This window comes from Phenylobacterium sp. (assembly GCF_016793285.1).
GTDB lineage: Bacteria > Pseudomonadota > Alphaproteobacteria > Caulobacterales > Caulobacteraceae > Phenylobacterium.
This window is the reverse complement of sequence record NZ_JAEUMO010000063.1, coordinates 1-48,732: the sequence shown is the minus strand read 5'-3', so window position 1 is coordinate 48,732 and position 48,732 is coordinate 1. Positions and strand designations below refer to the sequence as shown.

At 71.0% G+C, this 48,732-nt stretch carries 52 protein-coding genes; 22 read left to right on the top strand and 30 right to left on the bottom strand.

All coding sequences use genetic code 11. The features are described 5' to 3' along the window. Both JNL41_RS06385 and JNL41_RS06380 read right to left on the bottom strand, forming a co-directional pair. On the bottom strand, positions 1 to 221 hold a 221-nt coding region (locus JNL41_RS06385; protein ID WP_293473441.1), incomplete at its 3' end, for a hypothetical protein. A gap of 116 nt (positions 222 to 337) precedes the next feature. Continuing rightward, positions 338 to 922, bottom strand: a complete 585-nt coding sequence (locus JNL41_RS06380) for a pyridoxamine 5'-phosphate oxidase family protein (RefSeq protein WP_293473440.1) — start codon at positions 920 to 922, stop codon at positions 338 to 340. Between the two features lie 73 nt (positions 923 to 995). Between JNL41_RS06380 and prfA the strand changes: the two genes are divergently transcribed. Then, complete coding sequence (prfA, locus tag JNL41_RS06375; RefSeq protein WP_293473439.1) at positions 996 to 2,072, top strand: peptide chain release factor 1; 1,077 nt, start codon at positions 996 to 998, stop codon at positions 2,070 to 2,072. Between the two features lie 42 nt (positions 2,073 to 2,114). Here the strand turns inward: prfA and JNL41_RS06370 are convergent, their stop codons facing one another. After that, entirely contained in the window at positions 2,115 to 3,209 is a 1,095-nt protein-coding gene (locus tag JNL41_RS06370; protein WP_293473438.1) for a YihY/virulence factor BrkB family protein, read from the bottom strand. Positions 3,210 to 3,301: 92 nt separating this feature from the next. Between JNL41_RS06370 and JNL41_RS06365 the strand changes: the two genes are divergently transcribed. From JNL41_RS06365 to JNL41_RS06355, 3 genes are all read left to right on the top strand, one after another. After that, entirely contained in the window at positions 3,302 to 4,081 is a 780-nt protein-coding gene (locus tag JNL41_RS06365) for an MOSC N-terminal beta barrel domain-containing protein (protein WP_293473437.1), read from the top strand. Beyond that, positions 4,078 to 4,947, top strand: a complete 870-nt coding sequence (gene prmC, locus JNL41_RS06360) for a peptide chain release factor N(5)-glutamine methyltransferase (protein ID WP_293473436.1) — start codon at positions 4,078 to 4,080, stop codon at positions 4,945 to 4,947. Before JNL41_RS06365 ends, prmC begins: the two co-directional genes overlap by 4 nt. A gap of 250 nt (positions 4,948 to 5,197) precedes the next feature. Beyond that, positions 5,198 to 6,244 (top strand): DUF4167 domain-containing protein, encoded by a 1,047-nt coding sequence (locus JNL41_RS06355; protein WP_293473435.1) that lies wholly within the window; start codon positions 5,198 to 5,200, stop codon positions 6,242 to 6,244. 98 nt (positions 6,245 to 6,342) lie between these two features. Here JNL41_RS06355 and JNL41_RS06350 read toward each other — a convergent pair whose 3' ends face one another. Both JNL41_RS06350 and JNL41_RS06345 read right to left on the bottom strand, forming a co-directional pair. Then, a complete protein-coding gene (locus JNL41_RS06350; protein ID WP_293473434.1) occupies positions 6,343 to 7,413 on the bottom strand; it encodes an alpha/beta fold hydrolase in 1,071 nt (356 codons plus the stop codon). A 63-nt stretch (positions 7,414 to 7,476) separates the two neighbouring features. Beyond that, the gene (locus JNL41_RS06345) at positions 7,477 to 9,480 is read right to left on the bottom strand and encodes a TonB-dependent receptor (protein WP_293473433.1); all 2,004 of its coding nucleotides are present in this window, start codon (positions 9,478 to 9,480) and stop codon (positions 7,477 to 7,479) included. Positions 9,481 to 9,601: 121 nt separating this feature from the next. Between JNL41_RS06345 and JNL41_RS06340 the strand changes: the two genes are divergently transcribed. Continuing rightward, entirely contained in the window at positions 9,602 to 10,087 is a 486-nt protein-coding gene (locus JNL41_RS06340) for a transcriptional repressor (RefSeq protein WP_293473432.1), read from the top strand. Between the two features lie 4 nt (positions 10,088 to 10,091). On the opposite strand, the gene JNL41_RS06335 is transcribed toward JNL41_RS06340, so the two are convergent. Beyond that, positions 10,092 to 10,994, bottom strand: a complete 903-nt coding sequence (locus JNL41_RS06335) for an RcnB family protein (RefSeq protein WP_293473431.1) — start codon at positions 10,992 to 10,994, stop codon at positions 10,092 to 10,094. Between the two features lie 137 nt (positions 10,995 to 11,131). Between JNL41_RS06335 and JNL41_RS06330 the strand changes: the two genes are divergently transcribed. Further along, entirely contained in the window at positions 11,132 to 11,674 is a 543-nt protein-coding gene (locus tag JNL41_RS06330; RefSeq protein ID WP_293473430.1) for a DUF924 family protein, read from the top strand. An 18-nt stretch (positions 11,675 to 11,692) separates the two neighbouring features. On the opposite strand, the gene JNL41_RS06325 is transcribed toward JNL41_RS06330, so the two are convergent. Then, positions 11,693 to 11,926 carry a hypothetical protein gene (locus tag JNL41_RS06325; RefSeq protein WP_293473429.1) on the bottom strand — a complete coding sequence of 78 codons (234 nt, stop codon included), beginning with the start codon at positions 11,924 to 11,926 and terminating at the stop codon, positions 11,693 to 11,695. 174 nt (positions 11,927 to 12,100) lie between these two features. Between JNL41_RS06325 and JNL41_RS06320 the strand changes: the two genes are divergently transcribed. Genes JNL41_RS06320 through JNL41_RS06310 form a run of 3 tightly spaced genes read left to right on the top strand, consistent with a single transcriptional unit; the run spans position 12,101 to position 13,814 of the window. Beyond that, entirely contained in the window at positions 12,101 to 12,961 is an 861-nt protein-coding gene (locus tag JNL41_RS06320) for a thymidylate synthase (protein ID WP_293473428.1), read from the top strand. Continuing rightward, the gene (locus JNL41_RS06315; RefSeq protein WP_293473427.1) at positions 12,958 to 13,278 is read left to right on the top strand and encodes a phosphoribosyl-ATP pyrophosphohydrolase; all 321 of its coding nucleotides are present in this window, start codon (positions 12,958 to 12,960) and stop codon (positions 13,276 to 13,278) included. The genes JNL41_RS06320 and JNL41_RS06315 overlap by 4 nt, the downstream gene beginning before the upstream one ends. 17 nt (positions 13,279 to 13,295) lie before the next feature. Beyond that, complete coding sequence (locus JNL41_RS06310) at positions 13,296 to 13,814, top strand: dihydrofolate reductase (RefSeq protein ID WP_293473426.1); 519 nt, start codon at positions 13,296 to 13,298, stop codon at positions 13,812 to 13,814. Here JNL41_RS06310 and JNL41_RS06305 read toward each other — a convergent pair whose 3' ends face one another. After that, positions 13,815 to 14,258 carry a DUF29 domain-containing protein gene (locus tag JNL41_RS06305; RefSeq protein WP_293473425.1) on the bottom strand — a complete coding sequence of 148 codons (444 nt, stop codon included), beginning with the start codon at positions 14,256 to 14,258 and terminating at the stop codon, positions 13,815 to 13,817. It abuts the gene before it with no gap. Positions 14,259 to 14,320: 62 nt separating this feature from the next. Here JNL41_RS06305 and JNL41_RS06300 point away from each other — a divergent pair, with 62 nt between their 5' ends. From JNL41_RS06300 to JNL41_RS06290, 3 genes are all read left to right on the top strand, one after another. Continuing rightward, positions 14,321 to 15,232: an SMP-30/gluconolactonase/LRE family protein gene (locus JNL41_RS06300; protein ID WP_293473424.1), complete on the top strand. Its 912-nt coding sequence runs from the start codon at positions 14,321 to 14,323 to the stop codon at positions 15,230 to 15,232. Positions 15,233 to 15,339: 107 nt separating this feature from the next. After that, positions 15,340 to 15,552: a hypothetical protein gene (locus JNL41_RS06295; protein ID WP_293473423.1), complete on the top strand. Its 213-nt coding sequence runs from the start codon at positions 15,340 to 15,342 to the stop codon at positions 15,550 to 15,552. Between the two features lie 7 nt (positions 15,553 to 15,559). Then, complete coding sequence (locus JNL41_RS06290) at positions 15,560 to 15,691, top strand: hypothetical protein (protein ID WP_293473422.1); 132 nt, start codon at positions 15,560 to 15,562, stop codon at positions 15,689 to 15,691. A 5-nt stretch (positions 15,692 to 15,696) separates the two neighbouring features. Here the strand turns inward: JNL41_RS06290 and JNL41_RS06285 are convergent, their stop codons facing one another. Continuing rightward, positions 15,697 to 16,797, bottom strand: a complete 1,101-nt coding sequence (locus JNL41_RS06285) for an NADH:flavin oxidoreductase (protein WP_293473421.1) — start codon at positions 16,795 to 16,797, stop codon at positions 15,697 to 15,699. Between the two features lie 81 nt (positions 16,798 to 16,878). Continuing rightward, on the bottom strand, positions 16,879 to 17,346 hold the full coding sequence (locus JNL41_RS06280; RefSeq protein WP_293473420.1) for a GFA family protein: 468 nt from the start codon (positions 17,344 to 17,346) through the stop codon (positions 16,879 to 16,881). Between the two features lie 147 nt (positions 17,347 to 17,493). On the opposite strand from JNL41_RS06280, the gene JNL41_RS06275 reads away from it, so the two are divergent. Together JNL41_RS06275 and JNL41_RS06270 are read left to right on the top strand one after the other, a co-directional pair. Beyond that, positions 17,494 to 18,774, top strand: coding sequence for a cytochrome P450 (locus JNL41_RS06275; protein ID WP_293473419.1), 1,281 nt, complete (start codon positions 17,494 to 17,496; stop codon positions 18,772 to 18,774). Positions 18,775 to 18,839: 65 nt separating this feature from the next. Then, positions 18,840 to 19,253: a CHRD domain-containing protein gene (locus JNL41_RS06270; RefSeq protein WP_293473418.1), complete on the top strand. Its 414-nt coding sequence runs from the start codon at positions 18,840 to 18,842 to the stop codon at positions 19,251 to 19,253. Position 19,254: 1 nt separating this feature from the next. Here JNL41_RS06270 and JNL41_RS06265 read toward each other — a convergent pair whose 3' ends face one another. The 12 genes from JNL41_RS06265 to JNL41_RS06210 form a co-directional block, all read right to left on the bottom strand. Beyond that, positions 19,255 to 19,899 carry a surface-adhesin E family protein gene (locus tag JNL41_RS06265; protein WP_293473417.1) on the bottom strand — a complete coding sequence of 215 codons (645 nt, stop codon included), beginning with the start codon at positions 19,897 to 19,899 and terminating at the stop codon, positions 19,255 to 19,257. A 111-nt stretch (positions 19,900 to 20,010) separates the two neighbouring features. After that, a complete protein-coding gene (locus JNL41_RS06260; protein ID WP_293473416.1) occupies positions 20,011 to 21,234 on the bottom strand; it encodes an acyl-CoA dehydrogenase family protein in 1,224 nt (407 codons plus the stop codon). A 28-nt stretch (positions 21,235 to 21,262) separates the two neighbouring features. Continuing rightward, a complete protein-coding gene (locus JNL41_RS06255) occupies positions 21,263 to 21,556 on the bottom strand; it encodes a putative quinol monooxygenase (RefSeq protein WP_293473415.1) in 294 nt (97 codons plus the stop codon). Positions 21,557 to 21,660: 104 nt separating this feature from the next. After that, on the bottom strand, positions 21,661 to 21,951 hold the full coding sequence (locus tag JNL41_RS06250) for a hypothetical protein (protein ID WP_293473414.1): 291 nt from the start codon (positions 21,949 to 21,951) through the stop codon (positions 21,661 to 21,663). A 103-nt stretch (positions 21,952 to 22,054) separates the two neighbouring features. Next, complete coding sequence (locus tag JNL41_RS06245) at positions 22,055 to 22,750, bottom strand: DnaJ family molecular chaperone (RefSeq protein ID WP_293473413.1); 696 nt, start codon at positions 22,748 to 22,750, stop codon at positions 22,055 to 22,057. 264 nt (positions 22,751 to 23,014) lie between these two features. Continuing rightward, the gene (locus tag JNL41_RS06240) at positions 23,015 to 23,707 is read right to left on the bottom strand and encodes an alternative oxidase (protein WP_293473412.1); all 693 of its coding nucleotides are present in this window, start codon (positions 23,705 to 23,707) and stop codon (positions 23,015 to 23,017) included. Between the two features lie 143 nt (positions 23,708 to 23,850). Beyond that, complete coding sequence (locus JNL41_RS06235; protein ID WP_293473411.1) at positions 23,851 to 26,010, bottom strand: PQQ-binding-like beta-propeller repeat protein; 2,160 nt, start codon at positions 26,008 to 26,010, stop codon at positions 23,851 to 23,853. Position 26,011: 1 nt separating this feature from the next. Further along, complete coding sequence (locus JNL41_RS06230) at positions 26,012 to 28,291, bottom strand: TonB-dependent receptor (protein WP_293473410.1); 2,280 nt, start codon at positions 28,289 to 28,291, stop codon at positions 26,012 to 26,014. Between the two features lie 94 nt (positions 28,292 to 28,385). Continuing rightward, positions 28,386 to 30,620, bottom strand: a complete 2,235-nt coding sequence (locus JNL41_RS06225; RefSeq protein WP_293473409.1) for an arylsulfatase — start codon at positions 30,618 to 30,620, stop codon at positions 28,386 to 28,388. Positions 30,621 to 31,074: 454 nt separating this feature from the next. After that, positions 31,075 to 31,941 (bottom strand): hypothetical protein, encoded by an 867-nt coding sequence (locus tag JNL41_RS06220; protein WP_293473408.1) that lies wholly within the window; start codon positions 31,939 to 31,941, stop codon positions 31,075 to 31,077. 239 nt (positions 31,942 to 32,180) lie between these two features. Then, entirely contained in the window at positions 32,181 to 32,492 is a 312-nt protein-coding gene (locus JNL41_RS06215) for a hypothetical protein (RefSeq protein ID WP_293473407.1), read from the bottom strand. Positions 32,493 to 32,637: 145 nt separating this feature from the next. Beyond that, entirely contained in the window at positions 32,638 to 33,564 is a 927-nt protein-coding gene (locus JNL41_RS06210) for a LysR substrate-binding domain-containing protein (RefSeq protein ID WP_293473406.1), read from the bottom strand. Between the two features lie 115 nt (positions 33,565 to 33,679). Between JNL41_RS06210 and JNL41_RS06205 the strand changes: the two genes are divergently transcribed. The 6 genes from JNL41_RS06205 to JNL41_RS06180 all read left to right on the top strand — a co-directional run bounded on the left by JNL41_RS06205 (position 33,680) and on the right by JNL41_RS06180 (position 40,686). Then, the gene (locus JNL41_RS06205; RefSeq protein ID WP_293473405.1) at positions 33,680 to 34,549 is read left to right on the top strand and encodes a pirin family protein; all 870 of its coding nucleotides are present in this window, start codon (positions 33,680 to 33,682) and stop codon (positions 34,547 to 34,549) included. 74 nt (positions 34,550 to 34,623) lie between these two features. Beyond that, positions 34,624 to 35,256: a hydrolase gene (locus JNL41_RS06200; RefSeq protein ID WP_293473404.1), complete on the top strand. Its 633-nt coding sequence runs from the start codon at positions 34,624 to 34,626 to the stop codon at positions 35,254 to 35,256. A gap of 31 nt (positions 35,257 to 35,287) precedes the next feature. Beyond that, the gene (locus JNL41_RS06195; protein ID WP_293473403.1) at positions 35,288 to 35,968 is read left to right on the top strand and encodes an isochorismatase family protein; all 681 of its coding nucleotides are present in this window, start codon (positions 35,288 to 35,290) and stop codon (positions 35,966 to 35,968) included. A 176-nt stretch (positions 35,969 to 36,144) separates the two neighbouring features. Continuing rightward, positions 36,145 to 39,753: a hydantoinase B/oxoprolinase family protein gene (locus JNL41_RS06190; protein ID WP_293473402.1), complete on the top strand. Its 3,609-nt coding sequence runs from the start codon at positions 36,145 to 36,147 to the stop codon at positions 39,751 to 39,753. 26 nt (positions 39,754 to 39,779) lie between these two features. Continuing rightward, complete coding sequence (locus JNL41_RS06185; protein WP_293473401.1) at positions 39,780 to 40,412, top strand: hypothetical protein; 633 nt, start codon at positions 39,780 to 39,782, stop codon at positions 40,410 to 40,412. Between the two features lies 1 nt (position 40,413). Next, positions 40,414 to 40,686, top strand: a complete 273-nt coding sequence (locus JNL41_RS06180; RefSeq protein WP_365697896.1) for a DUF1294 domain-containing protein — start codon at positions 40,414 to 40,416, stop codon at positions 40,684 to 40,686. Here JNL41_RS06180 and JNL41_RS06175 read toward each other — a convergent pair. The 5 genes from JNL41_RS06175 to JNL41_RS06155 form a co-directional block, all read right to left on the bottom strand. Beyond that, positions 40,668 to 41,789: a pyridoxal phosphate-dependent aminotransferase gene (locus tag JNL41_RS06175; RefSeq protein ID WP_293473400.1), complete on the bottom strand. Its 1,122-nt coding sequence runs from the start codon at positions 41,787 to 41,789 to the stop codon at positions 40,668 to 40,670. The two genes, JNL41_RS06180 and JNL41_RS06175, sit on opposite strands and share 19 nt — an antisense overlap. A 51-nt stretch (positions 41,790 to 41,840) precedes the next feature. Beyond that, on the bottom strand, positions 41,841 to 42,617 hold the full coding sequence (locus JNL41_RS06170) for a thioesterase family protein (protein WP_293473399.1): 777 nt from the start codon (positions 42,615 to 42,617) through the stop codon (positions 41,841 to 41,843). A 24-nt stretch (positions 42,618 to 42,641) separates the two neighbouring features. Next, positions 42,642 to 43,910, bottom strand: coding sequence for a cation:dicarboxylase symporter family transporter (locus JNL41_RS06165; RefSeq protein ID WP_293473398.1), 1,269 nt, complete (start codon positions 43,908 to 43,910; stop codon positions 42,642 to 42,644). Between the two features lie 100 nt (positions 43,911 to 44,010). Further along, positions 44,011 to 44,823, bottom strand: coding sequence for a peptidylprolyl isomerase (locus JNL41_RS06160; protein ID WP_293473397.1), 813 nt, complete (start codon positions 44,821 to 44,823; stop codon positions 44,011 to 44,013). 43 nt (positions 44,824 to 44,866) lie between these two features. Next, complete coding sequence (locus JNL41_RS06155) at positions 44,867 to 45,478, bottom strand: beta/gamma crystallin-related protein (RefSeq protein ID WP_293473396.1); 612 nt, start codon at positions 45,476 to 45,478, stop codon at positions 44,867 to 44,869. Between the two features lie 211 nt (positions 45,479 to 45,689). Between JNL41_RS06155 and JNL41_RS06150 the strand changes: the two genes are divergently transcribed. Further along, a complete protein-coding gene (locus JNL41_RS06150; protein WP_293473395.1) occupies positions 45,690 to 46,388 on the top strand; it encodes a pirin family protein in 699 nt (232 codons plus the stop codon). A gap of 70 nt (positions 46,389 to 46,458) precedes the next feature. Here JNL41_RS06150 and JNL41_RS06145 read toward each other — a convergent pair whose 3' ends face one another. Together JNL41_RS06145 and JNL41_RS06140 are read right to left on the bottom strand one after the other, a co-directional pair. Next, positions 46,459 to 46,770, bottom strand: a complete 312-nt coding sequence (locus tag JNL41_RS06145; RefSeq protein ID WP_293473394.1) for a UrcA family protein — start codon at positions 46,768 to 46,770, stop codon at positions 46,459 to 46,461. Between the two features lie 174 nt (positions 46,771 to 46,944). Beyond that, on the bottom strand, positions 46,945 to 47,154 hold the full coding sequence (locus JNL41_RS06140) for a hypothetical protein (protein ID WP_293473393.1): 210 nt from the start codon (positions 47,152 to 47,154) through the stop codon (positions 46,945 to 46,947). A gap of 279 nt (positions 47,155 to 47,433) precedes the next feature. On the opposite strand from JNL41_RS06140, the gene JNL41_RS06135 reads away from it, so the two are divergent. Beyond that, positions 47,434 to 47,808, top strand: a complete 375-nt coding sequence (locus JNL41_RS06135; protein ID WP_293473392.1) for a response regulator — start codon at positions 47,434 to 47,436, stop codon at positions 47,806 to 47,808. Between the two features lie 229 nt (positions 47,809 to 48,037). Here JNL41_RS06135 and JNL41_RS06130 read toward each other — a convergent pair. Beyond that, positions 48,038 to 48,732 (bottom strand): molybdopterin cofactor-binding domain-containing protein (locus tag JNL41_RS06130; RefSeq protein WP_293473391.1); only part of this gene is annotated, 695 nt, incomplete at its 5' end.

The following is a 48,732-nucleotide window of genomic DNA, read 5'->3' as shown; positions in this document are numbered from 1 at the left end:
GCGGCGCTCGACACCGCCTCGGTGCGGATCGCGTCGTTGCGGTTCGACTGCAGCAGGAAGAAGGCCACGATCGCGACCATCGCCAGGACCGCGATGCCGACCATGACGCCGCCGAAGCCGGAGCCGCCCTTCTCGACGTAGGTGGTCCCGCCGGCGTCGCGCTCGATCACCCGTTCGGTGGTCAGGCCGTCGCTGCGTTCGGTCACGCGTTCGGTCGCCATGTCGTCGTTCTCCGTGGTGTCACCCGGGCGGAAAACACCTTCGGAGCGCGAGCGTTCCGCCTCTGAACGTCATCCCGCGGCTTGTCCGCGGGATGACGAGCTTAGGGAAGGATGGCTCAGGCCCGCCGCGGCGGCACGACGTCGGCGAAGTCGGGGAAGGTCTTCCACTTGGGCTCGACCGCCGGCGCGCCGGCCACGGGCGCGTATTCCGAGTGCGCCTCGATGCTCATCCGCGGGATGTAGCGCGGGCAGTTCGGGAAGATGTCGGTCGGCGTGACCTTCACCAGGAGCTGCGCGCCCGGGATCTCCGCCATCAGCGGGTCGTCGGCGACGACCTCGGCGCGGCCGTTCACCCGCAGGCGCCCGGCCCGCTCGCCCATGGCGATGAACAGCAGGCCCACGTACGGGTTGGCGCGGATGTTCCCCAGGCTCTTGAACATGCCGTTGCCGTCGTAGTCGGGGAACACCAGCAGGTCCGGCGCGGCCACGTGCGCGAACCCCGGCGGCCCGCCCTTGAACGAACAGTCGGGGCGGCCTTCGGCGTCCGCCGTCGCCAGGAAGAAGAAGCTCTGCGCGCCGATGAACGCCGCGTCGCCCTCGGTGAAGCGGTCGTGCGCCAGCCGCTCCTCCAGCCGGTCGGCCAGCGCGCGGCTGCCGAAGGCGTCCTGCAGCGCCCGATTGCCCTCGTGGAACATCGCCATGGCTCGCGCCTCCCCGCACGATCATAGCGCGGAATTGTCGCCCGCGACGCTCTCCGCTACAGACACCGCCCTCATGAGACTTCCCCAGGCCAGGCTCGATCAGGTCCTCGACCGCTTCCGCGAGATCGAGGCGCGCATGGGCGCGGCCACCGACGGGGCCGAGATCGTGCGGCTGTCGAAGGAGCACGCCGAGCTGAAGCCGGTGGCCGATGCGGTCACCACGCTGGAGAAGGCGCGCGCCGAAGAGCCCGAGTTGCGCGAGATGGCCGACAGCGGCGACGCCGAGATGGCCGAACTGGCCCGCGGCGAGCTGGACGCGCTCAAGGAGCGCCTGCCCGAGCTGGAGCGCGAGGTCGCCCTGCTGCTCGCCCCCAAGGACAAGGACGAGAACGCCTCGGCGATGCTGGAAGTCCGCGCCGGCACCGGCGGCGACGAGGCGGCGCTGTTCGCCGGCGACCTCTTCCGCATGTACCAGCGCTATGCCCAGGGCCGCGGCTGGCGGGTCGAGATCGACTCCATCTCCGAGGGCGACGCCGGCGGCTTCAAGGAAATCGTCGCCTCGGTCACCGGCGACGGCGTGTTCGGCCGGCTGAAGTTCGAGAGCGGCGTCCACCGGGTGCAGCGCGTGCCGGCCACCGAGGCGCAGGGCCGCATCCACACCTCGGCCGCGACGGTGGCGGTGCTGCCCGAGGTCGAGGACGTGGAGATCGAGATCCGCGACCAGGACCTGCGCATCGACACCTACCGCTCGTCGGGCGCCGGCGGCCAGCACGTGAACAAGACCGACTCCGCCGTGCGCATCACCCACCTGCCCACCGGCATCGTGGTGACGAGCTCGGAGAAGTCGCAGCACCAGAACCGCGCCCGGGCGATGAAGTCGCTGAAGGTGAAGCTGTACGACATGCAGCGCGAGGCGCTGGACTCGGCGCGGTCCGAGGCGCGCAAGAGCCAGGTGGGCTCGGGCGACCGCTCGGAACGCATCCGCACCTACAACTTCCCGCAGGGCCGGGTGACCGACCACCGCATCAACCTGACCCTCTACAACCTGCCCAAGGTCATCGAAGGCGAAGCCCTCGACGACGTCATCGACCCCCTGATCGCAGAGGACCAGGCCGCCCGCCTCGCGGCCCTGGAAGACGAGTTCGGGTGATCCTCCGCGCCGGCGGGGACCTCCTCGCGCCGCGGCGGGGCCTCAGCGGCGCTTCAACGCCTTGCGGACCCTGTCCCAGCCGCCGCCCAGCAGCCTGCCCAGGCCGTCGAAGCGCAGGCCCACCGTGTCGGCCATCGCCGCCCCGCGTTCGCCCATCGGCTCGGGCGGGCCGGTGGTGGAGTCGAGCGCCGTCTGGTGCTCGATCTCGGCGTTCAGTTCGGCGCCGATCAGCACGATCATCACCGAGAACCAGATCCACAGCATGAAGCCGATCACCGCGCCCAGCGAGCCGTAGACGCGGTCGAGCCCGGCGACGTTGTTGAGATACCACGAGAAACCCGCCGAGCCGCCGATCCACAAAGCCGAGGCGAAGGCCGAACCGGGCGTCAGCCAGCGCCAGCGTGCGCGCTGCCGGCTGGGCCCGTAGCGGTAGGCCACGCTGAAGGCCAGCGTCGCGACGAGGAACACCAGCGGCCAGCGGACGGCCGCCAGCCAGGTGTCGGCCAGGCCGGCCCGCGCGAGCGCGATGGGCGCGGCGACCAGCAGCGCGCTGACGACGGCCAGGAAGACGACCAGCGCCAGGGTGAACCCGTAGGTCAGCGCCGCGCGCACCGCGTAGCTGCGCCGCTCGGTCTCGTCGTAGGCGATGTTGAGGCCGTCGAAGAGCGCCCGCATCCCGGCGCTCGCGCTCCACACCGACAGCAGCAGGCTGGCCACGAAGGCGAACGACAGGCCTTCGCTGTCGGCGCCGGCGAGGCGGATCATCTGCTCGCCGGTCAGCCGGGTCACGTCGGGCGGGAAGACCGCCGAGAGCTGGAGGAGCTGCTTCTCCACCTCGGCGACGTCGGCGAACAGGCCGTAGAGCGAGACGAAGACGCCGACGCCCGGGAAGATCGCCAGCAGCGTGTAGTAGGTGACGCTTCCGGCCACCACGGTCAGCCGGTCCTCGCCGGTCTCCCTCAAGGTGCGCCAGAGGATGTCGACCCAGCCGCGGGGCGGGATCCGCCAGGGCGAGGCGGCCGTGCGGCCGCGGTCCGGCTCCTGCGCCTCGAAGGTCGCCGGGTCGGCCACGGTGCGCCGGCTCATGCCGGGCTCGTCGGGGTCCCCGCCGATCGGACTGCTGGCGACGTCGGCCACCTGAACCCTCCCTCTTCGCCGGATGATCAAACTCGGCGGACGCCGCGGCGTTCCGGGTTGAGCCCGCGCCGCGGTTGCGCCAGAACCGGACCATGAGCGGCCACGTCGCAGCGATCTTCCGGCATCCGGTGAAGGGGTTCACCCCCGAGCCGCTGAGCCATGTCGATCTCGCGCCCGGCGAGGGGTTCCCCGGAGACCGGCTCTGGGCGGTGGAGAACGGGCCGTCGGGGTTCGATCCGGCGGAGCCGAAGTGGACGCCGAAGAAGATGTTCACGGTGCTGGCGCAGATCCCGAAGGTCGCCGCCGCCAGGACCCGCTACGACGAGGCCTCGGGCCTGTTCGTCGCCGAAGCCGAAGGCGCGCCGGCCTTCGCCGGCCGGCTCAGCGAGCCCGAGGGCCGCGAGGGCTTCGCCGCCTGGCTGACCGCCTTCCTCGATCCGGACGACCTGCGCGGGCCGCTGAAGGTGGTGGACGCCCGGGGCGGATTCCGCTTCACCGACCACCCGCTGGGCCAGGTCTCGGTGATCAACCTCGCCAGCGTGCGCGACCTCTCGCAGAAGATGGGCGCCGAGCTCGATCCCCTGCGCTTCCGCGGCAACCTCTACGTCGAGGGCTGGGAGCCCTGGGCCGAGAACGACTGGCTGGAACGCGAGCTGATGGCGGGCTGGGCGAAGGCCTCGGTCTTCTCCCGCATCCGCCGCTGCGCGGCGACCGAGGTGGATCCGACCACCGCCATCCGGGACCTCGAGGTCCCGAAGGCTCTCTTCGACCACTACGGACACATGGACTGCGGGATCTACATCCGGATGACGACGCCAGGTCGCGTCGGCCTGGGCGATGCGATCACCGCGCCTCGGACGGTGACGGCATGACACTGACGCTCGTGAAGGCCTGGACGCAGGCGAAGGCCCGCCTGGAGGCCGCCGGCCTGACGGGTCCCGTGATCGACGCGCGCCTCCTGGTCGAGGCGGCGGCCGACGCCACCCGCGCCGACATCGTCACCGACCCCTATCGCGAGCTCACGCCCGCGCAGGAGGCGAAGCTCGACGACTTCCTGACCCGCCGCGTCGCGCGCGAGCCGGTCAGCCACATCCTGGGCCGCAAGGGCTTCTGGAAGATCATGCTGCAGGTCACGCCCGATGTGCTGACCCCGCGGCCCGACACGGAGACCGTCGTCGAGTATTCGCTCCGCGACTTCCCCGAGGACGCGCCGTGGCGGATCCTCGACCTGGGCGTCGGCTCCGGCGCGATCCTGCTGGCGATCCTGGCCGAGCGGCCGGCGGCCAGGGGCCTGGGCGTCGACATCTCCGAGGAGGCCCTGGCCGTGGCGCGCGACAACGCCGCCTCCCTGGGCCTGACCGGCCGGCTGGCCCTGCTGCGCGGCGACTGGACGGCGGGCCTGGAGGGCGGCGAGTTCGACCTCGTCGTCGCCAATCCGCCCTACATCGCCACCGAGGTCATCGAGACCCTGGAGCCGGAGGTGCGCGACCACGAGCCCCGCCTGGCGCTCGACGGCGGCGCCGACGGCCTCGACGGCTACCGGGTCCTGGCGCCCGAGATCCTGCGCGTGCTGAAGCCCGGCGGCCGCTTCGCCGTCGAGATCGGCTACGACCAGAAGGACGCGGTCGAGGCCCTGTTCCGCGAGGCGGGCGCCGTCTTCGTGACGACGATCAAGGACCTGGCCGACCGCGACCGGGTGGTCGCAGGTGAGAAAAAGACCTTGGAAACGGCGGGCTGACTCGCTACATCAGATCACGTCTCCACCCAAATTCGTCGGTGTTGCAGGTAGATGCGTCCCTAAGCAGGACGCCCGCCCGACCCGACAGGCGCGACGCTTCTCCTCCAAGAAAGGCCTCTCGCTGACGAGCTTCCGGGCGGAAGACGGGGAACACACACGCCTTCGACATCGCTGACCAGGCCGAGGTCGGACCAAGCTGAAGGCCAAGACGCCGCAGGGGCGCTCAAGGAACGAACGGTTTCTTAAGATTATGAGAGATTTCAAGGGTATGAAGCGCCAGCGTGGGCGCAATCGGGGCGGTGGCGGCGGTGGCGGCGGCAAGCCCCAGCAGAACGCCAACCGGGCCTTCGATTCGAACGGCCCCGACGGCGTGAAGGTGCGGGGCAACGCCCAGCACGTCTTCGAGAAGTACCAGCAACTGGCCCGCGACGCGACGTCGTCCGGCGACCGGGTGCTCGCCGAGAACTACCTCCAGCACGCCGAACACTATTTCCGCCTGATCCGCGCCATCCAGCCGAACCGGCCGGCCAGCGAGATCATCGGCCGCGACCAGTTCGCCTCCGGCTACGACATCGACTTCGAGGACGAGAGCGGCCAGGCCGCCGCGGCCGCCGCCGACGAGGCCGCCGCCGAAGCCCCCGAGGTCCGCGAGGACAACGGCGAGACCCGCGACCGCGGCGACCAGAACAGGGATCGAAACCGCGACCGCGACGGCCGCGACAACCGCGACAACCGCGACCGCGGCGAGTGGCAATCCCGGGACCGTGACCGGGATCGTGACCGCAACCGCGACCGCGACCGGGGCGACTGGCAGCCGCGCGACCGCGATCGCGACCGGCCGCGCGACGACCGCGCCCGCGATGAGCGGCCCCGGGACGACCGCCCCAGCGACGACCGCGCACGCGACGACCGCCCGAGGGACGATCGTCCGCGGAACGACGACGACCGTCCGCGCGACCGGGACCGCAACCGCGGCCGCGACCGGCGTGACGAGCGCCCGCGCGACGACGACCGGCCCGCCCGCGCCGAACGCGACCGCGACCGGCCCGAGCGCGACCCGCTGCCCGTCGTCGAGCCGCAGGGCGAGGGCCGCCCGGAAGGCCCGATGCTGCGCGACGCCGACGGCGGCGCCAGCCACGCGCCGGCGTTTCTCCAGGCCGCCCGCCCCGCGCCGGCGCCCAAGGCCACGGCAGCGGCCGACGACGGCGAGGAGAAGCCCAAGGCCCGCCGCCGCCGCGCCCCGCGCAGCTTCGAGGCCGGCGAAGGCGCGCCCCCCAGCGAGAGCGAAGGCGCCTAGGGCGCGCTGCGCGATTCGGGACTCAAGCAGCGCGCTCTGGATTCTTGATTTCGCATCGTTAGCGCCGAAAGCCGGCCGCCGCTTTTCGGCACGATGCTCTAAGGCCCGGATCGCTTCAGGAGGGCCGCCAGCTCGTCCTGCCAGAGCGCCGCCCAGGTGTGGCTGCCGTGCCCACGGGTCTTCTCGCTGGCCGGGATCAGGACGTAGCGCGTCGTCTTCAGCCGCTTCGCCGCCGCCTCGGCCACGCCGAGTTCCGGCGGGTTGATGAAGTCGTCGGCCGAGTTCACCCAGGTCATCGGCGCGGCGATCTTCTCGAGATCCGGCGACGGATCGTAGGTCCGCGAGGCCTGCAGCGCGTAGATCAGGTCGTTGGCGTCGATCGGCGCCACCCGCTTCGGAACCTCCGCCTCGGCCCAGGCATCCACGGCCGCCCCCGTCGGCAACTGGACCTGCATCGGCAGCGGCGACGCGCCCGCCACGATCAGCAGCGACTGCGCGCCGCGGATGCCCTGCACGGGCTGGGCCGCGTAGTCGCCGCCCATCCACGCCGGATCGGTGGTGATCGCGTCGACCGCCAGCTTGCGCCACAGCCGGTTCCGCCCCGCGATCCCGGCCGGCAGGCAGGCCAGCGGCATCAGCGCCTTCGACGCCCGCGGCCACTGCTCGGCCCACATGAAGCCGTGCATGCAGCCCATGGAGGTTCCGAGGATCAGCCGCAGCCGCTCCACCCCGAGCCCCTCGGCCACCAGCGCATGCTGGGCCGCGACCATGTCGCCGTAGTCGTACTTCGGGAACTTCATCCTCAGACCGTCGGACGGCCTGGACGACGCCCCGTGGCCGATGCCGTCGGGCATGACGACGAAGTACTTCGCGGGATCGAGCAGGCCGCCTGGCGCGAACAGCACGTCGGCGAACTGGGGCGCCAGGAACTGGCGGCCGCTTCCGCCCGTGCCGTGCAGCAGCAGGACCGCGTTGGTCACCTTGCCGGCGGCGTCCGTCTTCGGCGTGCCCAGGGTGTAGTAACGGATCTTCAGCTCCGGCAGCGTCTCGCCCGAGCGGAACCTGAAGTCCTTCACCGTGAAGTCGTGCGGCGTCGGCTCGGGCGCCGCCTGGGCGGTTCCCAGCGACAGGATCGCAACGGCCAAGCCGAACAGCAACGCACGCAGCATCGGGAGCACCCTTCCCCACCCTGACCGCTTCGCGGCCTGTCCCTCCCCATTAGGCGAGGGAAGCTAGAACCGGTAGCCCACGCCCAGGCGGAGGCTGCGGCCCGGGAGCGGCGCGATGTCCTTCAGGAACGAGGCGTGCTCGCGCGCTTCGACGTTGGTCAGGTTGTGGGCGTCGAGGAAGACCTTGAGGTCGGGCGTGTCGGCCACCGGCCGCACCACCAGCGAGGCGTTCAGCATCGTGTAGCCGTCGGTGGGCAGCTCGAAGCTGGCCGTGCGGTCCTGTTCGCCCACCTTGTGGACCTCGACCGTCGCGGTCCAGCGGGCGGCGGCATACTCGGCGCGGCCCGTCAGCGACCACGGCGGGATGCGGGCGGCGGGGCCGAAATCGGTCGTGCCGCGGACGTAGTCGGCGGCGCCCTCCAGGCGGAACGAGCGCGCACCGTCCTGCCAGACCCTGAACGCCACCTCGCCCTCGAAGCCGTAGAACCGGGCCCCGCTCCCGACGAAGGCGAACACCGGGAAGCCGGACCCGGCATCGACGGCGCCGGTGGGGACGAGGTCGATGAAGTTGCGGTAGTCGACGTAGAAGCCGTGCAGGTCGACAGTCCAGGGGGCCCGGCCGTAGTGGACGCTGGCGTCGGCCGAGTACGAGACCTCCTTGGCCAGCGTCGCGTCGCCGATCTCGAAGGCGCCGGTCGCGGGATGCGCGCCCAGCGAGGACAGCTCCTCTTCGGTCAGGCCGCGGCTGGTGCGCGAGAGCGACAGCCCCAGGAACCAACCGTCGGCCGGGCGCACGAAGGCGCCGATCGAGGCCGAGAGGTTGGTGAAGTCGCGGTCGGCGCGGACGTTCTTCACCGACTTCGAGTCCAGGCGCAGCCCGCCTTCCAGGCCCCAGGTCTCCTTGTCGAGGCGCTGGAGCGTGAAGACGCCGAACTCGTCGATCTTGCTGGCCGGGATGAGCGCCTCGTCGCCGATGGCGTCGAAGGTGCGGTGCAGACCCTGGACGCCGACAGCCCCCTGCCAGCCGCCGATGTCGCGCTGGACCAGCTCGACGCGGCCCTCCTCGCCCCTGGAGAGGAAGGTCGTGCCCGGCTCAGGCCCCTCGAACTCGGTGTGCCGGTAGTCGGAATAGCCGCCGGCGAAACGGATCTTGCCGAACGGGCCCCAGTCGACGTCGAGCGATCCGCGGGCGTCGACCCGCGTCTGCTTCAGCGCGATGTGGACGTCTTCCTCGGCGGCGCTGCCGTAGTCGCTCTCGGTGCGCTTGATCGCCAGGCCGCCCCAGCCGCCGTCGCCGACGTAGGAGCCGCCGAGCCCGAAGGCCTTCAGGCTGGAGTAGGTGTTGGGGACGTCCCGGCCGTCGCGGGACGGCGCGGGCAGGCCCAGCGAGTCGGCCAGGCGGCGCGACAGGGGCGCGACCGGCACATGGTAGTCGTCGGTCTCGCGGCGCAGGGCGTCCGCCGTCAGCGACCAGCCGTTCCCGAGCCCCGCGCTCAGCGCCGCCGAGCCCTGCCGGCCCTCGTCCACCGTGGAATAGGCGGCCTGGGCCCGGCCGTGGACGCCGTCCTGGTAGGTCGACGGGATGCGCTCGTCGATGATGTTGACGATGCCGCCGATGGCCGAGCCGCCGTAGGCCAGGGCCGACGGTCCGCGCAGCACCTCGATCCGCTCGGCCTCCTGCGGGTCGCTGGCGACCTGGTGGTCGGGCGACAGGCCCGAAGCGTCGATCATCCCGATGCCGTTGGTCAGCACCTGCACCCGCGGGCCCGAGAGGCCCCGGATGACGGGACGGCTCGCGCCGGGGCCGAAGAAGGAGGAGCGGACGCCCGGCAGGTTGGCCAGCACGTCGCCGAGACCGGCCGACGGGGCGAGGTCCAGCGCCTCGCGCTTCACCACGTTCACGCTGGTGGTGGTGGAGTCGAGGGAGACGACGTAGGGCGCGGCCGTGACGACGACCTCAGAGAGGTCCTTGGTCTCGCTGTCGGCGTCCACGCCGTCCGCGGCGTGGGCCGTGCAGGCGAGCAGCGCGAAGACGCTGGCGGCGGCGAAGGGGGAGACGCGGAACATGAGCCCTGCCCGTCGGAAGACCTTGCGGAACGGCTAGAGTGTTATGAAATAACATAACGAGTCGTCAAGCGCCTTGCGTCCGCCGTTGGCGGGCGGGGCGGAAGCGGGGTATTTCTGGGGCATGGCGCACGCCTGCGAGCATCACGACGAGCATCAGCACCACGGCCTGTCGGGCGCGGCGCTGGAAGGCGCGCTGGCGGCGGCGGAGGCGCGGTGCGAGGTCACGCAGGAGCGGCTGACCGCGCCCAGGCGGCGGGTGCTGCGGCTGCTCCTGGCGTCGGACGCGCCGCAGAAGGCCTACGACCTGATCGCCGCCTTCGGCGAGCACGGCGAGCCGGCCAAGCCCCCCACGGTCTATCGCGCGCTGGAGTTCCTGGAGCGCCTGGGCTTCGCGCACCGGATCGAGAGCCTGAACGCCTACGTCCCCTGCCGCATCGAGGGCGCGCATGTGGCGGCGTTCCTGATCTGCGACTGCTGCGGCGAGGCGGCCGAGTTCCAGCCCGACCTCTCGCCGCAGCTCGCCGTCGCGTCAGCCGTCGCCGGCTACGAGGTCCGCGCGGTCACGCTGGAAGCGCGCGGCCTCTGCGCCGGCTGTCGCGGGCGCTGACGCCCTACCAGAAGACGTTGCGGACCACCTGCACGATGCGGCCGGTGTACTGATCCACCAGCAGCGCGTCGTCGCCGACCCGCACCCAGTCGAAGCCGGGCGGCGGCAGCGGCAGGTCGTAGTCCCACGGGTCGATCAGCCAGTAGCCCGGGCCGAACCAGCCGCGCGGCAGGAAGTCGCCGTAGTTCCAGATGCGGACGTAGAAGCCCGCGGGCGGGCGCCAGCCATGGCTGTAGCGGTAGCGGTGCGTGCTGAAGTAGGAGCGCGGATAGCGCCCGTACTCCCAGCGCCGCCGGTCGTCGCCGCGGCGGTCCCAATCGCGACGGTCCCAATCGCGACGGTCGTTGTCGCGGCGGTCCCAGTCACGCCGGTCGTTGTCGCCGCGGCCGTTCCAGTCGCGCCGGCCGTCGTTGTTGCGGTCGCCGTCGCGGCGGACGTCGGGACGCCCGTCGTTGTTGCGATCCCAGTCGCGGCGGCCGTCGTTGTTGCGATCCTGGACGCGGGGCTGGCCGCCGGCGCGGCCGCCGGTCCAGTCACGCCGCTCGCCCCCACCCTGGAAGCGGTCGCCGCCGCCGTTGCGCCGCGGCTCGGCCGCCTGCGGGGCCTGGGGCGCCTGCGGAGCCGGCGGCGCCTCGCGGACGCGCTGGCCGCGGTCGCCGCCGCCCCGATCGCTGCCGCCCCGATCGCTACGGGGGCCGTCGCCACGACCGGCGCGAGCGCCATCGCCACGAGCGCCGTCGCCGCGCTCGCCCCCGGCGCGGAAGGCGTCGCCGCCGCCGCGGGGGCCGGAGCCGTCGCGTTGCGGGCGATCGCGCTGCTCCATGCGCGCGGCGCGGTCGCCTTCGCCCGGCGCCGCAAACGCCGGGACGGCTGCGGCCGCCAGAAACACGACGGCCAGGGCCGTCATCGCCGTTCTCATCTTCGTCTACTCACCCAGGAGGCTCGCCGCCTCTCAGTCCCTTCGCGGGACAGATGCGCAGTCTTTGCGTGAACCGTGCTTGAACGGCGCCGCGCCGGCGGCTTAGTCAGGCGCCGGAGGTGACAATGGCTGCGACGCCGAACGACATCCTGGGCTTCTGGCGCGGCGCCGGCCCGGCCAAGTGGTACGCCAAGAGCGCGAAGTTCGACGACGCCATCCGGCTGCGGTTCGAGCCGGTCCACCACCGCGCCGCCCGGGGCCAGTACGACGACTGGGCGCTGACGCCAGAGGGCGCGCTGGCGCTGCTGATCCTGCTCGACCAGTTCCCGCGCAACCTCTACCGCGAGAGCGCGCACGCCTGGGCGACGGACCCCAAGGCGCGCGCCATCGCCCGCGTCGCCGCCGAGAAGGGCTGGCACCGCGAGGTCGACGCCGAGTTGCGACAGTTCATGCTGCTGCCGTTCGAGCACTCCGAGGACCTGGCCGACCAGGAGTACGGCCTGGAACTCGCCCGCGATCTGGGCGACCCGGACATGCTGAAGTGGCACGAGATCCACCGCGACATCATCGCGCGGTTCGGCCGGTTCCCGCACCGCAATCCGGCTCTCGGGCGCACGACCACCGCCGAGGAACAGGCGTTCCTGGACGACGGCGGCTTCTCCGGCTGAGCCCCCCGGACGGAGGACCTACTCCGGCCTGGTCGGGGCCTTGCCGGTCGCTTCCTCGCCCGGCTTGGCCGCGGCCCTCACCGGCACGTTGCGGCACTTCTTCTTCGGGAGGTTCGAGCCGCTCACCTGGATGGTCTCGCAGACCTTCTTCATTTCAGGCTTGGCTTCGGCCGCCATCTTCGCCGCTTCGCCCGACTGAGAAGCCTCGGGCGCGGCGAACATCACGATGGCCGCGAGTGCGGAAATCAGCATCAGGGTCACACCTGCATCAAAACTGGATCGAGCCGTTTACCGGCCGTCACGCCGCGCGCCAAGCCGCGAATCGACCAACGGTCGGCTGTGTCGCAGACAACGCCTGTGGATGAGGCGGGGATCGCGGCGAATCGCCGATTCCCGAATCACCCCGCTCGCGCGACCTTCGAGCCGATGAACGCCCACGCTGCGATCGTACCGAGCCTCCGCGCGGACGCCGCCCATCCGGAGCGGCAGTACCTGGCCCTGCTCGAGGACATCCTCGAGAACGGCGCGCGGCGCAGCGACCGCACCGGCACCGGCACGCTGGGCGTGTTCGGGCGGCAGATGCGGTTCGACCTGGCCCTGGGCTTCCCGCTGCTGACCACCAAGAAGCTGCACAGGAAGTCGATCATCCTGGAGCTGCTGTGGTTCCTGCGCGGCGACACCAACGTGCGCTGGCTGCAGGAGCGCGGCGTGAGCATCTGGGACGAATGGGCCGATCCCAGCGGCGAACTCGGCCCGGTCTACGGCAAGCAGTGGCGCTCCTGGACGGCGCCCGACGGCCGGGTGATCGACCAGATCGCCGCCGTCGTGGCGGGCCTGAAGGCCAATCCCGACAGCCGCCGCCACATCGTCTCGGCCTGGAACCCGGCCGAGGTCGAGGACATGGCGCTGCCGCCCTGCCACTGCCTGTTCCAGTTCTTCGTCGCCCCAGGCGACAAGGGGGGCGGGAAACTCTCCTGCCAGCTCTACCAGCGCTCGGCGGACGTGTTCCTGGGCGTGCCGTTCAATATCGCGAGCTACGCGCTGCTGACGCTCATGGTGGCCAAGGTCTGCGGCCTGGAGCCCGGCGAGTTCGTGCATACCCTGGGGGACGCGCACCTCTACCTCAACCACCTGGAACAGGCCCGCACGCAGTTGGAGCGCGAGCCCATGCCGCTGCCGGTGATGCACATCGCCGACAAGGACGACCTGTTCGGCTTCGACTACGAGGACTTCAGGCTCACGGGCTACCAGGCGCACCCGTCCATCGCCGCCCCGATCGCGGTGTGAGCGCCGTGGAACGCCCGCTCACGCTCTCGGACGTCGCGGATTCGGCGGAGCGGATCTCCGACATCTACGCCCGCAACCACGCCATCGCCCGCGACGACGACTGGTACATGCTGAAGCTGCAGGAGGAACTGGGCGAACTGGCCCAGGCGCACCTGCGGCTCTCCAGCCGCGGGCGGGGCGAGGCGACCGAGCACGACCGCGCCGACGAAGCCGCCGACGTGCTGTGCCAGCTCCTGCTCTACTGCCGCCGCTTCGACATCGACGTGGACCAGGCCGTGCGGCGCAAATGGCTGAGCTGGCTGGACTCGGCCGCATAGGGCGCTAACTCAGCCCCATGTCTCAGATCATCCTCGCCGCCGGTCCGATCGCGCGCGCCCGCAACGGGGTGATCGGGCGGGACGGGACGTTGCCGTGGCGGCTGCGGACGGACCTGGCGAACTTCCGGGCCGTGACCATGGGCAAGCCGGTGATCATGGGACGCAAGACCTGGGAGAGCCTGCCGAAGAAGCCGCTCGTCGGGCGCACCAACATCGTGCTCTCGAAGGACGGCTCGTTCGAACCCAAGGGCGCGGTGGTGTGCGAGGACTTCGGCGAGGCGGTCTCGATCGGCCGCGAGCAGGCCGAGGAGGACGGGGCGCGCGAGGTGTGCGTGATCGGCGGCGCCTCGCTGTTCGAGCTGGCGCTGTCGCGGGCGCGGCGGCTCTACCTGACCGACATCGACGCCGACATCGAGGGCGACGTGACGCTCTCGCCCATCGACGAGAGCCGCTGGACCGAAGTGCGCGCCGAGCGCCACGAGGCCGGCGAGCACGACGAGTATCCCTTCACGATCCGGGTGCTGGAGCGGCGCTAGTCAATCCACGTCGTCTTCGCTGAGCGCCGGCTCGCTCATGGCCGAGGCCCAGTCGAAGGGACTGTCCTTCGGAAAGCTCCGGATCGGCAGGCGTGTCTCCTTGGCGGCACGGATTCGCGCGAGGCGGTAAGCGCTCGCAACCACATCGCCGATGACCGGCCTGAGACTGGGATTCTCATCGAGGAGCTCCTGGGCCCGGGCCCTTTGCTCAAGGATCGTCAACGCCCAGCTACGCCCCCTGCGGTCGGGCTGATGCTCCCATTTCAACAGGTGAAGCAGCAGAACGATGAGGCGGCTCTTCAGCGTGTCGCGTTCCTGCCGCCCCATGCTCTCGACCTCTTCCAGCAGGTTTTCCCAGTCGAGTTCGTTGACGCTGCGGCGGCGCAGCGCGTCGGCCTGGTCCTGCGTCCAGCCGTAGAAGTCGCGCTCGTAGAGCTTGGTCATGGGGTGGCCTTCCGCCGCGTCCGGGCGATAGTGCCAGAAAAGCGAGCCGGGAGGAAAAGCGCATGGACATCGAACTGGTCTGCGAAGGGCTGGAGTTTCCCGAGGGGCCGATCGCGATGGCGGACGGCTCGGTGATCCTGACCGAGATCAAGGCCCAGCGGCTGACACGGGTGAGGCCTGACGGGACGAAGGAGACGGTGGTCGACACCGGCGGCGGTCCGAACGGCGCGGCCATCGGCCCGGACGGCGCGATCTGGATCACCAACAACGGCGGCTCGTTCGTCTGGCTGGACAACGGCGGCCTGACCATCCCGGGGCCGACGCCGCCGACGCACACCGGCGGCATGATCCAGCGTTTCGACATGACGAGCGGCAAGCTGGAGACCGTCTACGACAGTTGCGACGGCAAGCGGCTGGTGGGCCCCAACGACCTGGTCTTCGACACGTCGGGCGGGCTCTGGTTCACCGACCACGGCTGCTCGACGCCGGACGGGCGCAAGAACGGCGCGGTCTACTACGCCAGGGCCGACGGCAGCCACATCAGCCAGCAGCGCGGACACCTGATCTCGCCGAACGGCATCGGGCTCTCGCCCGACGGGAAGACCGTCTACGTGGCCGACACCCAGCTCGGCCGCCTCTGGGGCTTCGACGTGGCCGAGACGGGCCAGCTCGCCCCCGGCGCCGGGTTCGCGCCCGGCAACGTGATCTGCAACCTGCCGGGCTACCAGTTGCTGGACAGCCTCGCGGTCGAGGCTTCGGGCAAGGTCTGCGTGGCCACGATCATCAACGGGGGCATCACCGCGTTCGACCCGAACGGCACGACCGAGCACTATCCGTTCCCGGACCTGATCTGCACCAACATCTGCTTCGGCGGCGACGACATGCGCACGGCCTGGGTGACGGCGTCCTCGACCGGCAAGCTCTACAAGGCCCGGTGGCCGCGGCCGGGGCTGAAGCTGAACTTCAACGCTTAGCGCACCTCCCCCGCGCGCAGCGGGCGGAGGTGAGTTCAACGCTCGGTGATCGTCACGGAACTGTCGCAAGACCGTGATGACATGGGCTCCCTAGAGGAGATCCGTCCGTGGACAGCGTCGTGCTCATCGCCCTCCTGAGCGCTACCGCCCTCATCGTCATCGTCAGCCTGATCGTCCTGCGCGGGCGCACATCCGGCGCGCGTCGTCGCGGCGGCGACGACGACGGCGCGGCTGCCGCCGGCTCGATCATCATCGCGGCCGGCGCGTTCGACGGCGGCGGCGGCGCGAGCTGCGGCGCCGACGGCGGCGGGAGCTGCTGAGGTCAAAATGGACAAGATCGAGCTGATCGCGATTGCGACCGGGCTTGCCGTGGTCGCCGTCGCGACGGCCGTCGTTCTGATCTTCCCCGCCCTCGGCGGCGACTACCGGAAGAGCACCGAGCCGCCGCGCGGCGACTAGGGCGACTACGACAGCGTCGCGAGCGCGGCGCGGTCGTAGGCCATCAGCTCGCTCTGGCGGCCTTCGCGGACCTTCACGGCCCACTCGGGATCCTGCAGCAGGGCGCGGCCCACGGCGACGAGGTCGAAGTCGCCGCGCTCCAGCATCTCCTCCAGCCGGTCCAGCGACGCAGGCTGGCTCTGCTCGCCGCCCCAACTGGCGACGAACTCGCCGGTCAGGCCGACCGAGCCCACGGTGATTGTCGGCACGCCGGTGATCTTCTTGGCCCAGCCGGCGAAGTTCAGGTCGCTGCCCTCGAACTCCGGCTCCCAGAACCGCCGCTGCGAGCAGTGCAGCACGTCGGCGCCGGCGTCGACCAGCGCGCCCAGCCAGCTCTCCAGCTTTTCCGGCGTCTCGGCCAGGCGGGCGGCGAAGTCCTGCTGCTTCCACTGGCTGACGCGGATGATGATCGGATAGCCGGGCCCCACGGCCTTGCGCACGGCGCGGATGATGTCGGCGGCGAAGCGGGCGCGGCCGGCGATGTCCTTGCCGCCGTAGGCGTCCTCACGGAGGTTCACGCCGTCCCAGAAGAACTGGTCGATCAGGTAGCCATGCGCTCCGTGCAGCTCGATGGCGTCGAAGCCCAGGTCCTTGGCGGCCCTGGCGGCGTCGGCGAAGGCGCGGATGGCGTCGGCGACCTCCTCCGCGCTCATCGGCTGGCCGAACTGCTTGCCGGGGCTGGAGTAGCCCGAGGGGCTGTCGTAGGGGCCCGGCGGCTGCCACGTCTCGCTGCGGGCGCGCACGGCGCCCACATGCCAGAGCTGGGGCGCGATCAGGCCGCCCTCGGCGTGGACGGCGTCGACCACGCGCTTCCAGGCGGCCAGTTCGGCCTCGCCGTGGAAGCGCGGGATGTCGGGGTCGTTGAGCGAGGCCGGCCGGTCGACGCCGGTCCCCTCGGTGACGATCAGGCCCACCTGGTTCTTCGCGCGGCGCGCGTAATAGGCGGCCACGTCCTGCGTCGCCACGCCGCCCGGCGAGAACGAGCGGGTCATGGGCGCCATGACGATACGGTTCGGCAGCTTGAGGCCCTTCAGGTCGAAGGGCTGGAAGAGAACGTCGGACGCCATGCGATCCCCTGGAGCGTGGTTTTCAAACGACTGTTTAGCGGAGCGGCGCGCGGCGGCCAGCGAGAAAAGCTGGCGCCGGCCTCAGCGGGTGTTGAGCGCGGCGCGGCGGGCGAGCGCCTCGGGCGGCCACTGGGTCTGCATGTCGTAGTAGATCTCGAAGGCCGGCGTGTCGGCCGGCAGGGCCACCCACGGCAGCTTCGAGCGCGTGAAGATGTGGGCGTCGGGCGGGATGGCGGCGCGGTCGTCGAGCGTGGTGGCGCGCAGGAAGCTCATGACCTTGCGGTCGCCGTAGTCGGACCAGAGCGTCGTGCCGCAGGCCGTGCAGCGGTAGACGAGGTGCGGCCGGCCCGAATCCGTGGGCATGGCGGTCGGCCCGATCTCGCCCGACAGCACCTGGATCCGGTCGGTCTCGATGATCGCGTTGATGACGAACGCCGAGCCCACCTGCCGCTGGCAGTCGGTGCAGTGGCAGCAGTTCGTGAACATGGGTCGCGACGCCAGCCGGTAGCGCACCGCCCCGCACGCGCACCCTCCTTCGAGCCTGCTCATGCTTTCCTCCCGCCCCATGCGATCCCCTTGTTTCAGCCCGGGGAAGTTGACGCCAGCGTCACCTTTCTTGACTCCCTCTGCCGCGAAGATCATCGTCCGGGCTGACGTAGTGCGGGCGTTCGAACCCGCAGCCAGGAGGATGAGCAGATGGACGACGCCTCGATCGACCTGCACCGCGCCGCCCGCGACGCGGCCTATTCGATGCCGATCGACAAGATCGATCCCGCCGATCCGGAGCTCTTTCGGACGGACACCATGTGGCCGTACTTCGAGCGGCTGCGGAAGGAAGACCCGGTACACTGGGCCGAGTCCGAGTTCGAGGACGTCGGCGGCTACTGGTCGGTGACGAAGTACAACGACATCATGGCGATCGACACCAACCATCAGGTGTTCTCGTCCGACCCGACGATCGTGCTTCCCGATCCGGCGGAAGACTTCAACCTGCCCATGTTCATCGCCATGGACCCGCCGAAGCACGACGTGCAGCGCAAGACCGTGAGCCCGATCGTGGCCCCGCAGCACCTGGCCTACCTCGAGCCGATCATCCGCGAGCGGTCGGCGGCGATCCTCGACAGCCTGCCGATCGGCGAGCCGTTCGACTGGGTGGACAAGGTCTCCATCGAACTGACGACGATGACGCTCGCCACCCTGTTCGACTTCCCCTGGGAAGACCGCCGCAAGCTGACCCGCTGGTCCGACGTGGCGACGGCGGGCCCGGACAGCGGGCTCTTCTCCTCCAGCGACCCCGAGGTCGCCGAGCAGGAGCGCCGCCAGGAGCTGTTCGAGTGCGTCGACTACTTCATGCGCCTCTGGAACGAGCGCGTGAACGCCCCGCCGCAGCCCGACCTGATCTCGATGCTGGCCCATGGCGAGTCCACGCGGAACATGGACCGCATGGAATACCTCGGGAACCTGATCCTGCTGATCGTGGGCGGCAACGACACGACGCGGAACACCATCTCGGGCTCGATCCTGGCGCTGAGCCAGAACCCGGACCAGGAGCGCATCCTGCGCGCCGACCCGGAGAAGATGATCCCGGCCATGGTGTCGGAGACCATCCGCTGGCAGACGCCGCTGGCCTACATGCGCCGGACGGCGCTGGAGGACTACGAGATCGGCGGCAAGACCATCAAGAAGGGCCAGAAGGTCGCCATGTGGTACGTCAGCGGCAACCGCGACGAAGACGTGATCGAGCGGCCCAACGACTACTGGATCGAGCGGCCGCGGGTGCGCCAGCACCTGTCGTTCGGCTTCGGCATCCACCGCTGCGTCGGCAACCGCCTGGCCGAGCTGCAGCTCAAGATCATCTGGGAGGAGATCCTCGCCCGCTTCCCGCGGATCGAGGTGATGGGCCCGCCGCGCCGGGTGAACTCGTCGTTCGTGAAGGGCTACGAATACCTGCCGGTGATCATTCCGACCCGGAATTGACGCGGCCCCCGCCCTGGGCTTCCATCCCGGCCATTCAGGTCGGGGTGGGCGCCAGGGAGGATGAAATGTCCAAGGTTTCGATCATCGCCATCGTCGCGGCCGCCGCGGCGCTGAGCGCGCCGGCTTACGCCGCCGACAAGCTGTCCGCGCACCTGGGCGGCGCCGGCTCGGCCGACAGCGACGGCGCGGGCCACGCCAGTTTCACGATCGACAGCGCCAAGAACGAGGTCTGCTACCAGCTCAGCGTCGAGAACATCCAGCCGGCGACCATGGCGCACATCCACGTCGGCGCGGCGGGCGTATCGGGCGGGGTGGCCGTGCCGCTCGCCAAGCCGGACGCCGCCGGCAAGAGTTCGGGCTGCGCGACGGTCTCGCCCGACGTGGTGAAGGCGATCCTGGCCAACCCGGCGGGCTACTACGTCAACGTCCACAACGCCGAGTTCCCGGGCGGCGCGATCCGCGGCCAGTTGTCGAAGTAGGCTAGCGCGGCTTCGTCGGCGTGGCGCTGGCCGCGGGCTTCGCGGCCGGCGTCGCCGCTTTCGCGGGAGGTGTCGGGGGCTTCGCGCCTTGTGTCCCGGGCTTCGCGGCCTGTGTCCCGGGCTTCGCGCCGGGCGCCGGCGGCGGCAGGACCGGCGCGAGCGGCTGGGCCGGCGGGTCCCACGAGCCCATCAGGCGGATCACCACCTTGGCGACGCTGTCGGCCGAGAGCACCGCGCCCTGCCCCGCGCCCTCGCAGATCACGCGATAGGCGGCGTAGGTGTCAGAGGACTCGTCGGCCGGACCCCACTCCGGGTTCGGGTTCACCTTGCTGACGAGAAGCGCGCCCGACCGGGAGAAGGCCGTGAACTCGCGCCAGCGCGTGCGCTGGGCCTGGCAGTCGTACTCGGTCAGCGTGCGGACGTAGCCCGGCTGCGGCGGGTCTCCCGACAGGATGTTGCGCTGGACACGCACGTCCCAGGCCTTGCGGACCGGGCTGCCGGCCACGCGCTCGACGCCCTCCGGGTCCATCACCGACCAGGCGTCCGGGCTCGACTGGATGACGTAGAAGATGCGCGCGCAGGCCGGCGCCGCGGCAAGCGCCACGGCGGCGAAGGCAAGGCTGGCGAGGGCGCGGCGGCTGTTCACGGACGCAAGCTTAGCCCGCACCCGTTAACGGCGCCTACCGCGTTTGATTCACGTCCCCTTCAGGCTCGCCCCCCGCACGAGGCCTCGCGAGGCGGTCCCAGGCCCGGACCGTCAGAGCCCAAGCACCATCTTGGCCATGATGTTGTGCTGGATTTCGTTGGAGCCGGCGTAGATCGAGGTCTTGCGGTAGTTGAAGTAGTGCGGGGCGACGGTGGCCGCGTAGTCGGGGCCGGCGCGGAAGGTGTTGCCGCCGGGGCGGAGCATCTCCCAGGTGTCCTGCACGAAGGGCTGGGCGTAGACGCCGGCGGCCTCGAGCGCGAGCTCGGTGATCGCCTGCTGCATCTGGGAGCCTTCCAGCTTCAGCATGGACGACACGGCGCCCATGGCGTCGCCGTTGGCGCGGCCGGCGAAGATGCGCAGCTCGGTGGCGTTCAGCGCCTCGACCTTGATCTCGACCTCGCTGAGCTTCTTGCGGAAGTCGGGGTCGCTCATCATCGAGCCGCCGCCGTCGGCGCGCTCCAGGTTGGCGATCGTGCGGACCTTCTTCATCTGCGCCGAAAGGCCCGGCGCGTAGGCGTTGCCGCGCTCGAACTGCAGCAGGTACTTGGCGTAGGTCCAGCCCTCGCCTTCCTTGCCGATGCGGTTGGAGACCGGCACGCGGACGTTGTCGAAGAAGGTCTCGTTGATCTCCTGCTCGCCTTCGGGCGGCCCGTCGAGCGTCGGGATCGGCCGGATGGTGATGCCCGGCGTGCGCATGTCGATCAGGAGGAACGAGATGCCCTTCTGGCGGATGTCCTCGTTCGAGGTGCGCACCAGGCAGAACATCCAGTCGGCCCACTGGGCCAGGGTCGTCCACGTCTTCGACCCGTTCAGGACATAGTGGTCGCCGTCGCGCTCGGCCTTCAGCGCCAGCGAGGCGAGGTCGGAGCCCGAGCCCGGCTCGGAGTAGCCCTGGCACCACCAGACGTCGGTGGAGAGGATCTTCGGGAGGTGCTGCTTCTTCTGCTCGTCGGTGCCGAAGGCCATCACGACGGGCGCGCACATCTTCAGGCCCATGTTCGACGTCGACGGCGCGCCGGCCAGCGCCATCTCCATGTCGAAGACGTACTTCTTGCCGAGGCCCCACCCGGTGCCGCCGTACTCCTCCGGCCAGTCGGGCGCGATCCAGCCCTTGTCGCCGAGCCGCTTCAGCCAGCGGACCTGGGCCTCCTTGTCGAGGTGGTTGTTCTTCGACTGGGCGAGCTTGGCCCGCATGTCGTCGTCGAACGCTTCGGCGATGAAGGCCCGGACCTCGTCGCGGAACGCGAGATCCTCAGGGGCGAAGTCCAGGTCCATCGTGTCGTCTCCCAGTCTGTCTACGCCTTCAGCCCACGCCGTCCAGCAGCTCGACGTCCGGCCGCCCGGCCAGCACGCCGGCGAACTTCGGCCCGGCGGCCTTGAAGTACTCGGTCTGGCCGTGGACGGAAACCGCGTCCTGGTCCTTGTAGAGCTCCAGGACCTTGTACTCCTGCGGGTCCTTCCGGCTCTTGGTGAGCTGGTACATCAGGTTGCCCGGCTCATTGGCGCGGACCTGCTTGGCCAGCTCGGTGAAGAAGGCCTCGAACTCGGCGTTCTTGCCTTCCTGGATCTTCATCGTGGCCACGATACCGACCGACATCTTCCATCCCTCCAACGACTGTTTGAACGGACGGTAGAGAGGCGGGCGCGGACGGGCAAGGCTGACGTCGCGCCAACCGCCGCTGCTATGGGGGCGCAGGTCCTTTAGCGGCGCTCGTTCCAGCCGTAGGCCACCCAGTGGTGGCCGCCCTGGTGACGGGCTTCGATGATGTCGCTGCCGCGGGCGCGGGCGCGCACCGTGCGGCGGGCGCGGAGCGCGAGGCCCGAAAGCGCCAGCAGGAGCGAGCCCACGATCGCGATCACCGCCACCGTGGCGGCGGCGAAGACGGCGAGGACGGCCCCCACGACCACCGCGGCGGCGGTGGCGAGCGTGGCGAGGACGGCGGCAAGGCTGCGAAGGGCGGAACCCGGATTCGCGGCGAAGTCCTTGACCAATTTCGAGCTCCTCAGCGGCGCCTGGGCGTCCGAGAAAGACCTATGTCAGCACAGCGGTTCCAGCCGTCAACCGTGGATGCGGCGCGCGGCCGAATTTGGGCGGTCATGCCGCGCCGGCGCGCGCCATCGCCGCGCGCTCCCGCTGGATGGTGGTGAAAGCCGCGTTGATGGCCGACGCCTTGGCCTCGGCCACCTCGACGAACTCGTCCGGGAGGCCGCGGGCGCGGACCCGGTCCGGATGGGCTTCGGAGAGCTGGCTGCGCCACGCGGCTCGCACGGCCTCGTCGCCGGCGTCGGGCGCGACGCCCAGGATCACATAGGGGTCGTCGTTGGCCGCGCCGAGGTGAACGGCCTTCAGGCGCCGGAAGGTGAGCGGCGAGAGCCCGAAGAGCTCGCCGACCCGCTCCAGGTACGCCAGTTCGTCGGCGGTCACCACGCCGTCCGAGGCGGCGATGTGGAAGAGGCCGTCCAGCACGTCCTCCAGCAGTTGCGGGCAGGCGCCGTAGCGCTTGCGCAGGCGCCGCGCGTAGCCTTCGAAGCCGCGGGTGGTCTGGCGGGCCAACTGGTAGAGGCGGCGGATCGCGCCCTCGCTGCCCGCCTCGGCCTGGAAGATCGAGTGGAAGGCGTCGTACTCGGCGGCCTGCGCCTCGCCGTCGGCCTTGGCGAGCTTGGCCCCGAGCGCCGTGACCGCCGTCGAGAAGGCCGGATCCTCGCCCGGCAGACCGGGCGGGCAGACGTCGCATTCCGCCTCGTCGACCTTGCGCGCCGCAAGGCCGGCAATCTTGCGCCAGAAGGACAAGGGCTGTTTCAGGAGGTCTCTTCCCGTTCCATTTCGCCAGCGACTTCAGGACAGTATCGAAGTCGCGGCATCCAGCGCGTCGCGTCCGACGCCTACGCGTCCGGAGCGATCTCGTAGGACGAGTTGTAGGACGCGGCGACGACGAAAGCCACCGTCAGCGGCGGGACGGGCCGGCCGGCGACGGGCGGACGGCCGCGGGATGCGGTCCGCCTCGCCCGTCGCGCCGGCTTCCCGGCCACGCGGGCAAGGCGGGACCGGACGTCGTCAGGCCGCCTCGCGCCAATGCGGCTGGAGCTGCTTGTGGGGCCACACGGCGGGGATGAGGCGAGGTTCGGCCAGGCCCGCCAGCTCGTTGGCGAAGCCGTGGTTCACGTCGCGGTGATGGGCTTCGTCGGCGCGGACGACCTCCACCACGTCGCGAAGCGTCGCGTCGGCCGGCAGGTTCCAGTAGCGCACCGCGACGGCGGGAGCGGGGACGTTCTCCGAGCGACCCTCGTCGATCTCCGCGAGGTAGTGGGTGTAGCTGATCACCGCCTCTTCCTCGAAGTAGCCGACGACCCGATGCGCCGTCCTGGGCGAGATCAGATAGAGGCCGAAGAAGAACAGGTAGAAGATCCACTGCGCGGCCAGGACCACGAAGCGCTCGAAGGCGGTGGGCTTGGCGACCTCGATGAAGGTCATGAGGTGCATGCGCTCGTTTTCGGCCTCGTCCATGAGCGTCTTGATCCACCCGCGATCGTCGCACATGCGGCGAAGGCACTTCAGGTGGTTGAGGGTGGCGCCCACCATGCCTGGAACCGCCGCGACGGTCTCGAGGACTACCGCCCGGTGGCCGTAGCGCTTCGCGAAGAACGTGTCGGCGCAGAAGCGCAGCGCCTTGACGAATCCGTAGGCCAGGCGGTCGGAAACACCGCGCGGACGATGGGCGACAGCAAGGTCGACGGCAGGCTTCAGCATGGGATACTCCGGTTACCGCAGGCCGCGAACGCCGCGGCTCTGCGGGAGGGGGAGTAGCGCCGATGGCGCCCCCGTCGCCATTCGGGTGCGCTCCATAGGTATTGGCACGGAGGCGGCGAAGCGGCGGTCGCGCGGCGGGCGCGTCACTTCGCTCCGGGCGTGTTCCGCTCCGGGCCGGCGCCGGGACCGGGTAAGGCGAAGGCGACGTAGGCGGACCCCTTCAGCCCCTTGGGATCGCGCTGCCCGCTGGTCGCGATGACGACGAACTGGCGGCCGTTCGCCTGGTAGGTCGCCGGAGTCGCGGCGCCTGCGTAGGGCAGGAGCGCCTGCCACAGCAGCTTGCCGGTCCTGGCGTCGAACGCCCGCAGCTTGCGGTCGCGGATCGTGGCGCCGATGAACAGGAGCCCGCTGGCCGTGACGATGGGACCGCCGTAGTTCTCCGATCCGGTGTCGCGCACGCCCTGGGACGCCAGCTCTGGGTATTCTCCGAGCGGGATGCGCCAGAGGTACGCGCCCGTGTTCAGGTCGATGGCGTTGAGCGTGCCCCAGGGCGGCTCCACGGCGGGGTAGCCGTCCGGGTCGAGGAACTTGCGATAGCCCGTGAACGTGAAGCGGCGCGGCGCCGCCGGAACCGGCCCGGAGAGTTCGCGGCCCGGCTCGCCGGCCTGGTCGAGGAGGTGGTCGAGGAGCCGGTCCAGCGCCTGTCGGCCGATCTGCGGAAAGCCGGGCATCCGCCCTCGCCCCTGCACGACGATGCTCTCGATCTCCTGGCGGGAGAGGCGCTGGCGCAGACCCGCCAGGCTCGGGAAGCCGGGCGCGCCCTCGCGCTCGGCGCCGTGGCAGTTCGCGCACTGGCTCCGGTAGAGCGCCGCGGCGGGATCCTCCGCGGGTCCGGCGCCGGCCAGGCCGCCGGTCCAGGCGATGTCGTTGCTGTTGATATAGATGACGCCCCGGCGCCGATCGGCGGCCGGACCGCCCCATTCCGCGCCGCCGTCGAAGCCCGGGAACACGACGGTCTGGGCGCCCACGGCCAGCGGGGTGAACGGCCCGCCGTTCCGAAGGCGCGCAAACTCGGCCCTGGCGGCGGCCGCCGCCTGCGGCGTGCGCCGCGTCAGCATCTCCGCGGTCAGCGCCTGCCGCGCAAACGGCAGCGGGAGCGTGGGGTGCGGCTGGCTGGGCGCGGCGTGTTCGCCCGGGACGTCGCTGGGCGACGCGGATCGCTCTTCGACGGGGAACAGGGGCCGGCCGGACACCCGGTCGAAGAGGTAGAGGACCCCCTGCTTGGTGGGCTGCGCGACCGCGTCGACGGCGCGGCCGTTCCGCCGCACCGTCAGCAACAGCGGCGGAGAGGGGAAGTCGCGATCCCAGATGTCATGCCTGACCGCCTGGAAGTGCCAGAGCCTCCGCCCGGTCGCCGCGTCCAGCGCGACCAGCGAATTGGCGAACAGGTTGTCGCCGCGGCGATCGCCCCCGTAGAAGTCGTCGACCGCCGAGCCGGTCGGCGCGTAGACGATGCCGCGTCGCGCATCCAGCGCCATGCCGGCCCAGGCGTTGGCGCCGCCGGCCGTCGAGCCGGCGTCCCTGGGCCATGTCTCCGATCCCGCCTCGCCGGGCCGCGGCAGGAGGTTGAAGGTCCATACGAGACGGCCGCTCCGGACGTCGTAGGCGCGCACCGCGCCGGGCGCCGCCGGCGCGGTCTCGGAGGTCCGGAACCCCACGATCAGCAGGTCGCGGTAGATCACGCCGGGCGTCGTCATGAACACCGGGAGCGTCGCAGGATCGCGGCCGAGCCCTTCCCGGAGGTCTATCGTTCCCCCGACCCCGAACTCGGCCGCGGGCCGGCCGGTCTGCGGGTCGAGCGCGGTCAGGAAGGACCCGTGGCTCGTGAACAGCCGCCGCCGGGCGCCGTCCCGCCAGTAGCTCAGGCCGCGGACCGGCTGGCGGTTCCGGATCCGGGGCGCATGGGTCCAGAGTTCGCGGCCCGAGCCGGCGTCGAGGGCGAAGACGACCTGATCCGGCGTCACGCCGTAGAGCACGCCGTCCACGATCAGCGGCGAGGTCTGCAGGTCGCCCGGCCCGGTCGCGTACCGCCAGACCTCCCGCAGCCCGGCCACGTTGCCGGGGGCGATCTGACGGAGGGACGAGTAGCGGTCGCCCTGCGGGTTGCCGCCGTATGCCGGCCAGTCGGCCGCGCCCGAGGCCGCCAGGGCGCAACCTCCGAGCAGCGTCGCCGCCAGGGCGGCGCCAGCCCGAACCGCCGCCGCGCGGCGGCTCCGCCAAGGCGCTCGGACCTTCCCGCGCACGTCAGCGCTCGCCGCCGAAGCGGTAGCGCAACCGCACGCCGAACATGCGCGGCTCGCCATAGCTGTAGCTGGTGTAGCCGTTCGTCTCGAACGCCGCGCTCAGGGCCACCACATAGTCCTTGTTCAGGATGTTGGTCGCGAAGATGGCCGCGTCCCAGCCGCTGCCCGCGACGTCGTTCCACTCGGCGCCCGCGGAGAGAAGACCGTACGACGGGATGACGCCGTCGCGAAGCGAGGTGTTGCCCGCGTCGTCGCGCCAGGACCAGTTGGCGAACACTGAGCCCTCGCCCGCGGACGGCGGCAGCGGGAGGCGGTGGCGGGCGTTCAGGCCGTACTGATGCACCGGGCGGTTCGCGGTCTCCTGGGCGCGGAGGCTGGCGGCGTTCGCACCCGGCGCGAACTTCGTGTAGGCGAAGTCGATGTAGCTGAGGAAGCCACCGACCTGCAGATCCGGCGTCAGGTTCGCGGTCGCCTCCAGTTCCCCGCCGTTGATGCGCGCCGCCCCGGCGTTGCTGGTCGAGTTGAACTGCTGGCCGTTCACGAACCGGACCTCGGTCACCTGGATGTCGCTGTAGTCCTGGTGGTAGAGGGCGATGTTGGTCCGGATCGGAACGGACCCCACGCGCCAGTCGGCCTTGAGTCCGACTTCGTAGTCGGTGACGTACTCCGGATCGAAGAAACGGTTGTCCGTGACGATGTTCGGATTGAGGGCGTTGTATCCGCCGGCGCGGTAGCCGCGGCGGCTGACCCCGTACACCATCACCTGCGGCGTCGCCTGCCAGTCCAGCCCCACGGTCCAGGTCGGCGCCTCGGTCCTCGTGTCGCCCGTCAGCGTGCAGCGGGCGTCCGCGGAGGCCGGCGGATTGACGCAGACCCCGGCGGCGTTCAGCCCCCGCGACTGGGCGAAGCGACGGTCCCAGGTGTAACGGAACCCGCCGGTGAACTTCAGGCCCTCCACGAGGTCGCCCAGGTCATAGGTGCCCTGGGTGTAGAGGCCCTTGCTCTCGGAGCCGAAGCGAGACGCGTTGATGACGGTCGCGCCGAACGTGATCGCCGGCCGGTTGTAGAAGCCCGGGGTCGGATTCTTGAGGTAGAGCCCGCCTACGATCCAGTCGAGACGCCCGTCGAAGGCGACCCCATGGATCTGGAGTTCCTCGCTGTACTGGTTGAACCGGAAGGTTTCGCCCGGCGGCTGAGCGAACTCGCTGACGGGGAACGGCGAGCCGTCGGCTTCGAGCGAATACTGCCTGTGGGCCGACATGTACCCGAATATGTTCTTCACCGAGATGTTTTCGGAGACTTCGAATTCGGTGACGTTCGTCAGGAACGTGTATTTTCGAGTAGACGAATTGTCCAGGCTGCTGGCGATGCGGGTACGGATACCCAGCGCCTGCTGCTGCGCGAACTGCGCGGCCAGACCGGGATAGCGGACGGCGGCGTTTCCAGCGGGATTGAGGCGGTGCAGAACATAGGACGTGCCGTTGTTCTCGGAATCCAGGTGCTCCAGGGTCAGCGTGTTGGTAACGCTGTCGGAGGCGCGCCAGGACAGCGTGCCCCGGAGCGACCAGTAGTTCACGTCGTCCATCCGCAAGCCCCCCGGATGGCTGGGTTCGGCGAGCAGCCTGGTGAAGCCCTTGCGGTCCTGGGCCCTGGCGGCGAGCCGCAGCACGAGCTTCTCGCCGGCCAGCGGCACGTTGAGCGCGGCGTCGAGTTCGCGGTTCGCGTAGTTTCCGACGCCGACCTGGATCCTGCCGCCGAACTCCGGCCCCGGCCGTTGCGTCTGAAGCAGGATGGCGCCGCCGACGGAGTTGCGGCCGAACAGCGTGCCCTGCGGCCCCTTGAGCACCTGGACGTTCTGGAGGTCCATGTAGAGGCCCGGCCCGGCGACGGACTGGCCGAGCTGGTCGTAGGGGATGGGCACCTCGTTGAGGTAGATCAGCACGCCCGGCAGGCTGGCCTGCTGGCCCGTGCCCTGGCCGCGGATGCTGACGGAGACGTTGTCCCGCGTCTGACCCTGACTGGAGAGGCCCGGCACGGCGCGCTCGAGTTCGACCACGGACTGGATGTTCTGCCGCGCCAGGGCCGCCGCCGAGACCACCGATACCGCGACGGGGACCTTCTGCAGCGCCTCCTCCCGCCGCCGGGCGGTCACAACGACCTCCTCGATGGCGCCGGCCGCGGTCTCGTCGCCCGCGTCGGCCGTCTCGGCGGCGAGCGCCGGCAGCGCCGACGAAAGCAGCAACAGGGATGCCGGCGTGGCGAGCAGATGCCGAATCGTCATGATGGTTTCCTCTCCTGTCCGGCCGCCCGGGAGCGGGCCGGTTGTGAAAATTGGGCTTGTGGATCCGGCCTGCGCGCGCCGGGCCGACGCCGTCTCAGCGGAGCTCGACCTCCACCTGCGCGATCCGTCCCTCGAACCGCGACGGCAGCGGCATGGCGCGGCTCACGGGCGAGATCCGGGCTTCGCCGACGCTGAAGCTGGCCGCGTCGTAGGCCGGGTCGGTGATCGGGCCGAGAGGACCGTTGGCGACCTGCCGGCCGTTGACGAAGAGTGCGCCCTGCCCGGAGAACGGGGCCCCCGGCGCGGCGGCGCCGTGCATCTCGAAGCGGATCCGGACCTCGCCGTCCGGCAGCGGACCGGGCGCCTCGAGGCGCACGCGGCGGCGGCCGGCGGCGTTGTTCTCATAGACGACGCGTCCGTCCCGCACATAGAGGACGAACCCGCCCAGGCGGCTGCCGTGGCTGACCAGCACGCCGCTGGGCGCGCCGTGAACCTCGGCCGTGACCTCGATGGCGTGCGGCCGGCTCAGGCTCGGAAGCGCCCGATAGCTGGTCCACGGGGCGCCCGGGAAGTAGACGAAGGACGTGCGCCCGGCGATCGGCGAGGGCGGGGCGTAGCGCACGTTGGGCGTCTCGATCGGGTACACGCCGTTGCGGCGGGCTTCCGCGTCGAACGCGGCCTGGAGCTCCTTCAGCTTGCCCGGACGGGCCGCGGCGAGGTCCTGCGCCTGGCTGAAGTCATGCGCGACGTCGTAGAGTTCCCACGTCTGGGCGCCCGGCGCCGGGCCGCGGCGGATGTTCTCGCCGAGGTTCTGGCCGACCATCCGAACGCCGGCCACCCAGCCGTCGCGGTAGATCGCGCGGCTGCCCCAGTTCTCGAAGTACTGCGTGCGCCGCGGCGAGGCGGCCCGCGCGTCGGCGAAGGTGCGCAGCAGGCTCACGCCGTCGAGGGCGGTCTGCGCGATCCCGTCGATCGGTCTGCGCGGATCGATCCCGGCCGCGTCGTACACCGTGGCGGCGATGTCCGTGGCGTAGGCGAACTGGGTTCGGACCTCGCCCCGCCCGGCGATGCGGCGGGGCCACGACGCCACCAGCGGCGCGCGCGTGCCGCCCCAATGCGACGCGATGCCCTTGGTCCACTGGAACGGCGTGCTGTTCATCCAGGCCCAGCCGGCCGCGTAGGCGTTCAGGTGGTCGGGCCCGCCCAGCTCGTCGATCTGCGCGAGCTGCTCGGCGACCGGGGTCGGCGGGGCGTGGGTGTCGTTGGAGCCCAGGACGCCGTCCATCGCGCTGGCGCCGTTGTCGCTGGCCACATACAGGATGAGCGTGTTCTCGCCGTCCGGCCGGCTGCGGACCGCCTGGATCAGGCGACCGATCTCGGCGTCGGTGTGGGCGAGGAACGCGGCGTAGACCTCCATCTGCCGCGCGGCGAGCCGTTGCTCGTCGGGCGACAGCGCCGACCACGCCGGGATCTCCGGCGGCCGGGGCGTCAGGCGGGCCTCGGAGGGGATGACGCCGAGCTGCTTCTGACGCTCGAACGTCTCCTGCCGGAGCACGTCCCAGCCGCGGTCGAACCGCCCCTTGTAGCGCGCGATCCAGTCGGCCGGCACATGGTGCGGCTTGTGCGGCGCGCCGGGGGCGAAATAGAGGAAGTAGGGCCGCTCGGGGGCGAAGGCGCGCTGCGTCCTCAGCCACTGGACCGCCTCGTCGGTGATGTCGGTCGTGAGGTGATAGCCCTGCTCCGCGGTGCGGGGGGGCGTGACCGGCGCGGTGTCGCGGTAGAGCGGCGGCTCCCACTGGCTGACCTCGCCGATCATGAAGCCGTAGAAGTGCTCGAAGCCCAGGCCCGTCGGCCATCGGTCGAAGGGCCCGGTCGGGGTGAGTTCCCAGTAGGGCGTGTTGTGCCACTTGCCGAACGCCGCCGTGCTGTAGCCGGCGCGCCGCAGCACCTCGGCGATGGACGCCGACTCCCGAGGCCACACGCCGTTGTAGCCGGCATAGGGCCGGTAGGCTTCCGGGGTGCTTCCGAACCCGACGCGATGCTGGTTGCGACCCGACAGCAGGGCGGCGCGCGTGGGCGAGCAGATCGCGCTGACGTTGAACGAGGTGTAGCGCAATCCCTCCTGCGCGAGCCGGGACAGGGTCGGCGTATCGGCGAAGCCGCCGAAGGTCGTCGAGGCTGCGTAGCCGGCGTCGTCCAGCAGGATGAGGACGACGTTCGGCGCGTCAGCCGCCCGGATCGGACGTCCCGCCACGGCCGGCGACGGCGACGCCATGACCTGGCCGTGGGCGCCGATCGAAGGCGCGCCGGCCAGGCAGGCGGCAAGCAACAGCGATCCTGCGCGAAAAGCCTGCGCCCCCCGCATCCCTTCCTCCCCCGACAGGTAGCTCGGAACCGGGCGGGCTTCTTCAGAACCGCGTCGCCGGCCGAATGATGTAATCCATTACATGCCAACCTTCCGCAGACCCGACAATAAGCCCGCCGGAGCGAGGCTGCGGCGGCGAGCGCCCGAAATCCGGGGCTGGAGACGGTGTGCGCGGAACGTCTGCTCGGATCGCCATCTCAGCGTCCTGCGCACCCGGACCTGGACGCCGGAGGGAAATTCCGGAAGCAAAATAATCAGTTATATCCCGGATCAGGCGCGCGCCGTCCTTCGCGCGACGGCATCGTCCGCTTCCCGCCCGCCCCGAGAGGGCGCGTTCCAGGGCCGCCGTCGCGGGGCCACAAAATGGGTAAACTAGGGGTCGGCGCGCCTGCCGACGGGCCCGCGGGGGCCGTCCGGATCAGGCCCGGCCCGGCCGCGCGGCCGCGTCGTCGATGCGTTCCCACCGCCGGGTCGCCCCGACCCGCGCGAGCGCGCGGAAGACGCGACGCAGGTTCATTTCGCTCGGCGCGGCAAGTTGCGGCATCACGGTCTCGGCCATGACGTCCCGGCGCAGCATCAGGCCGCCGTCCTGCAGGCTGCAGATGCCGCAGCGGCTCAGCCCGTGGAAACGCCGCCTGACCGTTTCGGGCGAGAGGCCGAGGAGCCGCGCGACCCGGCCCGGCCGCAAGGGCTGCGCCCCCTCGCCTTCGGCGGCCGTCGCGTCCTCGTCGCCGGGATCGTCGAAATCCATGCGCAGGACACACAGGAGGATCAGCGCGTCGCGCGAGTCGCCGGCCCAGGCTTGCAGATACGGAAGCATCCGCAGGTAGTAATCCCCGGCAAGCCGCCCCATGGCCCGCAGGGGAACGGCCCTGGACGCCGGTTCGGAATCCGGAAGATCGCTCGTCACAAAGAAGTCGCTGGCGCGGAGGCGCAGGTAGGTCCGGTGAAGCGCACGGTCGAGGGCGGTCAGCACCGCCCTGTGGCCCTGGGTTTCGTAGGTCTTGGCCGGCACGACCAGGCCCCGCGATGTCGCGACCAGCTTCTGCGCCTCGCAGAGCCTCGCCACCCGGCGGCGAACGGTCTCGAACGGAAGGCCGAGCGTCCGGCTCAGGGCCGCGACGCGGATCGGACGCCGCACGTCGTCGCCCGGGTTCGTCGGCCACCCCGCGTAGCGGAGCTGACGCTCGTGGTCGGTGACGATCGGTCCCAGATTGGACTGGGCGACGGCGAGCCGGATCAGGGCGTCCAGCGAGTCGAGTTCGCGCCGCCCGAGCACGACCATCTCGAACATCAGGTCCCAGGCGGCCGTGCAGCCGAACGCCGGATCCTCCGGTCGAACAGGCCTCCCCATCGTCGAACGGCCCCCCGCTGCCCGGCCCGCGCCGGCCTGCCGCAGCGCGCCATCGTGCCTCAGCGCGCCGCACGGGTCGAGGCCGAGGTGCGACCCCCGCGGATCGGCGACCGTTCGACCGGGGGATGGCTGCGGGACGCCCGCGCAGCCATCCGCTGGTTCGCCGGCGCCTACTTCCGGCCGAGCAGCCCGGACGCCAGGCTTCCGAGCAGGTCGGACCCGCCCTGTTCCTTCAGCATCTCCGCGAACCGGCCGAGCGAGCCTTCGCCGCCGATATGACCGATGATCTCCTGCATCTTCTCCAGCGGCAGGCCGGTCGTGGCGGCCGCGGCTTCGGCCGTGTCGCCCGGCTCATGATGGGCGACGCCCAGGGCCTTGACCGCCTGCTCGACGTGTTCCGGCGAAAGGCCGATCTTCTGGGCCAGGTTCTCGATGTCGACGTTCTCGGCGAGCTGTCCGAGCAGTCCGTTGATAAGGCTCATGTCCCACTCCTCTGGAAGGTAGCGCCGCACCTTAGCGACATGGCCACGCCGCGCGCAGCCTGTCGCGTCGAAAATCCGTGTGTCGCTTCGCCGCGCGCGCGGTTCGCGCCCGGGAGACCGTCCGGCGCGGCCCGCAGGGGTCCGCTCAGGGCGTCCCCTGCCGGAAGGGCTGGCAGTCGCCCGCGAGGTGGTCGATCAGCGCCCGGATCGACGGCAGCAGCCCCCGGCGGGAGGGGAACACGGCATGGACCGGGAGGTTGGGCGAGGCCCATTGCGGCAGCAGCGTGACCAGGCGGCCGGCGAGGCGGTCGGCCTCGATCATAAGGTTGGGCATCTGCACGATGCCGAGTCCGGCCAGCGCGCCGGCGCGCAGGGCGGCCAGGTCGTCGGAAACCAGGCGAGGCTTTGCCGGGATCAGCGCCGTCGCGCCGCTCTCGTGGGTCAGCACCCACTCGACATGGTCGGCCGCGCCGTTCACGAGGGCCGTTCCGAGGCCGATGGCCGGCATGCCCGTGAGGTCGGACGGGGTCGCCGGCGGCGGCCGATCCGCCAGCAGCGCGGGAGACGCGACCAGGCACTGGCTGACCTCGCCCAGCTTGCGCATGACGAGACTGCCGGACTGGGGGCCGGGTTCGCCGGTCCGGATCACCACGTCGAAGCCTTCGCGGATGATATCGACCGGGCGGTTGTAGGCCTTGAGCTGAATACGGACCTTGGGACTCGCCGCCATGAACCCGGCGACGGCCGCGCCCATGCGATAGGCGATCAGGCCCGGCGGACAGGCGATGCGGATGAGCCCGGCCGGCTCGGCGCGGATGGCGTCGATCGCTTCCTGCGCCGCCTCGGCCTCCACCAGCATCGCGAGGCAATGCTGGTAGTACGACTGGCCGATGTCGGTGACCGAGAACTTGCGGGTCGAGCGCTGGATCAGCCGCACGCCCAGCCGCTCCTCCAGCGCGGCGATGCGGCGGCTCAGCTTCGACTTCTGCATGCCGAGCGCGCGGGCGGCCGGGGCGAAGCCCTGATGCTCGACCACTTTGACCAGGTAGGCGAGGTCGTTCAGGTCGTTCATCGTTGCATGAATAGGACACAGAGTCCGGGACGACAATCTACCGGCCCCATCGTTCCGCCCCCATTGTCTCTCGCGACGCTGCGCCCCCGATCGGACGCGGCAATGGAGACAAGCCATGAAGACGATCCTGGGCCGTTACTCGAACCCCAACCGGCATTGGGTGGGCGACGGCTTCCCGGTGCGCTCGCTGTTCTCGTACAACACGCTCGGCGCGCACATCAGCCCGTTCCTGCTGCTCGACTTCGCCGGGCCGCACTACTTCGAGCCGGGCGTCACGCCGCGCGGCGTGGGAGAACATCCGCACCGCGGCTTCGAGACCGTGACGGTGGTCTACGAAGGCGAAGTCGCGCACCGTGACTCCACCGGCAAGGGCGGCGTCATCCGCCCCGGCGACGTCCAGTGGATGACGGCCGCGAGCGGCATCCTGCACGAGGAGTTCCACTCGGAGGGCTTCACCAAGTCGGGCGGCCCGTTCCGGATGGTCCAGCTCTGGGTCAACCTGCCCGCGAAGGACAAGATGAGCCCGCCGGGCTATCAGGCGATCACCTCCGCCGACATCCCCGTGGTGTGCCTTGCCGGCGAAGCGGGCAAGGCGCGGATCATCGCCGGCGAGTTCGACGGGATCAAAGGGCCGGCCCGGACCTTCACGCCGATCAACATGTGGGACCTGCGGCTCGCCGCGGGAGCCTCGCTCACGCTCGACCTGCCGGAAGGGCACACCGCCGCCCTGGTCGTGCTGTCTGGCCACGTCACGGTCGGCGGCAGCCAGGCCGCGGGCGAGGCCGAGATGGTGCTGCTCTCGCGCGACGGCGCCGGCGTCGCCATCGAGGCGGACGGCGACGCGACGGTCCTGGTCCTTTCCGGCGAGCCGATCGACGAGCCGATCGCCGGCTACGGCCCGTTCGTGATGAACAGCGAGGCCGAGATCCGCGAGGCCATCGCCGACTTCAACAGCGGCAAGTTCGGCGAGATGGAGCCGGCTTGACCCTATCGGGCTCCGGCGCGTTCCACCGCCGGGGCCCGACCCCTTCAACCGAGAAAAAGGAAAGAAGACCCGATATGACCAGCGAAACGCGCCGCGACCCGGCATCCGACCGCCTGCTGACGCCGGAGAATTCAGCCTTCATCATCATCGACTACCAGCCGATCCAGGTCTCCTCGATCCGTTCGGTCGACAAGCGCGAGCTGGTGTTCAACATCGTCAGCACCGCCAAGGCGGCGGTGAACTACAAGCTGCCGATCGTTCACTCGACCGTGAACGTGCAGTCGGGCCGCAACAAGCCGCCGATCCCCGAGATCCAGGAGGTCCTCGGCCATCTGCCGACCTACGACCGCACCACGATCAACAGTTGGGAGGACGTCGAGTTCAAGGCGGCGGTCGAGGCCACCGGCCGCAGGAAGCTGATCATGACCGCCCTGTGGACCGAGGCCTGCCTCGCCTTCCCTGCGCTCGACGCGCTGGCCGAAGGCTACGAGGTCTATGTCGTCGTCGACGCGGTGGGCGGCACCTCGCTCCAGGCGCACGAGGCGGCGCTGCGCCGCATCGAGCAGGCCGGCGGCAAGCTCATCAGCAAGACCCAGCTCTACTGCGAACTCCAGCGCGACTGGAACCGCGAGGAGACCGTCCCCGGGTTCATGCACGTCTTCCAGAACTGGGACGGCTCGAACCCCGAGAAGGACTTCAAGGGCTGAGGCCCTCAACCCGACCCACAAGGAGAACCCCATGTCCCCACCCGCCAACTTCGGCGGCGCCCGCCCCGTCATCGACCCCGACGACGCGGCCATGCTGCTGATCGACCACCAGAGCGGCCTGTTCCAGACCGTCGCCGACATGCCGATGCCGGTGCTGCGCAATCACGCCGCGGCGCTCGCCACGATGGCCACGCTCTGCAAGCTGCCGGTGATCACCACCGCCTCGGTGCCCCAGGGACCGAACGGCCCGATGATCCCCGAAATCCACGCGAACGCCCCGCACGCGCAGTACGTCGCGCGCAAGGGCGAGATCAACGCCTGGGACAATCCCGACTTCGTCGCGGCCGTCGAGGCGACAGGGCGCAGGACGCTGATCATCGCCGGCACGATCACGTCGGTGTGCATGGCGTTCCCCTCGATCAGCGCCGTCGACGCCGGCTACAAGGTGTTCGCCGTGGTGGATGCCTCGGGCACCTATTCGAAGATGGCGCAGGAGATCACCCTCGCCCGGGTCGTGCAGGCCGGCGTCGTCCCGATCGACACCGCCGCCGTCGCCTCCGAGCTCCAGAAGACCTGGCATCGCGAGGACGCAGCGGAGTGGGCGCAGGTCTACACGAAGATCTTCCCGCCCTATCAGTTGCTGATCGAGAGCTACGGCAAGGCCCAGGACGTGGTGACCCACCACGAACAGCTCGACTCGGCCCGGGCCTAGAGGCGCAGAAGGGTCCAGCGACGCGGGCCGCCCGACCACGGGCGGCCCGCAACCGCAGGGATCGCCCGCAGCCCGGCCGGCGGGTCGTCCCCGATCTTGCGGCCGGGGCTCATTTCGCTATGCGCATGGCTGGAGGCCGCGCCGGACGCGCGAGCGATGATCCGCAAGGGCTGGGTTTGGACAGGCGCTATTCCTTCTGGATTGACCGCGGGGGCACCTTCACCGACGTGATCGGCCGCGCCGACGACGGGGCCGAGACCTCCCTGAAGCTGCTGTCGGCGTCGCCGGCCTACGAGGATGCGGCGGTCGAGGCCATGCGACGGATCCTCGGCGCCGCAGCGGGCGCCCCCTTCCCCGCCGACCGGGTCGAGGCGATCAAGATGGGCACGACGGTGGCCACCAACGCACTGCTGGAGCGGCGGGGCGCGAGGACGCTGTTCGTGACCACCGAGGGGTTCGCCGACGCGCTGGCGATCGGCGACCAGGCGCGGCCCGACCTGTTCGCGCTCAACATCGAGAAGCCGCCGCCGCTGTACGCCGGCGTCGTCGAGGCGCGCGAGCGGCTGGCGGCCGACGGATCGGTGGCGACGCCCTTCGACGGCGAGGCGCTGCGGGCGAAGCTGGCGGCCGCCGTGGCCGACGGCTTCGAGGCCGCCGCCATCGCCTTCCTGCACGCCGACCTGAACCCGGCGCACGAGCAGGCCGCGGGCGAGATCGCGCGGGCGGCGGGCTTCGCGTTCGTGGCGCTGTCGAGCGAGGTGTCGCCCCTGCCCCGGTTCGTGCCGCGGGCGGAGACGACGGTCGCGGACGCCTACCTGACGCCCGTGCTGCAGGCCTATGTCCGGCGAGTCGCCGACGCTGTCGCAGACGCGCCGCTCTACTTCATGACCTCGGCCGGCGGGCTGGTGCGGGCCGAGGCGTTCCGGGGCCGCGACGCGGTGGTGTCGGGACCGGCGGGCGGCGTGGTCGGCGTGGCGCGGACCGCGGCTGCGGCGCGGTCCGCGGCGGTGCTGGGCTTCGACATGGGCGGGACGTCGACCGACGTGTGCCGCTTTGCGGGACGCCTCGAGCGGCGCGATGCGGCCCGCGTGGCGGGCGTGAAGCTGCGCAGCCCCATGCTGGACGTGGAGACCGTGGCGGCCGGCGGCGGCTCGGTCCTGGCGTTCGACGGGATGCGGGCGCGGGCGGGGCCGGCGAGCGCGGGCGCCGATCCGGGCCCGGCCTGTTACGGCCGCGGCGGGCCGGCGGCGGTGACGGATGCGAACCTGGTGCTGGGGCGACTGGACCCGCGGTTCTTCCCGAGCGTGTTCGGCGCTGCGGGCGACGCGCCACTGGATCCGGCGGCGAGCCGGGCGCGGCTGGCGGCGCTGGCGCAGGCGATGGGCGCCGGGGTCGAAGCGGCGGCCGAGGGCTTCGTCGCCGTGGCGGTCGAGCAGATGGCGCAGGCGGTGCGGCGCATCTCCACCGAGCGGGGGTTCGATCCGCGCGAGCACGCGCTGGTCGCGTTCGGCGGCGCGGCGGGCCAGGTCGCGTGCCAGACCGCCGAGGCGCTGGGCGTGGATGAGGTGCTGTGCCCCAGGTACGGCTCGGTGCTGTCGGCGTGGGGCATCGGGCAGGCGCAGGTGACGGCGCTGCGGCAGGCGGGCGTCGAGGTTCCGCTGGCGGACGGACTGGCGGCGGCGGAGACGGCGCTCGCGGACCTGCAGGCCGGGGTGCTAGCCGACCTGGCGGCGCAGGGCGCGGGCACCGGCGCGGTCCGGCGGACGCTGCGCCTGCGCTATGACGGGGCGGATGCGGAGCTGCCGGTGGCGCTGTCGGACGCGGCGAGCGCCAGGGCCGCGTTCGAGGCGGCGCACCAGCGGCTGTTCGGGTTCGTGGAGCCTGAGCGTCCGATCCTGATCGCAGCGGTCGAGGCCGAGGCCATCTCCAACACGGCTGATCCCCGCGAAGACGGGGCCCCAGGCTTGTCTTCTTCATCTGCGGCCGCCGCGTCGGACGCCCGACAAGAAAGCCTGGGCCCCCGCCTTCGCGGGGATGAGCGGGTGAGGATGTATGCGCTCGGCGCCTGGCATCAGGCGCCCGTTGTCGGCGCCGCAACGCTCGCGCAGATCGACGGCCCCGCGCTGGTCGTGCGGGCCGACACCCAGATCGCCGTGCTTCCGGGCTGGCGCGCCAGCGCCGAGGCCGACGGCCTCGTCCGCCTCGCCCGCACCGCCGCCGTCGCGCGGAAAGCCATCGCGCTCGACAAGGCCGACCCGGTGACGCTGGAGCTCTTCAACCGGCGCTTCATGGGCGTGGCCGAGGCGATGGGCGCGGCGCTGGAGCGCACGGCCCACTCTGTCAACATCAAGGAGCGGCTCGACTTCTCGTGCGCGCTCTTCGACGCCGACGGCGGACTGGTGGCGAATGCACCGCACATGCCAGTCCACCTCGGTTCGATGGGCGCTTCCGTGCGGGCCGTCCGCGACCGCCATCCGGACCTGAAGCCCGGCCAGGCCTTCGCGCTGAACAACCCCTATGCCGGCGGCACGCACCTGCCCGACATCACCGTCGTCATGCCGGTGTTCATGGCGCAGGGCGACACGCAGGCCAGCTTCTACGTCGCCGCCCGCGGCCACCACGCCGACGTGGGCGGCATCCAGCCCGGCTCGATGCCGCCCTTCTCGCACACCATCGACGAGGAGGGCGTGATGCTGGACGCGCTCCCGATCATGCGGGAAGGCCGCTTCCTCGACGCCGAGGTGCGCGCCGCGCTGGCGCAAGGCCCCTGGCCCGCGCGCGCGCCCGACCGCAACCTCGCCGACCTCAAGGCCCAGGTCGCGTCGTGCCAGGCCGGCGGCGCGGCGGTGGCAGAGATGATCCGGACCTATGGCGCGGACGCCGTCGCCCGCTACATGGGCTTCGTCCAGGCCAACGCCGCCGAGGCGGTGCGCCGGGCCGTGGGCAAGCTGGTCGACGGTCGCGCCGCGACCCCGATCGACGGCGGCGGCGAGATCGCGGTCGTCACCACGGTCGACGCGGCGGCCCGCACGGCCACGCTCGACTTCACCGGCAGTTCCGACCAGTTGGACTCGAACTTCAACGGCCCCTCGGCGATCGTCGACGCCGCCGCGCTCTACGTCTTCCGGACACTGGTGGACGACGACATACCGCTGAACGCCGGCTGCCTGGAGCCGCTGAAGGTGATGACGCGGCCGGGCTCGCTGCTGGCGCCGCGCCCGCCGGCCGCCGTCGTCGCCGGCAACGTCGAGACCAGCCAGCACATCGTCGACGCGCTCTACGCCGCGCTCGGCGTCATGGCCAACGGCCAGGGCACGATGAACAACTTCACGTTCGGGGACGCGCAGCGGCAGTACTACGAGACCATCTGCGGCGGCGCCGGGGCGACCGCCGCCGCCGACGGGGCAAGCGCCGTCCACATCCACATGACCAACTCGCGGCTCACCGATCCTGAGATCCTGGAGCGACGCTTCCCGGTCCGCGTGGAGGCGTTCGGCGTGCGGCGCGGCTCGGGCGGCGAGGGCGCAAGGCGCGGCGGCGACGGCGCGGTCCGGCGCATCCGCTTCCTGGCGCCGATGGAGGCCGCCCTCCTCTCCTCGCGGCGCGAACACGCGCCCCAGGGCCTGGCCGGCGGCGGGCCGGGAAAACCCGGCCGGCAGCGCTTGATCCGGGCCTCGGGTCAGGCGAATGAACTTCCCGGCTGCTTCTCCGTTACGGTGGAGCTTGGCGACGCCATCGAGATCGAGACGCCGGGCGGCGGCGGTTTCGGGCCGGCCCAAAGCTGACAAGATCGGCCTCCAGAAGGATCCGCATGACGCCCCTCGCCCTCGCCTTCCTCCTGTTCGCGCAAGACCCCGCCGCCACCCCTGCGGCGCCCGCCGAGCCCGTCCCGGCCGTCGAGGAGGACCGCCTGCCGACCGGCGCGCCGAAGGACGACTACCAGTTCGTGGCCTGGTGCTACGGGTCGCTCCGCGGCTACCTCGACATGCATGACGAGATGATGCCCGAGGTGACACGGATAGAGAGGCAGTTTCGCAAGCCGGGCACGTCGCTCGCCGACGACCTCAAGGTCTACGCCGACATGCAGAAGGACGGGCAGGCCAAGCTGAAGTCGTTCCAGTCCGCCCTGACCGCCGCCGAGCGCGCCTCGGTGCGGCCGATCAACGTCCAGGGCGCCGCCGCGGTCCGCGCCGGCCGGATGAGCTGGACCACCGGCCCCGACGTGACCAGGGCGCGCAAGGCCCAGGAGTGGATGAGCTGGGCGCTGCCCGTGCGCTGCGAGCGCGTGTCGGCGCAACTGGAACAGCGGTCGAGGCTGATGGGTTCGGCGCTGAAGGCGAACGCGCCCAGGGACGAGTCCCCGCCGCCGTCAGCCACGGAAGAGCAGGCCGCACCTCCGGAGAAGGCGCCCGCGACCGAGACGCCACCCACCGCGGCGAACTGAGCTGCTCGCGCTGGCCGCCTATCTGACCGCGATCAACGCCGGGACCTTCGCGGCCTTCGCGCTCGACAAGCGGGCGGCGGGCCGGCGGGAGCGGCGGACGCCTGAGCGGACCCTGCTGCTGCTGGCCGCGCTGGGCGGGTCGCCCGCGGCGGTCGCCGCGCAGCAGATGCTCCGCCACAAGACGCGCAAGGAGCCGTTCCGGACGCTGCTCTGGACGATCGTCGCCGCGCAGGCGGCGGTGCTGGCCTTCGCCGCCTACCGGTTCGCGAGGTAGCTGGCGAGGCGCTCCAGGCCCGCGGCGTTCTTCTCGGGCCGCGCGGCGAAACACCAGCGGATCCAGCCCTCGCCCTCCTCGCCGAAGGCCGAGCCGGGCGCGAGCCCCAGGCCCACCTTGTCGATCAGGTCCTTGCAGAGCGCGAGCGAGTCCGCGCAGCCCTCGACGCGGAAGAAGGCGTAGAAGCCGCCGTCGGGCTGGGGCGCCTCGACGCCCGGCATGGCGCGGAGCGCCGTCAGCACCTGGTCGCGGGCGGCCACGAGTTCGGCGCGGACAGAGGCCACGTAGCTGTCGCCGAAGTCCAGCGCGGCCTTGGCGCCTTCCTGCACGAAATCGGGCGCGCAGGAGGTATTGTACTCGATCAGCACGCCCAGCCCGTCCATCAGCTTCGGCGGCACGACCATCCAGCCGAGGCGCCAGCCCGTCATGCGCCAGGCCTTGGAGAAACTGTTGGTCCCGATGATCCGGTCGTCCGGCGTGGTCAAAGGCAGGAACGACGGGGCGGTGGGACGGTCGAAGGTCAGGCGCTCGTAGACGTCGTCGCAGACCAGCCAGATGCCGTGCCGGCGGCACCGTTCCAGGATCGCGGCGCGGTCCTCGGCCGGGATCATCCAGCCGGTCGGGTTGTTCGGCGAGTTGATCACCAGCGCCTTCGTGCCCGGCGTCAGCGCGTCCATCAGCCGGTCGAGATCGAGCCGCCAGCGGCCCTGGGCCGGCTCCAGCGGGACCATGTCGACGCTGGCCGACAGGATCTTCGGGATCTCGGGCACGTTCGGCCAGATCGGCCCCACCTCGACGACCCGGTCGCCCGGCGACACGACGAGCTGGGCGGCGAGCTGGATCGCGTTCACGCCGGCGCTGGTGATGGCCACGCGCCCGGTCCCGACCGGCGTCCGGTGCAGGCGTGTCAGGTAGCCGGAAAGCGAGTCGCGCACGTCGGCGCGCCCGAGGTTGTGGGTGTAGAAGGTGCGCCCCTCGAGCAGGGCCCTGGCCGCCGGCTCACGGATGAAGTCGGGCGTCGGCTGGTCCGACTCGCCGAACCAGAAGGCCAGGATGTCCTCCCGCCCGAGGCCGGCGTTCGCCACCTCGCGGATCCTGGACATGCGGAGGCCCTGGACCTCCGGACGGGGCAGCGTGTCGAACATGTCCGCTGGCTAGCTCACCTTCCGCTTCTGGGCGAGGGCCGTGCAGCTCGCGGCGCCGATCACGCCCTGCTCGTCGTAGAGGCGGCACTCGCCGATGGCGACGCCGTCGGTCGCGCCGTGGCCGGTCACGTCGAAGCCCACCCAGTCGGTCACCGGCTCGCGGTGCAGGTAGATGGTGACGTCGGAGTTGATGTAGCCCAGGCCATGGTCGCCGGAGTTGGCGAAGGGGCTGACGAAGTCTGCGGCGGTGGCCACACGGGCGAAGGGCGTGAAGGGCTCGCCTTCCACCAGGTCGCGGATCTCGGCCATCCAGACACGGCGCGGGTGGCCGGGCGCGCCGAAGTCGCCGGAGATCCGCCGCATGTCCCACATGCCGCCCATCGGCCTCTGCTCCGGCGGCGGCATGTCGGCGGGGCTGGGCGCATCCCAGTTGTCGGGGGCCCACACCTTGCCCGGCGGGTTCTCGGTCCTGCGCAGGAGCTGGCAGGTGGCGCGTCCGGCGCTCTGCCCGCCCGAGATGAACTCGGCGTCGACCACCTTGATGCGGTAGCCGTCCTTGACCACGCGGGTCACCACCTCGACCGGCGACAGGTCGGGCAGCCGGTACATGTCGACCGTCAGGCGTGCGGGCATGTACTCGGGCGTCCGGTACTGGCGCTCGATCTCGGCGCCCAGCAGGCCGATGATCAGCCGGCCGTGCAGCGAGTCTGCGGTCCACGGGCCGATGCCGGCCCGGGTGGGGATGAAGAGGTCGCCCTCTTTTCGAAAGAACGGTTCATGCGCCATGGCGCGCGAACCTGCCGGAACCGATCAGGCTTGGCTAGACGCCGCGGCGGCGCGTTTCTCCTCGCCGCGCGCGAGCACGCTGGTGACGGCCATGTCGTTGGTGACGTTGCCGAGCGTGCGGAAGATGTCAGGGACGACCTCCACGGCCAGGAGGATCGGCAGGAGTTCGATCGGCAGGTTCAGCGCCGCGCAGATCGGGGCGACGCTGATGATGAACGACACCTGGCCCGGCAGCCCGATGGAGCCTACCCCCATGGCCAGCGCCACCAGAATGCCGCTGGTGTACTGCGCGGGGCTGGGCTGGATGCCGTAGACGTGGGCGATGAAGATGCAGACGGCGAGGTTCACGGCCGGGCTGGTCATGCGGAAGATCGCGACGGCCAGCGGCAGGATCAGGTTCGCCACCGGCTCGGGCACGTCGAGTTCGTCGCGCGCGCGTTCGATCATCGCCGGGAGGCACGCCAGCGACGACTGCGTGGCGAAGGCGGTGGCCAGCACAGGCGCGGTGGCCCGCGCCCAGCGGCCGAACGGCACGCGCGCCACCGTCACCGCCATGACGTAGCCCAGCAGCGTGATCATCGCCCCGGCCGACGCGGCGACCACCATGTACTGGCCGATGATCCCGGCGGCGCCCGCGCCGGTGCGCAGGCCGACGCCGAGCGCCAGGCAGAAGACGCCGACGGGCGCGGCCATCAGCACCCAGCGCACGATCACGATCATGGCGTCGCCGAGCGCCTGGAAGACGGCGACCAGCGACTGCGCCGCCGCCTGCTGCAGCCGGGTGATCGCAAAGCCGGTGAAGACCGCGAACACCACCAGCGGCAGGATCTGGTCCTCGGACGCCGCCTTCAGCGGGTTGGACGGCGCCAGGCCTCTCACCCAGGCGGCGAAGTCGGGCGCGGGCGGCGCCTCGGACGCGGCCCCGGCGCCGGCGCGGAGCGCCGCGGCGGCCGTCTCGTCGACCGGCCACAACGCCAGCAGCCCGTTGCACCAGGCGACCGAGAACAGCGCCGAGATCAGCAGCAGGACGCCGAACCAGATCACCGCGCGCACGGCCAGCCGGCCCGTGGCGGCGGCGTCCGCGACCTGGGCGATGCCGGTCACGAGCACCGCGAAGATCAGTGGCACGACCGTCATGCGCAGCGCATTGAGCCAGAGGCCGCCCAGGGATTCGATGCTCTCGATGACGCCCGCCGCGCCCGGTCCGCCTGACGCCGCCGCGACCGCGCCCACGACGAGACCGGCCGTCAGCGCGATCAGCACCTGGAGGCTCAGGGATTTCAGGAACTTCAAGGCCGCGCTCCGCGAGGGACGAAGCGCGATCTGGCCCGTGTCGGCCGCTGCGGGCAATAGCGGAGGTCAGAGGCGCGCGCGCCGCCGGACGATGCCTGGGCTAACCCGGTTGCGGGCGCGTCGTCACCGGAACGTCGCAGATGGAGAAGTTCGGCCCCTTGAGCCGCTGGATGTCAGACACCGCCTTGCGGAACGCGGAGCCGCGTTCGCTGAGGACCTCCAGCCGGGGCCGGTCGGCCGCGGGCAGGTCGGCCATGACGCGGACCTTGAGCATCAGGTCGGGGACCTTCGGCGGCTCGCCCACGGTCACGGCGTTCACCGCCTGCAGACCCGACACGATGCGGCCGACGACCGTGTACTCGTGGTCCAGCCGACGCGCCGGGGCGCGCATGAAGAAGATCTCGGCGTTCGCTGTGCCCGGGTCGGCCTGGCGGCCCATGCCCATCACGCCCGGACAATAGGCGCCCCAGCCGCGAAGCCGGGCGTCGCCGCGGCTCTTCTGCTCGCCGGCCGAGACCGCCTGGAACGGCGTCGCGCCCACGAAGCCCTCGCGCGCGTCGCTGCGGTCGACGACGACGGTGGCGATGGCGGGATCGACGCGGAAGCTGAACTCGGGCGGCAGGTCGGGGTGGGCCGAGGTCCCGCCGTCGCGGTTGTTGGGATTGCCCGTCTGGGCGACGAAGCCGTCGATCACGCGGTGGAACTGCAGGCCGTCGTAGACGTGCTCGCGGGCCAGGAGCTTGATCCGCTCGACACCCTTCGGCGCGAACTCGGGCCGCAGTTCGACGACTGCCTGGCCCCTGGTGGTCGAGATGACGAGGGTGTTGTCGGGGTCGAGCGGACGCCAGTCGGGCTCGGGCGCGGCGCCCAGCAGCATCAGCGCGGCGGCGGCGGTCAGGATTCCACGAAGCATGAGGCCCTCCTGCCCGCAGAGGGGCAGGAGGGCCGCCGCCACGTCAATACTTCCGGCAGAGCAGATCGCGCAGGACGTCGCTGCGGCCGACCGGCTCGCCGTCGGGGCCGATGGCGCGCTCGGCGCGGGCGCTCGAGTCGAAGAACACGGCGCGGCCCAGGCCCTGGCTGCGGCAGAAGGCGTTGGCGCCGCGGTCGCCCGCCGCCACGTCGAACCCGCGCACCGTCGGCCGCGGGAAGAAGACGCTCGTCGCGCCGTCGATCCCGCGCGCGCCGCCGCCCGGGAAGCCGGGACCCGGGCCGGGGCCGGGTCCGGGCCCGCCGGGACGGCCGCCGCCGGCGGGCTCCAGCGACGAGACCTGGGCCATCAGGCCGTAGGTGTGCAGGTTGGGGACGTCGCCGCGGACCTCCTGGCAGCGGCCCTTGAAGTCGTCGTGCTCGCAGACCAGCCAGCGGCCTTCGAAGCGCGCGCTCTGGGCGCGGTCGTTGAAGCGCCACTTGCCGAGGTCGGGCGTCGACTGGGTGATGGTCACCGAACGGCCCTGGTAGTTCGGCAGCTCGTAGAGGGTCGCCGATCCGCCGCGATAAGGCTGAGCCGCGGCGGCGCCCGCGAGGGCCGCGACGGCCAGGGCGGCGGCGAAGAAGGTCTTGGTCATGAGGGTGAGCCTCCACAGCGTGTTGCAGCGTGACAGAAGCGCCGCCGTAATGAACCGCCGCTGAAGGGAACGCCGGCCACGCGCCGCGCTCTCAGCGAAATCATTCCGATTGGGATATAATCTTCTGCATCCAGGCCGATTTATCTGCGGAAATGGAAACCTATCTTGCATCCCGAACGCGGCGCGATGCGCGTCGCAGGGAGACGAACCGATGATCGACAAGAGGCCCTTCGCGCGCCTTGGCGGCGCCGACCACGGCTGGCTCAAGGCCCGCCACCATTTCTCGTTCGCCGGCTATCACGACCCGGACAACATGGGCTGGGGCCCGATCCGGGTGTGGAACGACGACGAGATCGCGCCCAACTCTGGCTTCCCGCCGCACCCGCACGCCGACATGGAGATCGTGACCTACGTCCGAAAGGGCGCGATCACCCATCAGGACAGCCTGGGCAACCACGGCCGGACCGAAGCGGGCGACGTGCAGGTGATGAGCGCCGGCAGCGGCATCCGCCATGCCGAGTACAACCTGGAGCCCGAGACGACGACGCTCTTTCAGATCTGGATCGAGCCCACGGATCGCGGCGGCAAGCCCGGCTGGGGCGCCAGGCCCTTCCCGAAGGGCGACCGGTCCGGACGGTTCGTGACCCTCGCCAGCGGCATCGCCGGCGACGCCGACGCGCTGCCCATCCGCACCGATGCGCGGGTGGCCGGGGCCACGCTGAAGGCCGGCGAGACGACCGAGTACGTGCTGGGAGATGGCCGCCACGCCTACCTGGTGCCGGCGGTCGGCGCCGTGGAGGTCAACGGGGTCCGTCTGGACGCCCGGGACGGCGCGGCGGTGAAGGACGAGGCAGTCCTGCGGATCCGGGCGATCGAGGACGCCGAAGTCGTGCTGGTCGACGCCGCCTAGGCGGCGCGAACCGGGCTCAGGGCTGGGGCGGCCCTGAGCCCACCTTCGCACGTCCGCTTCGAAGGGAGAGCTAGCGGGCGGCGAAGGTCCGGGAGGCGTGCTCGAGCTGGGCGGTGCGCAGAGCGCCCATCTTTTCCTCGAGCTCGACCTTCACGCCGGTCTTGCAGCTATGGCGGGCGGCGACCGTGCGTTCGGGGGAGCAGAACTTGCGGGCCGCAACGTCGGAGCGCTGCTGGTAGGCGGCGACGCCTTCGGGGGTCAGAAGGTTGATGTCGGCCACCTTCACGGTGGTGGCGGCGAGGGCCGAGGCGGGCAGCGCGGCGATGGGGAGGGCCGCGAGCGCCAGCATGGCGACGCCGGAGATCCGGGAAGCGAGGTTCATCCTGGTCATTGTGGTATTCCCTCTCAGCGGTTGTGCTTCCGACGGTGTTGTCCGCCGGCGAGGGAATGAATACTTCCGGACCCGGGCGAAAACCCGTGAATAGGGAGTAATGACGTCGATTTAAGAATATTACGGCGACTTAATACTTTAACGCGGCGTAATGCGGGAACCTGCTCAGTGCGGCCGCGTGGGCTCCACCAGCGTCTGGTGCCACTCGCCGTCGGCGTCGCAGACCAGCACCGGCCAGGGCATGTCGATCAGGCGCATCCAGTCGCCGGCCGCGGCCAGCGCCTCGTCGCGGGTGTCGTAGGCGCCCAGGTCGCCACTTTCGGCGTCCTGCAGGACCCAATGGCCGCTGCGGGCCCGCACGGTGAAGTCGAACATGAACTCTAGCCTCAACCAACGCGCACGGGTTCTCGCGCGATTTGGTTTCGCAATCACGAAGACGCCGGGTCGCAGCCGGTGCGGCGCGTGCGCACAGGAAGCCGACCCCGGAGAGCCCGGCCGACGAGCGATGGCGCCGGGTTCGGCGACCGCGCGAGCGATCACCGATAGGCAGAACGCGTTGCAAGGGCGCCCGCGACAACCCGTCGCACATCCTCTAGAGATTCCGGATTGGGCCCGGATATCCCCCGAGGGTCCAGCGGTGTCGGAGTTGGTACGATGAGCGCCCAGGCGAACCTGGAGGGCCTGCGGGTCCTCGTGGTCGAGGACGAAATGATGGTCTCGATGCTGATCGAGGACATGCTGAGCGACCTCGGCTGCACGGTGGTCGGCCCCGCCTCGCGCCTCGACGAGGCCATGGAGCTGGCCAAGGAGGCCGAACTCGACTGCGCCGTGCTCGACGTGAACCTGGGCGGCCAGCCGATCTTCCCGCTCGCCGATCTCCTGCGTGAGAAGGGCGCACCGTTCGCCTTCGCCACGGGCTATGGCGACGCGGGAATCCGCGATGTCGATCGCGGCTCGCCGGTGCTGCAGAAGCCCTTCCGCGAGGGCGACCTCGCCCGGGTCCTGGGCGAACTCAAGACCCGCGACTAGCGGCCTTAAAGGTAGGGAAAGGCGTGCCCGACCCAGTCGGTCAGGAGCAGGCCCAGCGAGCCTGCCAACGCTGCCGTACACAGCAGGAGTTTCACGTCTTCGTCCCCTCGTCCCGTCGGCATCATCGCCGGCAAGGGAGGAGATAGGGTTAAGCTCGGCCGGAGACTATTCCCGTTTCCGCATAGCTGTTCTGCGGAGCGGCGATCGGCGGAAACGAGACCGCCGGGTCTCAGAGCCCCTTCGCCATCAGCGCCGCCAGCAGCTTGTCGGGCGTGATCGGATAGTCCCGCACCCGCACGCCCGCGGCGTTGTAGATCGCGTTGGCCACCGCGGCGCTGGCGCCCGAGTTCCCGAGTTCGCCCACGCCCTTGATGCCCATCGGGTTCGCCTTGTCGTCCACCTCGTCCAGCATGATGGCGTCGAGGTCGCCGATGTCGGCCTGGACGGGCACGAGGTACTGCGCCAGGTCCTGGTTGATCAGCGAACCGTAGCGCATGTCGACCGAGTTGCCCTCGGTCAGCGCCGCGCCGACGCCCCAGATCATCCCGCCGGTGAGCTGGCTCTTGGCGGTCTTGGCGTTGAGGATGCGGCCGGCGGCGAACACCCCCAGCATGCGGCGCACCCGCACCTCGCCGGTCACCGTATCGACGCCGACCTCGCAGTAGTGGGCGCCGTAGGTCTGGGTGCTCCAGCGCTGGGCGTCCTGAGCGGGCCGGATCTCGCCCTCTACGGTCAGGCCCCCGGGGGCCGCGCGGCGGATGAGGTCGCTGAGCGTCTCCGAGCGGTTCTCCAGGGCGACGACGCCGTCCTGGAACGTCACGGCCTCGGGATCGCCCGCATGCAGCGGTGAGCCGGGATCGCCAGTCGCCATCTCGGCGATGGCCTTGCGCAGGTTCATGCCCGCGGCCAGCGCCGCCGAGCCGG

Coding starts and splice junctions, on each gene's coding strand:
- JNL41_RS06150 (WP_293473395.1), top strand. CDS start 45,690: ATGATCGACAAGAGGCCCTTCGCGCGCCTTGGCGGCGCCGACCACGGC.
- JNL41_RS06145 (WP_293473394.1), bottom strand. CDS start 46,770: ATGAACCTCGCTTCCCGGATCTCCGGCGTCGCCATGCTGGCGCTCGCG.
- JNL41_RS06320 (WP_293473428.1), top strand. CDS start 12,101: ATGAACGCCCACGCTGCGATCGTACCGAGCCTCCGCGCGGACGCCGCC.
- JNL41_RS06135 (WP_293473392.1), top strand. CDS start 47,434: ATGAGCGCCCAGGCGAACCTGGAGGGCCTGCGGGTCCTCGTGGTCGAG.
- JNL41_RS06160 (WP_293473397.1), bottom strand. CDS start 44,823: ATGCTTCGTGGAATCCTGACCGCCGCCGCCGCGCTGATGCTGCTGGGC.
- JNL41_RS06310 (WP_293473426.1), top strand. CDS start 13,296: ATGTCTCAGATCATCCTCGCCGCCGGTCCGATCGCGCGCGCCCGCAAC.
- JNL41_RS06345 (WP_293473433.1), bottom strand. CDS start 9,480: ATGTTCCGCGTCTCCCCCTTCGCCGCCGCCAGCGTCTTCGCGCTGCTC.
- JNL41_RS06380 (WP_293473440.1), bottom strand. CDS start 922: ATGGCGATGTTCCACGAGGGCAATCGGGCGCTGCAGGACGCCTTCGGC.
- JNL41_RS06195 (WP_293473403.1), top strand. CDS start 35,288: ATGTCCCCACCCGCCAACTTCGGCGGCGCCCGCCCCGTCATCGACCCC.
- JNL41_RS06340 (WP_293473432.1), top strand. CDS start 9,602: ATGGCGCACGCCTGCGAGCATCACGACGAGCATCAGCACCACGGCCTG.
- prmC (WP_293473436.1), top strand. CDS start 4,078: ATGACACTGACGCTCGTGAAGGCCTGGACGCAGGCGAAGGCCCGCCTG.
- JNL41_RS06170 (WP_293473399.1), bottom strand. CDS start 42,617: ATGGCGCATGAACCGTTCTTTCGAAAAGAGGGCGACCTCTTCATCCCC.
- JNL41_RS06305 (WP_293473425.1), bottom strand. CDS start 14,258: ATGACCAAGCTCTACGAGCGCGACTTCTACGGCTGGACGCAGGACCAG.
- JNL41_RS06155 (WP_293473396.1), bottom strand. CDS start 45,478: ATGACCAAGACCTTCTTCGCCGCCGCCCTGGCCGTCGCGGCCCTCGCG.
- JNL41_RS06185 (WP_293473401.1), top strand. CDS start 39,780: ATGACGCCCCTCGCCCTCGCCTTCCTCCTGTTCGCGCAAGACCCCGCC.
- JNL41_RS06210 (WP_293473406.1), bottom strand. CDS start 33,564: ATGAACGACCTGAACGACCTCGCCTACCTGGTCAAAGTGGTCGAGCAT.
- JNL41_RS06280 (WP_293473420.1), bottom strand. CDS start 17,346: ATGAGCAGGCTCGAAGGAGGGTGCGCGTGCGGGGCGGTGCGCTACCGG.
- JNL41_RS06240 (WP_293473412.1), bottom strand. CDS start 23,707: ATGCTGAAGCCTGCCGTCGACCTTGCTGTCGCCCATCGTCCGCGCGGT.
- JNL41_RS06205 (WP_293473405.1), top strand. CDS start 33,680: ATGAAGACGATCCTGGGCCGTTACTCGAACCCCAACCGGCATTGGGTG.
- JNL41_RS06330 (WP_293473430.1), top strand. CDS start 11,132: ATGGCTGCGACGCCGAACGACATCCTGGGCTTCTGGCGCGGCGCCGGC.
- prfA (WP_293473439.1), top strand. CDS start 996: ATGAGACTTCCCCAGGCCAGGCTCGATCAGGTCCTCGACCGCTTCCGC.
- JNL41_RS06175 (WP_293473400.1), bottom strand. CDS start 41,789: ATGTCCAGGATCCGCGAGGTGGCGAACGCCGGCCTCGGGCGGGAGGAC.
- JNL41_RS06215 (WP_293473407.1), bottom strand. CDS start 32,492: ATGAGCCTTATCAACGGACTGCTCGGACAGCTCGCCGAGAACGTCGAC.
- JNL41_RS06260 (WP_293473416.1), bottom strand. CDS start 21,234: ATGGACCTGGACTTCGCCCCTGAGGATCTCGCGTTCCGCGACGAGGTC.
- JNL41_RS06270 (WP_293473418.1), top strand. CDS start 18,840: ATGTCCAAGGTTTCGATCATCGCCATCGTCGCGGCCGCCGCGGCGCTG.
- JNL41_RS06355 (WP_293473435.1), top strand. CDS start 5,198: ATGAGAGATTTCAAGGGTATGAAGCGCCAGCGTGGGCGCAATCGGGGC.
- JNL41_RS06350 (WP_293473434.1), bottom strand. CDS start 7,413: ATGCTGCGTGCGTTGCTGTTCGGCTTGGCCGTTGCGATCCTGTCGCTG.
- JNL41_RS06200 (WP_293473404.1), top strand. CDS start 34,624: ATGACCAGCGAAACGCGCCGCGACCCGGCATCCGACCGCCTGCTGACG.
- JNL41_RS06140 (WP_293473393.1), bottom strand. CDS start 47,154: ATGTTCGACTTCACCGTGCGGGCCCGCAGCGGCCATTGGGTCCTGCAG.
- JNL41_RS06325 (WP_293473429.1), bottom strand. CDS start 11,926: ATGCTGATTTCCGCACTCGCGGCCATCGTGATGTTCGCCGCGCCCGAG.
- JNL41_RS06230 (WP_293473410.1), bottom strand. CDS start 28,291: ATGACGATTCGGCATCTGCTCGCCACGCCGGCATCCCTGTTGCTGCTT.
- JNL41_RS06290 (WP_293473422.1), top strand. CDS start 15,560: ATGGACAAGATCGAGCTGATCGCGATTGCGACCGGGCTTGCCGTGGTC.
- JNL41_RS06255 (WP_293473415.1), bottom strand. CDS start 21,556: ATGTCGGTCGGTATCGTGGCCACGATGAAGATCCAGGAAGGCAAGAAC.
- JNL41_RS06335 (WP_293473431.1), bottom strand. CDS start 10,994: ATGACGGCCCTGGCCGTCGTGTTTCTGGCGGCCGCAGCCGTCCCGGCG.
- JNL41_RS06275 (WP_293473419.1), top strand. CDS start 17,494: ATGGACGACGCCTCGATCGACCTGCACCGCGCCGCCCGCGACGCGGCC.
- JNL41_RS06220 (WP_293473408.1), bottom strand. CDS start 31,941: ATGGTCGTGCTCGGGCGGCGCGAACTCGACTCGCTGGACGCCCTGATC.
- JNL41_RS06300 (WP_293473424.1), top strand. CDS start 14,321: ATGGACATCGAACTGGTCTGCGAAGGGCTGGAGTTTCCCGAGGGGCCG.
- JNL41_RS06365 (WP_293473437.1), top strand. CDS start 3,302: ATGAGCGGCCACGTCGCAGCGATCTTCCGGCATCCGGTGAAGGGGTTC.
- JNL41_RS06285 (WP_293473421.1), bottom strand. CDS start 16,797: ATGGCGTCCGACGTTCTCTTCCAGCCCTTCGACCTGAAGGGCCTCAAG.